This is a genomic window from Maribacter aestuarii (genome assembly GCF_027474845.2).
Classification (GTDB): Bacteria; Bacteroidota; Bacteroidia; order Flavobacteriales; family Flavobacteriaceae; genus Maribacter; species Maribacter aestuarii.
In genome coordinates this window covers 3690832-3748502 of sequence record NZ_CP107031.2, presented here as the reverse complement: position 1 = coordinate 3748502, position 57671 = coordinate 3690832, and the positions used below count along the sequence as shown (strand labels likewise).

Below are 57671 nucleotides of genomic sequence, written 5' to 3'. Positions count from 1 at the left end.
GGTTTTTTGTTACATTTACATCGGCTTATAAATAAAGCTTTTTATACCCATGGACTACAGTAATTTTCAAATAGCGGATGATATAAAGTTGAAGCTTTATACGGCTATGTTAAAGCCGCGGATGATAGAGGAAAAAATGTTGATTCTGCTGCGGCAGGGTAAGATTTCCAAATGGTTCAGTGGTATTGGTCAAGAAGCTATTTCGGTAGGTATTGCCACCGCTTTGGAATCCGATGAGTATATTTTACCGATGCACCGAAATCTAGGGGTTTTTACCACCCGCAGTATCCCATTGTACCGTCTTTTTGCGCAGTGGCAGGGAAAAGAAAGTGGTTTTACCAAGGGTAGGGATCGGAGTTTTCATTTTGGCACCCAGGAGTACAAAATTATAGGCATGATATCGCATTTGGGTCCGCAACTTGGCGTAGCCGATGGCATAGCATTGGCCCATAAACTTAGGAAAGAGCAAAAGGTTACCGCCGTCTTTACTGGGGAAGGAGCAACGAGCGAAGGAGATTTTCACGAAGCGCTTAACGTAGCTGCAGTTTGGGATTTACCAGTCTTGTTTTGTATAGAAAACAACGGCTATGGGCTGTCCACCCCAACAGATGAGCAATTTAAATGTAAGGATTTAGCTGATAAGGGCATAGGGTATGGTATGGAATCCCATATCATTGAAGGGAACAACATCCTTGAAGTGTATACCAAGGTGGACGAGTTGTGCGTGGACATGCGTAAAAATCCCAGACCCGTGTTACTCGAATTCAAGACCTTTCGCATGCGCGGTCATGAAGAAGCGAGTGGTACAAAATATGTTCCGCAAAATCTTATGGATACCTGGGCTGAAAAGGACCCTCTGGATAATTATTCTGCATACTTAAGGGAAACTGGATTGTTGTCCGAAACCGCGGAACAGGACTATCGGGAAGCAATTACAGAAGAAATAGAATTAAATCTTCAAAAAGCATTCGATGAAGCGCCCATTACTGTTGACGTAACCAAAGAATTAAACGAAGTATATTATGATTTTGAATATCAGGAGGTTAAACCTGTTATTCATAAAAAAAATATTCGACTTATTGATGCGATTTCAGATGGCTTTCGAGGTGCGATGGAAAAGCACGATAACCTTGTAATTATGGGTCAGGATGTAGCCGAATACGGTGGGGTATTTAAGATTACAGAAGGTTTTGTGGAAGCTTTTGGTAAGGAACGTGTAAGGAATACACCCATCTGTGAATCGGCCATCGTGTCCGCCGCTATGGGACTTTCCATTAATGGCATGAAGGCCGTAATGGAAATGCAGTTCGCAGATTTTGCGAGTAGTGGTTTTAATCCTATTGTTAATTACTTGGCAAAAACCCATTACCGTTGGGGTGAAAAGGTAGATGTGGTTATTCGCATGCCTTGTGGGGGAGGTGTAGCCGCAGGGCCGTTCCATTCCCAGACCAATGAAGCTTGGTTCACGAAGACTCCTGGGCTTAAGGTAGTTTACCCTGCTTTTCCAGAAGATGCCAAAGGATTGCTGGCAACGGCCATAGACGACCCTAATCCTGTGCTTTTCTTTGAACATAAGGGCTTGTACAGAAGTGTTTACCAAGATGTTCCCACCAATGCTTATAATTTACCTTTCGGGAAGGCAAATCTTTTAAAAGAAGGCTCGGAAATTACCATTGTGAGTTATGGTGCAGGTGTGCATTGGGCTTTGGGTACGTTAAACGAACTTACCGAGATTAAAGCGGACCTTTTGGATTTAAGGACACTACAACCCTTGGATATGGAAAGTATATATGCCTCCGTTAAAAAAACCGGTAAGTTAATTATACTTCAAGAAGATAGTCTTTTTGGCGGGGTCGCCAGTGATATTTCCGCTTTGGTCATGGAAAACTGTTTTGAATATCTCGATGGTCCCATAAAAAGGGTAGCCAGCCTGGAAACGCCTATTCCTTTCAACGCTGACTTGGAAAAAAATTACCTTCCGAAGGATAGGTTTCAAAAAGAACTAAAGGAATTGATTGCCTATTAGTGTATCCATCAACTATAATACTGAAAGAGCTAAACCAAAAAGATAATAATCTTCAACTTTGCAACACTATTAAAAGAATATTGAAACTTCCCGTCCAATTATGGAAAGTGAACGTATATAGTGTTAACCATTAAATCAAATTAATAATGAGAAAAATAATTTTGCTTGCAAGTGCTTTGATGCTTATCGTATCATCATGCGCAATATCAAAAGATGCTAGAGGTAAAAGAAACATGTTAAGCGGTTCTTGGACTTTGAACGATATTTCTTTTGCAAATAATGCCGGAAACTTTAAAGCTGTGCTATTCAACGACGCTGAAGATATTTGTCTTGAGGGTAGTGATTGGTTTTTTAGGGACAATAACAGTACCGGACGCTATACTATAAGTCCCTCTACACTATGTAACGCCGGAGACCGCTTTATAAGATGGTCTGTAGTAGAGCAAGGAGGTACAAGTCAATTACAATTTAAGTTTATTGACGAAAAGAGAAATGATATATCCGGTGGTGTCGGATACCGTTTGAATATCGAAACACTCACCGAACAAGCCATGAGGTTAAAGTCCTTTGTAAATGTGGACGGTGAAAACGTTACGGTCATATATGATTTTACAAAAAAATAATAGAAACCTACTTTAAATAAAAACAATAACATGAAAACAAGAATAATAAAGAATACGAGTTATTTATTGACCTTGGCTTTAGTAATGAGCTGTAGTACGGTTAAAAATGCCAATAAAACGCAAAAAGGAGCTGTTATAGGTGCCACAGGAGGTGCTGTAATCGGTGGTGTCATCGGGAACAACGTCGGAAGTGGAAACAATACGGCACTCGGCGCAATCTTGGGCGCTGCCATAGGTGGAGCTGCGGGTGGATACATTGGAAATAGAATGGACCGTCAAGCGGAGCGTATAGAGGAAGAGATTCCAGGTGCCGAAGTAAAAAGAGTAGGTGAAGGGATAAACGTAACATTTACGCAAGATGCGGGCGTTTACTTTGATACCAACAAATCCAATGTTAAAGGTGCCTCGGCAACTACTTTAGATAAATTAGCGGGTATTTTTAAAGAATACCCTAATTCCAATATTTTAGTAGAAGGTCATACCGATAGTGCCGGTCCAGATGACTATAACATGAATCTCTCGAAACAACGAGCGGAATCGGTTACCAATTATCTGATATCCAAAAATTTGTCTCCTACTAGGTTTACCACGAAATGGTACGGGGAAGCACAGCCTGTAGGTGATAATAGCACCACAGAGGGTAAAGCTAAAAACCGTAGGGTAGAGCTTGCCATTGTAGCCAGCGAAGAGTTGAAAGAGGAAGCTGTGCAAAAGACAAAAGGATAATTTGAACGATTAATTCCTTAAGCTTAAAAATTATCCCTGCTATTGCAGGGATTTTTTTTGGAATGGTGTAACTTCCCGTAAGTGAAAATGTATGATGTAATCATAGTGGGAGGAGGTTTGGCAGGGCTAACGGCAGCCATAGATTTATCGCGTTATGGATACGAAATCCTGGTCTTTGAAACTAATCCTTATCCTCATCACAAAGTATGCGGCGAATACGTCTCTCAGGAAGTAACACCCTATTTAAAAGGTCTTGGTATAGACCTCGAAGCCGAAGGGGCAGTAAAAATCTCTAATTTTGAAATGAGCACGGTCGACGGTAAAAAAGTAACTACCAGGCTTTCTATGGGGGGGTTGGGGATAAGCAGGTACGCCTTTGATTATTTACTGTACGAAAGAGCAAAAGAGCAAGGCGTGACCTTTAATTTTACAAAGGTCCAAGACATCAAATTTCAAAATGACGATTTTCAGGTTAATTGTCAGGAAAGGATATCCTATAAAGCCAAAATAGTAATAGGAGCCTACGGAAAGCGTTCGGGCCTGGATAAAAGCCTACAAAGGGATTTTATGACAAGGAAACACTCTTGGCTTGCCGTGAAGGAGCATTATAGGAATGATAAGTTCCCAGAAAATTTAGTTGCCTTGCATAATTTTGAAGGTGGTTATGGTGGATTATCAAAAACAGAGACAGGCGATGTAAATTTTTGTTATTTGGTCCATTATAATAGTTTTAAAAAATATACGGATATTCAGGACTTCAACTTGAAAGTAGTATCAAAAAACAGATATCTGAAAGAATTTTTAGGCGAATCGGAGCCTATTTTCGAAAAGCCACTATCTATAGCTCAAATCTCTTTTGAGAAAAAGCAGCCTATCGTCAATCATATTCTCATGTGTGGGGATACGGCTGGGTTAATACATCCCTTATGCGGAAACGGTATGGCAATGGCCATTCATAGCGCAAAACTTGCTGCTTTCAGTATTCGAAAGTATTTGGATAATACCGATTTTGATCGGTTGACCATGGAAAAGGAATACACTGCTGCTTGGAATAGGACTTTTAGGAATAGACTATGGATTGGACGCAAATTACAACATGTTTTGCTGAATCGAAATTGGATGAATGCTGCCTTGAGGACTTCATTATTTTCGGAGCGACTGTTAAAATCGGTTATCGCCAGAACGCACGGAAAACCCATACACTATGATTGATTTTACAAAGCGTCATGATGGTCTGGAAATCATGGATAACTTTCAAGATAGCCGTGCTGACCTTCCATATATTTTTAAGGACATAAATCGAGTAAATCATATACTTGGCGGGAATGATATCACGGTGAACGCTGTATTCAAGCTGATTGGAGAGGTTTCCAGAGAATCGTATACGATTTTGGACATGGGGTGTGGTGACGGATATATGCTTAAAACACTTGCGGTAGAGGCACGGAAACGTAATATTCCAATATCGTTCATCGGTGTAGATTTAAATGGCGATGCATTGACACTGGCACGCCAAGAAACAGCGGATTTTCCTGAGATTAGCTATACAAAAAAGGATATTTTGGGAGCTGATTTTTCCGATTTCAATTGCGATATCGTAATTACAACTTTAACCATGCATCACTTTGAAAATGAGGAAATTTTATCATTCTTAAAGCGCTTTATACAACTGGCGACTATTGGAGTGGTCATAAACGACCTTGAACGAAGTGTCTTGGCTTATTATTTGTTTCAGGTTTTTGGGCTTATTTTTATCAAAACAAAAGTAGCTAAGATAGACGGGTCTATATCCATAAGAAAAGGCTTTAAAAGGGAAGAGTTGGAACTGTTGGCAAAGAAAATTCCCGATGTGTCACATGAAATCAAATGGAAATGGGCCTTTAGATATGTATGGATCATGAGAAAAAGGCGACTTACGAATATATGAGCAAAACGAAAATTGTAGCGGTAACGAAAGAGCTGCCGGAGCATTGTAGATATACCAAGGACATCATACCTTTTGTGGACGTTTGGCTTCAAGGACAAGAAGAACGGTTTAAAAGAAAGGTGGTAAAAATCTTCGAAGGTGCTGCGGTTGACAAGCGTTACGGCATAATGCCCATTGAGGAAGTGTTTCTGTCTACCTCTTTTGAGGATAAGAATGCTATTTACGTTAGGGAGTCTAAAAAATTAGGTACTGCTGTTTTGCAGCGTGCACTAAAAAAGGCGAAGTGGGCACCGGAATCCTTGGATTATATAATAACAGTTAGTTGTACGGGTATCATGATTCCGTCCTTAGACGCTTATCTTATTAATGGATTGGATTTACGAAAGGATATTGTAAGGCTGCCGGTAACTGAAATGGGCTGTGCTGCGGGAGTCTCGGGACTTATTTACGCCCATAACTTTTTAAAGTCAAATCCCAATAAAAGAATTGCGCTCGTCGCCGTAGAGAGTCCTACGGCTACTTTTCAACAGAACGATTATTCCATGGCGAATATGGTCAGTGCCGCGATATTTGGGGATGGGGCGGCCTGTGTACTGTTGTCGTCAGAGGAGGAGGCCACTGGCCCCCACATTATTGGAGAGGAGATGTACCATTTTAAGGATGCTACCCACTTAATGGGTTTTGATTTGACCAACCATGGCTTGAAAATGATATTAGATCCCGTGGTGCCTGAGACCATTGCGGAACACTTTCCGGAGATCGTACATCCTTTTTTAGAAAAATTTGAAAGTGATATTTCCCAAGTAGACCATTTAATATTTCATCCCGGCGGTAAAAAAATCGTGCAAACCGTAGAAGAGCTCTTTGGTAAGCTGGGGAAGAATATAGACGACACAAGAGCTGTGTTACAGTTATATGGAAATATGAGTAGCGCTACAGTTTTATATGTGTTGGAACGCTTTTTGGAAAAAGATATACCGCAGGGAGAACAGGGGCTTGTTTTAAGCTTTGGACCTGGCTTTTCGGCACAACGCGTATTATTGGAATGGTAGTTGAATTCTTAAACCAGTAAAATTAAAATGAGCAAAAATTGGGCCTTGATTTTAGGAGGAAGCAACGGGCTGGGCTTAGCGACTGCCAAAAAGCTGGGGCGGCATGGTTATCATATCTTCATCGTACACAGGGATAGGCGTTCTGATGCGGAGGCGATTGAATCTGCCTTTGAAGAAATTAGAAACTTTGGTGTTCAGGTTAAAACGTTCAATGCGGATGCGCTCAATTCCGATAAAAGGAGTGAGTTGATTCAAGAAATGAGCGAAGTACTCCCAAAAGACCACAAAATATCGGTGCTTGTACATAGTATTGCCAAAGGGAGTCTAAAGCCTATGTACAGTGAAACCAATAGCACTTTATCCGATCAAGATTTCAAGATTACTTTTGAGGCGATGGCTTTAAGCCTATATGATTGGACAAAAGCATTGGTACAAGCAGGATTATTTTCAAAAGATTCACGAATTATATCTTTTACCAGTGAAGGGAATACCAAGGCCATGCCCAATTATGGAGCCGTTTCCGTTGCAAAAGTAGCTTTGGAAGCACTAACCCGGAATATAGCGCTTGAATTTGCCCCGATGGGAATTAAGGCCAATTGTATCCAAGCCGGTATCACCTTGACCAAATCTTTTCAAATGATTCCCGGACAAGAGAAAATTAAGGAACACGCCTTAAAACGTAATCCAAGCGGACGCCTCACTACACCAGAAGATGTGGCAAATGCAGTCTATTTACTAACAAGGGAAGAGGCCAAATGGATTACAGGGACCGTTATCAAAGTAGACGGGGGCGAAAGTTTAAGATAGGTTAGCGAAATGCGTATGGATTCGAAGTCTCTTTTGACATATTTACCCTATCAAAATCCTTTTCTTTTTGTAGATGAGCTAGTACATGTGGATGAATCGGGGGCAAAGGGCAATTTTACCTTTCGTGAGGATTTAGACTTTTACAAGGGACATTTTAAAGGAAATCCGGTTACGCCAGGGGTTATTTTAACCGAGTGTTGTGCTCAAATTGGTCTGGTCTGTTTGGGACTGTTTATTTTAAAAGAGGAAAAAATAAACCTGGAAAAAGTGAAAATAGGCCTAAGCAGTTCTCAAATGGAATTTCTAAAACCAGTCTTTCCGAGAGAAAAAGTGACGGTTACCTCCACAAAATTATATTACAGGTTTAATAAGCTTAAATGTGAGGTTAAAATGCACAATGCTTCAGGCGATCTGCTGTGCAAGGGCATAATTGCCGGAATGGTAGGAATTAAATAAGATGGGAAAACGTGTAGTTATTACAGGATTAGGAGTCTGTGCACCGAACGGCGTAGGCATAAAAGACTTTACCCAAGCTTTGACCGACGGTAAATCCGGGATACGGCATCACTCACAACTGGAACAATTAAATTTTGGCTGTCAAGTCGCTGCAGAGCCATTGATTAGGGATAATGTATTAAACAATTACTTCACTCCACTACAACAGCGTGGATTGAATGCTTCGGGACTGGTTTACGGCGTTATAGCAGGAGTCGACGCATGGAAAGATGCAGGTCTTTCAGCTAATACTTCATCCGAGCCTTTTTGGGACTACGGTGTAATCTTCGGTACAGGTATTCTTGGTGTGGACAAGTTTAGGGAATCCATCTATCTGGTGGATGAAAAAAATGTCAGGCGTTTGGGAAGTACCACGGTAATACAGACGATGGCTAGTGGTATTAGCGCTTATTTAGGTGGTATTCTGGGCTGCGGTAATCAGGTTACAACCAATTCATCTGCATGTACGACCGGCACAGAAGGTATTTTGATGGCTTTTGAGCGCATTTCCAACGGAAAGGCAGAAATTGTGCTTACGGGGAGTTGTAGCGATAGTGGGCCTTATGTATGGGGCGGATTTGATGCTATGCGGATACTTCCTAGAAATTTCAACGACCAACCTACTAAGGCAAGCCGACCTATGAGTGCAACTGCTAGCGGTTTTGTACCTGGGAGTGGAGCAGGGGCATTGGTGCTTGAATCCTTGGAAAGTGCAAAAAAAAGGGGAGCTAAAATTTACGGAGAGGTATTGGGGGGCGAGATAAATAGTGGTGGACAAATGGGCGAAGGTTCCATGACGGCACCCAACAGCATTGCAGTGCAACGTTGTATCCGCAATGCGGTGATAAATTCCGGAATAGCGGCCGAGGATATTGATGTTATCAATGGTCATTTAACCGCTACGGTAAAAGATTCCCTAGAAATTAAGAATTGGAGCGTTGCTTTGGGTCGTAGTGGTACAGATTTTCCCTATATTAATTCTTTTAAGGGAATGATCGGGCATTGTTTAGCTGCAGCCGGAAGTATCGAATGTGTTGCCGCTGTTTTGCAGTTTGAGGAGGGAATGGTTTTCGGTAATGTTAACTGTGACGATGTGCATCCGGAAATAAGCGCCATGGTTGCTAACCATAAGATTCCGCAGAAAACGATTCCTTATAGACCCAAAGTCATTGCTAAGGCCAGTTTTGGTTTTGGAGATGTAAACGCATGTGTTATTTTTGCTGCTTTTAACGACTGATTCTTCATCAGTAAATCCTAGCATAATCCACAATTAATAATGAACGAAGAACACTACAATAAGCTTAAGGGAATTATTAAAATATACCTTCCGGAGGATGTTTCCGTAGATGAGGTTTCACCTGAGAGCGATTTCCTTAATGAGCTGAATATCAATTCGGCTAACCTAGTGGATATTGTCCTGGACGTGGAGGATGCCTTTGACATTCGTTTGGAAAACGAGGACATGGACCAAATGGTTACGGTTAAGGATGCCTTAAAAATTATTGACACAAAACTTACCGGTAAGTTATAAATCTAGTACTGCCATGGAGCGGAAAAAACTTCGAAAGAAATGGTTGTTTATGGGTGGAATAGGGGCCTCCCTCTTCGGTTTTGGTCTGTGCTGTCTTGTCGAAAGCGGTTTTCTAAAATATGGAGACGCCCCTTGGTATCAATGGGTGCTTGCCGGAACAGTTTCCCTTTGCATAGTAATGTTTGGTCTTATACTACTACTAAAAGCAAGTAGTTTAGAAAACCAACTCAAGAAAAATGATTGAATTTCTGAAATGGGCCAGAGTAAAATTCAACGTTGATAGCAAGTTGATTTTAATCTATTGTGTTGTCTATTTTTTATGGGGCATGATTATGAACTGGTTCGGCACCCAAATGGAAATTGCAAAGTTCACTTATTGGTGGCAGGTGGTAACCTGTTACCTGCTGTATATGGTACCTATTTCCCTATTACTTAGAAAACTTCCTTTTCATACGCAATATGCTTATGGCCTAATAGCTATGGGCCTATTGGAATTTGGAGGATACGCTTTAGAAACGTCGTACGCGTATCCCAACAATCTATTAGATCAATTTTTTGGGTTACGTACGTTCGCGCTGGGAATGGCCTTATTTTTTGCGTTGTATTTCCCTTTGGGAAATTGGCTAGTCGAAAAAATCTATCATACCGTTTTCAGAAAAAAAATAATAGATAAGTAAATCAAAGTTTAACGAATTAACTATCTAAAACCTTTCCTTTCTCAGGAATATAGAGGGATGCCAATATACCTGAAATAAGGGACACTGAAATAACCGTAAGGGACACCCACTCCGGAAATTCAATATAATGGGAAACCAGCATTTTTGAGCCCACAAAGGCTAAAATGACCACCAGACTGTAATTGATATAACGGAATTTGGCAAGCATCCTTGAAATAAGGAAATACATGGATCGCAATCCGAGTATTGCCAATATGTTTGAGCTAAAAACAATGAACGGATCAGCGGTAATCGCCAAAATAGCCGGAATACTGTCCAAGGCAAAAAGAATATCGGTCAGTTCTATTACAATCAACGCAACAAAGAGTGGTGTAGCGGCTTTTACCCCCATTTTACGGACGAAAAAATTATGTCCATCAATGGTTGTGGTAATGGGATATATCTTTTTTAATTGCTTGAAGACGACGGATTCTTTTGGATCAAAATCGGTATCACCACTTTTCAGCATCTTGTAGGCTGTATAGAGCAGAAAAACACCGAACACATAAATAATCCATTCAAACTGGGTAATTAGGGCGACCCCGAATAAAATCATCAATGCCCTAAAAATAATGGCACCCAGAATTCCCCAAAAAAGTACCCGATGTTGGAATATGGGTGGAATCTTAAATGCTGTAAATATGACCGCGATAACAAACACATTGTCAACGCTCAGGGAGAGTTCTATTAAATAGCCGGTGATGTATTTTAACACGGCGTCGTTAGGCGTTAGATTGGTAGGGTTTTCCGTTAGACCGGAAGAAAATAGCCAGTAAATGACTCCACTAAAGGATAAGGCTATGGTCACCCAAATAGCAGTCCACATTCCGGCCTCCTTGGATTTTATAACATGGTCTTCCTTGTTAAAAACCCCTAAATCCAAAGCTAAGAAGATTAAAACACACGCTATAAAAACAATCCAGACCAACATATAGAATAATTGAAGTTGCAAATTTAATCATCCTTTTTGTTCTTATATAATTCTTGACAACAGAATATGAATTGAATCAATCTTTATAATTATTGGGTTATTAATTTTACTGAAGTTCTGTAGCTTGTAAGTAAAAAAGATGAAGACAATAGCAATTGCACTGTTTCTGGGTTTCAATTTTATAATGACGGCGCAAGACCCCTACCTTCAAAAAGGTGATGAAAGGGCTGAAGCATTGGCACAAATGATTTTAGAGAAGTATGATAAAGAATTGAGTATGGGTGCGGAACAGCGCATCTTGTTTGAAAATAAATTGATTGAATTTCTTATACGAGAGGATAAGATTAAAAACCTGGATATGTCCGTTAGGGATAAACTGAAAACCTTGACGAGATTATTAACACAGGAAACCGCCGAGATGCGGAATATTCTTACCAGGCCACAGTGGAGATACTATAAAAAGCTAAAGAAAAGATACCAGCCTGTTGTGGTAGAAGTGGGAAAGGTGAACCACTAACACTATTTCCATTGAAGATTAAATTGTACTAAAACTTTATTAGCCTCTCGCCCTTTCTTCAGTATCGTAATATCAAAATCAGAACAGAATAGGGTAGTGGTTCCAAGTAATTGCTTACCCTCCCGTTTAAACTGGATTTGCACCGGTTTGGAAATTCCTTTTATAGTAAGTAAGCCATCGACCAAAACATCAGCACCTTCATTGGCTATCTTATTGCTTGTGAAGGTAATTTTTGGATATTGGTCCGCATCAAAATATTTGCTTCCTCTCAGGGACCAATCCCTTATAAAGTTTCCCGTTTTAATGGTTTCGGTTTCTACTGAACCCGAAATAGTAGAGTTTTCTATGGCGTTCCAGTCGATACTAGATTTTGAGGTGAACCCTCCAATACTTCCATCCACATCTTTTTCAAGAAAGTTGAACGTAATTTCTGCGGAAGAAATTTCACTTGGGGTTTGAGCCCTAATGGCCGTTTTAAGGCTTAATATCAAGATTAAAGCAATTATTACTCTCATTTTAATTCAAAGAAAGGTTTATACAAAATTCAAAATCGATGAACTGCATTTAAAAATCGATGCAGCACTTTTAGAACCCCTAAATATAGAAGGTATGATTAAAATATACTACATTTAAAAGGGACACTTTACGATTATAAAAATGAGAAGGAGATTTAAATCCTGTTTATTTCTTTTTTTAGCGGTACTTTCTTCATACTAGCTCAAACAACAGATAACAAAGAACATAAGGTCCAAAAACGGACGCTTATGGCACAATTTGAGCCTTCTTTAGTCAAACCGGTGGAGGAGCGTGTTGCTCTTAAAAAAGAAGCGAATCGCGCACCAACGTACTACCAAGCGTATGCTGGACACTTTGGATATTTCAGATAGAAAAAGAAGAAAATTAACGCGCGAACTTCGAAAAAGCCCCTTTTCTGATCGGATAACCAGAACAATTTTGGCAGAGACCGACTTTGAGGACGATGTAAAAGATTAGACTTCAAATAGTGTTACCGGGATTTCATCTTAGCCTTTCTTTTCTGTAACTGTCGGTGTAGCTCATCCACAGAATTTGCAATAGACGCTTCAAAACTATCCAAGCTTGACTCCGCAAACATTCTTGGTCCAGGCATACTTAAACGAATATTGCAAACCATTCCCGTATCTGGCGATGAAGTGTTTTCCTTTTTAAAAAAAACGTCCGCTCTCACGATAAAATCAAATTTATCCAAAAGCTTTTCGAGCTTTTTGGCAGCCATAATTTCCAAACGATTACTGGCTTTTACGTCATCGTATTCAAAATTTATGTTCATTCTTTGAAAGTTTAGTAGAAGATAGGGATTTCTAGAATGATTCACAGGATAAATTCATATGAATTGATGGAAGCAAATTATTCTAATTATGTTAAAGATTGAAAATCTGATAATTATAGGTAGAATCGAATCGAATAATTAAGTAACTTAAGGAACAGAATAGTAGTTAATTGATTTAAGCCCCAAAAATTAAAATGCTTAGCTATGGAAACTTCAAACAAAAGCGATGGACTCAAAGAGGTTAATGCTTATTTGGTGCGTATTGAGCGTAGTTACAGAAATCTTCTTCAGTTTAAGGAACAGTTAAGTTCTTATCTATTTGAACCGTGTACTGTTGACCAATACAAAGAGCGGGAAGAACTAAAGAAAAAAATAGCCAAGTTGTCCAAAGGTCATTTGGCGTTGTTGGAAATATATAGGAACAACAAAAACAGCTTGAATCAACACTTATCCAATATAAATGAACAGCTAAAAGAGGCAAAACGGCTTGAGGAGGGAATAATGAATTACATGGCCATTTTGCAGCGCAAACTTGAAAATTCGTAAAATTCCAAACAAAAAAAAGGTCTAATTCATTAGACCTTTTCCGAATATTTTAAAAACTAAATTAGTCTTATTCGTTGGAACCGATATTCGCAACCGAAACTATTGTTTCTAGATCTTCTGGACTCTCATGTATTGTAATATGGCCATCAAGTTTGAGTAATCCGTCGTAATTGATACTAGCACCTCCATCTAATTTAGAAACAACTGTTTCGCTCACAGAACAGGTACATTCATTCAATGTAATTGCTACGGGACCACCTTCACTGGCATCATTGTAACGAATGAAAGCAGGATGCTCGGTAGTATTTGTACCTTCAAGCTCGATTAAAACTGTGGTTTTGCCTTCACTATCCTCTGTAAAGGTAGCGGTACCGGTGATGTTTGAACCAGCCATGGCATTTAATTGATAAACTTTACTCTGTAAGATAACCGTGTCTACGCTATCTTTTTTGCAGCTCCCAAGAATTAATGCAAAGGCAAGAACTAGGAGAAGTGAGGAACTTTTCTTCATTATCATAATTTTTTGATTATGAATCAAAGCTACATCGAAGCATGAAGTTATTTAGATTTTTTCGATGAAATACCAATAATAGGCTGTCAGGTGTGGTGATTAAATTCTTACAAAAAGTAAATTTAAAAATCTTTTCTTCTTCAAATATAGACTTGCGCGCCCCAACAAACTGTATGCTAATGCGTTACGTAAATGTGATAAATTATCAGTGAAGTTCTTCCAAATATACTATTTGGCAAATTAGATAAAGCGGTACATTATCCGAAAAATCTGTTCGGATATGGTAGCCTTGTAACAACTTTTCACTAATTAAAGTACTCTTGTATAGTATTAAAACCAACTAAAATATTCATCATTAATGATTTCTCCGAGAATCCGTTGTTTGATTTTTCGAAGACCTAACACGTTAAATTTGAGTTAATTACTATCAGAGAGCCTTAGAATTTGATAATTTAAAGGAAATCAATATGTTTAAGAAATGAAAAGAATTTTACCCGCTTTAGCCTTGTTTGCCTTGTTCTTGCTGACATTATCGGCTACCTTAAAATCTGGAATCAAATCAAATTTAACAGAGGGTTTCATAACGGGAAACCCTGAAATAGCCTCGATTAATCAAATGAGTTTTGGTCCGGAAGGGATTTTATTCTTGGGCGACTCCAAAAACGCCGCTATTTATGCGCTGAATACTGAAGATGTACAATCAACTCAAGAAGTAACCGAAATAAATATTAGTGAATTTGATAAGAAAATTGCCTCGGCACTTGGCACTACAATTGAAAATATTGAGATAAATGACATGGCGGTAAACCCTGTTTCAAAAAACGTCTATTTTGCTGTGCAGGTAGCCGATGGGACACCGGTTCTGCTGAAATTGAAAGGGGACGGTTTTGAAAATATATCTTTGAAGGACGTCAGCTATTCCAAAATCGCATTGACCGATCCAGTGCCAGCGGACGCTAAAGATAGGCGGGACAGATCATTACGTCACTGGGCCATATCCGATTTGAAATTCCATAAGGGAAAAGTCTTGGTCTCCGGCTTGTCGAACAAAGAATTTGGATCTACGTTTAGAAGTATTCCTTTTCCTTTTAAGGACACCCAAGATTACGCGTCCCTGGAAATTTGGCATGCTGCACATGGCAAGTATGAAACCCATGCGCCCATCAAGACCTTCGATGTCATACAACTAGAGGAAGAAGATTATCTAATGGCCAGTTACACATGTACGCCATTGGTACTGTTTCCCCTAAATGAGCTCAAAGACGGCACGCACAAAAAAGGCCGTACCGTAGCTGAGCTAGGTGCTGGGAATTCTCCATTGGATATGATTTCTTACGAAAAGGAAGGAAACACCTATTTTTTAATGTCCAACAGCAACAGACCGGTCATGCGAATCAAATACAACGATATCGCGAATTTTAAGGACTCAATGACGGAACCCGTAACGGTATTTGCAGAGACCGAAGGCGTTGCCTATGACAATCTACCATTTCCATATGTACTCCAAATGGATAATCTTGATGCCACCCATGTGATATATCTGCAACGGCAGTCTGATGGAGATTTGAGATTACAGGTGCGCTCAACGGAATGGATGTAAAACACAACTATAGTATTCGTAAAGAGATCAAGGTTTACTTGGTCTTTTTTTGTTCAATAGTGGCAGCATCTTGTGGGCAAGCGGATAAAGTAACTATAGAACAGGTGGATTATGAAAATGAAAGGGCCATTGGCGTAACATTTACCACGAAAATAGATGTCGAAAAAATACGGTTTTTCGTGGGAGAGGAATCACAGACTTCAGTAATAGGAGTGATTGTTGGATCGGAAGACAAGTATACGTTTACACCTGCCATTGCCTTTACACCGGGACAGACCTATACCATTCGTAAAAAAGATACGCAAGTGTTGGCCTCATTCAAGATACCGGCGCGGACGAATCGGAAAGTGGCAGAACTATTGGCCATCTATCCGAAAGGGGATACCGTACCGGAGAATCTCCTAAAAATGTATTTTGAGTTTGCCCAACCCATGCAGGAAATCGGCAATGCGTTGGATTTTATTTCGGTGACCAATGAAACCGATGGTACGGAAATAAAGCCCTTTTTGCGACTGGAGTCCGAACTGTGGAACAAAGAACGCACGGTGCTGACCCTCTGGTTGGACCCGGGACGCATTAAGACCGATTTAATACCGAATAGAGAAAGAGGATTGCCCTTAATAGCAGGCCATAGCTACGTCATAACCATCGACAGCGTCTGGAAATCAAGAGATGGAGCATCTTTAGATAAGAAGTACACCAAAACATTCTATGTCGGCCCAAGAGATGATAAGCAACCTAAGATTAAAGAATGGCAGCTACACATTGACGATACCGATTCCATACAAAAGCTGTCCGTCGATTTTGGAGAACCTTTAGATGCGTTTTTGGCGAAAGAAACGATAGGTATATATGACCCGACAGGCACTGTAATCAAAGGGGAATTCAACTTGGAAAAGAATGGTTCAAATCTAGTTTTTACTCCTATAGAAAAATGGTTATCAGGTACTTATGAATTAGTCATTCAATCTAGACTTGAGGACTTAGCGGGCAACAATTTGAACCGCCTCTTCGATACAGACCTGAATAAGGAGGTAAAACCGGAAGAAATGAGCGATACCAGAAGTATTCCATTTAGTGTGCACTAGGTTCGAGGGTAGGGCTTTGCACATGGAAGTTGTCCGGATTGATGCAAATCAGATGATTTCGGACAATAATTTGTAGTGATATTCTAAATTTCATGGACAACAAAAACTTGAAATTATGAAGATCACATGGTATATTGGAGTAGTTATAGGACTTTGCTTGATTTCTTGTTCAAAATATGAATCACCATTTGATGCAACAACAAGCAAGACGGTCACAGGTACAATTAAGGACATGGAACGTGATAGGGCAATTGCAAACCTCAAGGTATATGTGGTAAGAACCTATGGTTGTGGAACTTGGTTCACTGGTGGCACGTGTAGTGAAGTCATTGATTCTACGCTTACGGATAGCCAAGGGAAGTATTCAATTACCTATCAAGAGAGAATCGAAGGGTCTGGATATAGTATCGTACATGATCCTATATCAAGTTGCGAGGATTTGTTTAATAGTGAATTGATCGAACAAGAGCTTCGAGATCAAGGCCGAACGATTACCAGAAATTTTAATGTGTGGTGCCCCTTGGTACTAAAGTTGGAGTTGCAAATCAAAAACAATGAAAACCCACCCTTATTGGTTTATGCATACCCAGAAGATCCTGAAACATTTTATTTTCCCGACGTTGAAATATTAAAAAAAGAAACAGATACCACCGTTTACCTTTATACAAAACCAAACACGCTGACCAGTTTAACTGCTCAATACCAACTCGAAGACCCCAACGCTAACTTTCATTTTACCCATGAGTCGTTCACTGTGGGAATTCAAGATACGCTTGAACTTTCCCGGGTAATAGATTGTAATGATTTTTAGCATGATGCTTCTGCCATGGACAGGAAATCTCATGAATCGGAAATCGTTAAAATCCGTAACTTCAAACTCAAACCAGTGGAATAGCGCACTGGGTGTACGTTTTGTGCCGTTTACGCGCCATAATGCGTAGCGCTGGGGACCGCAGCGTAACCTGAGAATACCGTAGAACCTACAAAATGAACAGTCCGGTCTTCATTAGTTACAGTTCGGGCTAATTTGTAGGGGTTGATGTGGAATTGTTTTGCTTCTTTGTAATCAAGTTTAACCAATCAATCAAAAATTATGAAGACTCTTACGCTTAAATCCATCATTTTAATCATTACACTACAGTTCTTTTCAAGTATTGCAAATGGTCAAGAATTCTTATCTCCGGTTCAATGGCAAGAAGATCTCCGTTTTTTACAGAAAACGGTACATTCAGATTTTCCCTTCCTATTTAAAAAGGTCGAAAAAGAGGCCTGGGATGCAACGGTCGAAAAACTTTACACGCAAATTCCGTATTTGGAAGAACACGAAATCAAGGTAGGCCTGACCCGTATGGTTTCGTTTTTTGAATATGGTCATACGCAGATTCCTTTCAGCACGGTCTCCGACAAGGGTGTACTACCCATAAATCTTTATCATTTTAAGGATGGTATCTACGTAGAGGGTACCACAAAGGAAAATAGCGGAATTTTAGGCGCAAAACTGCTCAAAGTAGGGGAGTTTGCCGTAGACCAAGCTTTAGAAATGGTCCGACCGGTCGTTCCAGTGGAAAACGAGTCTTATTTTAAGGCCTATGGATTGCGATTCCTGACCGTGCCCACCGTATTGCACGCGCAAGGGGTGATTCCGGAGTATTCTGAACAGATAACCTTAACGTTCGAAAAAGAAGGCAAACCGATGGAATATACCCTGTCTACGATACCCAGAGAGGACCTATCCGTGGGCTACGGATTGACAATTCCGAATGCGGATTGGGTAAGTGCTAGGGAAGAGGTGAGTACCCCCTTGTATTTAAAACAATTGAATGAGTCATATTTTCATTTTGAATATTTACCCGAATCCAAAACATTGTATGCCAGGCAAAGCTCTGTTTTTGACCATGAAAAAGAAACCATAAAGGATTTTTACAAGCGGCTCTTTGAGTTTATCGATAACAACGAAATTAACAAGTTGATCTATGACGTGCGGCTAAACGGAGGCGGTAACAATTACAACAACAAGCAATTTATACAGGGCATAATGGCCCGTCCAGAAATCAATACCCAAGGTAAGTTCTTTTTTATCATTGGTCGCAGGACGTTTTCGGCCTGTCAGAATTTGACCAATGAAATAGAAAATTACACAAATGCCATTATGTTGGGAGAGCCCACTGCGGAGAATAAAAATTTTTACGGTGATGCCAAGAAAGTAACCTTGCCCAATTCAAAGATCAATGCGTATTTGTCTTTCGCTTGGTGGCAGGACAAACCCCAGTGGGAAAACGCGGACGCAACGGTACCTCATTTTCCAAAAGAATTGACTTTTGATGAATACCGTACCAACCAAGACCCCGTAATGGATTTTGCCTTGGAGAACGATTTTGAGGACTACCTCGTTAACCCGATGGATCATTTTAGACAACTATTTATGGCAGGGGAGATGGAACAATTAAAAACTGATGCCGCTCGCATTCTTAACGATTCGCTATATGCACACATCCCTTTTAAGCAAGAATTTAAACAAACGGGGCAGAACATGTTGGCACAAGGTGCAAACGAAGGAGCCTTATTTCTGTATAGCATGTTCACGGAGTATTATCCCGAGGATCCCGAAATGTGGGAAGGTTTGGGAAAAGCCTATAAGGCTTTGGGGCAGGATAAGGAGGCCGAAACGGCATTTGCCAAAGCCGCAGCCTTATCAAATAAGCAATAAAAACGTATTTTATATATTTGATTATAAGGGATATATGTTTTAATACGTAAAGTAATACATTAGTTCTATACTATAACTCCAAATTGTAATAGCTCCGATAGTATAGGGAATTTCAAATAAGGCGGACACAGCAATCGAGTTGAGAAAATGAGTGCTATAGATATCATCGATGACGCGACAAGGGCAAAGGTCGAAATTAATATGCCAGATCGCTAACCATGTATGATTTAAAAAGCCGGAACAAATTATTGAAAAACATGGCGAGGAACGGGTGTTGAACGAAATTGCATTGAAAATCATAACCACACCTGATGATCTGGCCATTTTAATCGCATTAATGTCCAGCGGCGGAATGGATCATGCTATTTGGGCTGCCACTGATGTCAACGCCGGAAGTCATATACAGATGTCAATTTATATTTAATTCTAGTAGGGTAGTAGTATCCTTTCGTGCATCGGGTTTTAAGCAACTTATGGATAGAATCTTATTTATCGTGAACAACTACGCACTTAGAGCAGGAGCTTGTTTGTACCTTAACAATCTAATTATTAGCATATTAAAAATTAATTGATTAAATTAGGTTAGTTTTCCCACTGTTTATAACCCTTTTCTACTACAATAGACGTCCTAGTTTATTAGGGTTATATTATTAATAACCACTCAAAAAATTAATATCATGGAAAACACTAGAGCAAGAGTTCAAATTATCCTCCAAGTTAATGCGGCAGATCTTTTCGCAATAAGTTACCCAACCGAAGCAGAAATAAAGAAATTTTGTGAGATTGAAGATGACTTTGGAGGTTCGGTTTCTGAAGGTGGCAAACCAATTACAGACTTTAAAACAAAAGTAAAAAAAATCAAAGGGTTACCTGGATCAGGGGAAAGTAATGATACAGGCTATGATATTTCTATTGACAGTATTGTAATGGTAAATAGGCCAGCAAATATTAATTTTTTTAAAAGGTCAACCCTATTGGGTAATGGCGGTCGATATGGAGAAGTGAGCGGAAGGGTAAAAAACAAAGGTCTTGAAGACGGTGATGAATACACCTACAATATCAATTTTACGATTACCCAAGATGAAACTGAAAACTCAAAATCCTATTCTTTAGACCCAAAACTTCAATACCGTATGAGGTAAAGGTATTTTAATATACAAAAATGTTGAAGTATAAAATTATTATCCTAATTGTAGCATTTCAATTTAGTTGGATAGCAACAACTTTAGCCCAAAATCAAGCTAAGGCGGATAGTCTTTTACGTTTATATCATTCCTCTGGAAAACCGTCGGATGATTTTGAGATGGTAAAAAATATCTTAAAATATGAAGCAAGGCCTGATACCATACTTTACTATGCCGACCTATTGTTGAGCAAAGCCAATACCGATTCGGATAAGAAGTACCAACTTACCGCCTATATACAGCGTGGAAATGCGTACCAAAGAAAAGGAGATTACATCGAATCTTTGGACGCTTTTTTTAAGGCTATGGAAGTTGCAAAGGCTATAGATGATCAAAAGAGTTCAACTTCAATTTTAATTTCTATTGCTGACACCTACGCTGAAATTGGGAATACCGAATATGCTGAAAAATATTATAATGAAGGTATTGAATCGCTGCGTCAGAGCAACGATTCTATGGCTTTGGGTCGAGTTTTAATTAATAGGGGAGAAGTGCTATTCGAATCGGATAATTATAAAAAAGCCCTACAGAATTATCAGGAAGCTGGGGACATTTTTGCGAGAATTGATTTTCCTATCGGTATGGCCTATAAATTAGGAAATGAAGGAATGGTATATGCGGCCCAAGGTGATGATGAAGCAGCGCTATCGAATATAAACGAAGCCATTGGTATTCTGGAAGATAATAAGGACTATTATGCCATTGCAATATATCTGAAAACAATGGCGGATATTTATGCTAAAAAACAAAATTTTACAGAAGCTCTAAAATACGCTCAGCGAAGTTTGCAGTTGGCGTCAGCATATGGCCTTAAAGAGCAATTGGCCGATGCTAATCTAAAAATATCAGAACTTTATGATGCGCAAGGTAAGCGTGCTGAGGCATTTGACTTTTATAAGACATCCATCATTTATAGGGATAGTATCAAGAATCTTGAAACAGTTGAGCAATTGGCAAATCTTAGCACAGCTTACGAGGTTTCCCAAAAACAGGGTGAGATAGATATCTTGAACGAAAAACAAAAAAATCAAAAAATAGTGGTTTTGGCTTCGGTGGCGATGATACTTCTGATAGGTATGTTGACCTTTGTTCTTTATAGAAGGAACAGATTTATTCGAAAAACAAATCTAATTATTGAGAGGGAAAAAAACAGGTCCGATCATCTCCTAAAAAATATTTTACCGGTAGAAACCGCTAAGGAGTTAAAGGATTATGGTAAGGTCAAAGCCAAGAAATTTAATGCTGTTAGTGTTCTTTTTGCTGATTTTAAAGGGTTTACGATGCATGCTGAACACTTATCCCCAGAAGAATTGGTTAAAAGTATCGATTTCTATTTTTCAGAATTCGATGATATCATAGAAAAGTATGGCATCGAAAAAATAAAGACCCTGGGGGATTGCTATATGTGTGCTTGTGGACTTCCCTTTCCCGCGGAAAAGCACGCCCAAAAATTGATACTTGCCGCTAAAGACTTTTTAGACTTTGTAGCGTCCGCAAAAAAAAATAATCCGGATAATACCACACGTTTTGAGTTGAGGGTTGGTATCAGCTCGGGAACTGTTGTTGCCGGAGTGGTGGGTAAAAAGAAGTTTGCGTATGACATCTGGGGAGATACCGTTAATATAGCGGCTAGAATGGAAACGGCATCAGAGGTCGATAAAATCAATATATCCGAAGACACGTTTCATCTTGTGAAATCTGATTTTAATTGCACGTACCGTGGAGAAATACATGTAAAAAATAAAGGCTTAATGAAGATGTATTTTGTAAATGGCCTGAAATCAGAAAAAGAAGCCGAGTTCCAAAACCATATGCGAAAGAAAATCACATTAAGTTCAGAAGCTGTTTGAAACCCCTTTGAGGGAAAAGTAGAAAAGCTGGAGCCAAGCGAACAATAAAAAAATTATTATAATTAACTGATAAATAGTTACATAAATAATATTATCGAATTTTATACTTCAGTAAAGATGGGTGTTTTTTTAATTGGTTAGGGCACCTTCTGCGTAGAGAACTTCATAGACATTGGTCCATAACGTAATCTTTGATTCCGTAGGGGTGTCTACGGATGACGATTTGTGAAAAATAGCGTCAAAGAGCATGCGCTTGTGTTCCGCTTGATTTGATTTCAAATTGAGGTTGTTAAAAATCATGCTCCAGTTATTGAATAACCGGTGTTTGCTTATCGAACTATTTAACATGACGATGTCCTTATGGCGCTTGTCTTCCAGGATGTTTGCGTATAACATCAGTACTGAAATTTCTTTACCCTCTATAAGTTGTACAAATTTTCTATTGTGATACAGTAGGCACCCTGTAATGTTGGCTTTCAGATTTTTCTTCTGCGCTTTTAACAGCATTTTTTCAATACTATTTTCGTCGAAGGAAGGTTCGGCTATCGATCTGTAAATGATACTGTACATAATTTGCTTTTTTAAAAACAAAATTCATGCGGTACGCGGAACTGGGGGCCGATGCGTTTAATGATATTAAGTTACAAAAATTAATTATTTGTGGACTTTTATAGTGGAGATTATTGTTGGGTGCTTTAAGCTGGTCAAATAATTTATTGAATGGACAAGATGGGGGGCAGGCAATCATATACCTATTCTAAAATCCTATTTGACATAATATAAATTATGATTCAAAAATGAAACATAATATGCCGTTATATAAAATAGCGATAAGTTATTACAGATATGAATGAAAAAAGCGTGCTAAATGAAGCAACTAATTGTTGTTTAGAGTCCAATTAAAGCTTGTTACCAATTCATTAAGTTTTACTATCGTTGTCGGATCAATATCTCCAAACCCCGGAGTATTTTGATAATCTACATAGCCGTTCATGGTAGAATTTAAAATCGCATGGTCATAGATTTGCGAAAGTATTTGATCTAATTCCATAGCACTAAATTGATTTCCACCAATCTCCAAATTAAAAATCTTTGGGTTCGATGTAATGTTCAGGGTCGTGAAATTGTTATTTTCAATAATCAATCGCTCCAACTCAGGATTTGAAGACAGGTCAATTTCTGTCAAAAGATTACCATCAATGTACAAGTCTCTCAACTTCAAATTGGTGGATAAATCGATAGCATTAATTTGATTCGTATACAAATCAAGACGTACAAGATTGGTGTTTTGGGAAACGTCAATAGCGCTAAGTTGGTTGGCTCCCAAATTAATATTCGTTAACGCTAAATTTGCGGAAATATCAATGCTGGAAATAGCATTATTACTTAAATCGAACTGAGTTAAATTTAGGTTATTTGAAAAATCTATATCGCTTAGATTGTTTTCCCTAGCGGATATAACCGATAAGCTCCCATTTTGTGAAAGGTCAAGAAAAGAGATTTGGTTTCTGACTAAGAAGAGATTTTCTATAGCTGGATTTTGAGATACGTTTACTTCAGTTAATTCATTATCGCTTAGGGTAATTATCCGTAAATTGGGGTTATTCGACAAATCGATACTAGTTAGCCGATGATTACCAATATTTAGAATTTCCAGTTCCGCATTTTTTGATATGTCTAAAGAAGAAAGTAATCCTGTAAATAGCCCCATCGATTTAAGCAAGGTCAACTTTTCGATATTGACAGAGGTGATATGGCTTTCCCAATTGTTTTCTTGGTTACTATTGAATTCAAAAACTTCAATGGCTTCTATAGCACCAGTAATGGTAATAGTATAGGTTCCATTTTCTGAATAGGTATGTGAAATTTCGTTATCGATACCCGAGTTAGGTATGGTCGTCACGTATTCTTCAATGACTTCATCACCCCAATCTACCAAATAGGTAGACCCCGTTATAGATTTTAAATTTAAGTTTTTAAGGGTAATCGAGTCTGTTTCATCGACAGTAAGACTAAATGAATCTGTACTTTCTGGAAATGTCAAGGTTAATCCTGTATACCCGAAATCAATGGAAGTATAACCTGCCGCATTGATATTCTCAGCAGCCGTTTCTTTTGTTTCATTTTCAGAAACTTGAAAATTAAAGGGTAACGGACTGTTTGAAAATTGTGCCAATACTGAATTTTCTTTTGGTGCCACCGAAATTACAACATCGTTTGCATCGGTCACGATGAATTCTACTAGGGAATAGTTACCGACTTCTAAAGAAATTTCATTAGTGATATATGAATCTGATTTTTTTGTTAAAGCTATCTTTTCCCTGGTAAGTATGGCAGCACCATTACTATCGTTTATACTAACTAGGGCAAAAGCTGGTTCAAGGTTTTTTTCATTACTTAAAGCCTTTTTTGCGGATAGTTCCTTTAAATCAACCCGGAAAACTTGTTTTCCTTCACCTACCTCTATTTCATCATCAATTGGTGTTATGGGGTCCTCAATGTCAGAAGAACAAGAAATAGCTAATAGACTCGCAAAAAGGAAAAAGATTACTTTCTTCATAAGATATTTTGACTTTCGATGATTTATAGGTTTATAACGTAAAACCCATATACGAAGTATCACACTTGAAAATAATCTTTAAAATTCCATTTCACACACTTATTCACGACTGGTTAGTTTATAACAATGAATTCATGAAACTCGTAAACTCATTGTCACTCACCTCCTACCCTTCGAAAAGCTAAGGGACAACCGGCAAAGAAAGTAAAGTGCCAAATAGGCCAGCGCTTCGACCAGCTCAAAAAATTTAAGGTCTACTAGACCTTTTAATTTTATACCCTTGAAGGAAAGTCATCTATCCCTGAATATTATAATAAATTTCGCAGTATTAGTTTAGTCCGTGGCTGAAGTATCCAAACAACGGAAAAATCACACGAAATCGACTAACTATTTTTGTCCGGTCTTCTGCAACTTCGCAAAGTAGCTACATCTAAATGTTGGGCCAAACAATACTATGCCATGCGAATTCGTTATTCTCAAAGGACAATAGCTCCTCTAAATCAAATAAATCTACTTTGAGGCTCAAAAAACATTGGAAACGGACAGTATTGGTAACCATCATGGTACCTACGCTATGCATAGGAATCGTTTTGCTGTACGTACAAAGCCACCAATCTGAAATTATTAAAGAAGGGGTTGCCCTCCTAAACCAAGAGCACAAAGGCCTTATTACCGTAGGCAATAGCAACTTGTCTCTATTTGGCAATTTACCGGACCTCTCCATAAAAATTTATGATGTTCAAGTCTTTGAGACCAAAGCGGTCAATGCCCTCCCAATAATGGATGTGAAGGACATTTATGTGGGCTTCAATCTTTGGGATATGGTTAGTGGAAACTACGACATCCACTCCCTAGTGATAGAAGAGGGCGTGTTTAATATTGTTATTCACGAGGATAATACATCCAATATCCAAAATTCCCTAGCCCCTATTTCTGAGGAGGATACGCCAACCACCAATATTCACTTGAATAAGATCCGATTAAAAAACCTGGATATCCATACGCTTGATGAAGCCACCAACACCGATGTTGAAAAGTTCATTTATGAAGGCAAAGGGGGCTTTAGTATCAGCGACAGTATCATTACCGGCCACATCGATACCGAATTGGAACTGAATGTCATCAAAGATGGTGACACTACCTTTATCCGCAACAAACATTTTGAAATACATACAGACGTGGCATTCCATACATCCACAGGGCTACTGGACATAGCACCTTCCGGGATTGTTATGGAGAACGGTGATTTTGAGCTTGAGGGATCTATAGATACCAAGAACGATATGGGCCTTGACCTTGCCATAAAGGGTACCAAGCCCAATTTTGATATGCTTTTTGCATTTGCGCCAACAGATGTGATTCCCTATTTGGAGAAATATAAAAATGCCGGGGAGATTTATTTCAATGCCACCATCAAAGGTCCGGCAAATAAAGGTAACAGGCCTGCCATCAATGCCGAATTTGGTGCCGGAAAGGCCTTTTTGGAGAATACGGCCAGTGCCAAAAAAATAGACAATATGGGCTTTAGGGGCCATTTTAGCAACGGGGAAAACAGGGATGCCAGCACCATGGAATTTTCGTTGACCGATATGACCGCCTCCTTGGAAAAAGGCGAGTTTAAGGGCGCGCTCTTCGTAAAGAATTTTGAAGCTCCTGATGTTGAAATGCAAATGGACGCCAACTTCAATCTAGAATTTATCGCAGACTTCTTTGAACTGGAGCAGGTACAGAACGCCTCGGGGACTATTAAACTAAAGATGAATTTTCACGATATCGTTAATATCGACCAGCCAGAAATGGCATTGCAGCAACTAAACCAGGCCTACTATGCGGAGTTAAAAGTAGAGAAGCTTCACTTGGAGGCAAAGAATCTTCCTATTCCACTGGACACCCTTAATGTAAACCTGCTGATGAACGGCAAGGAGGCTACCCTCAAACAATTTGAGCTGTTAACGGGTAATTCAGATGTATCTATAAGTGGATTTCTGTCCGACCTACCGTCTATTGTACATCATACAAAGACTCCCGTTGAAGCACATTTGGATATCACGTCCAATTACCTAGATATTGCAGCATTGACAGGATTTTCAGCGCAGGACACTACCCAAACCGGATATGACGAACAGGTTAAAAATCTTAGTCTTGGACTTTCTTTTGTTGGCTCTGCCAAAGACTTTACCGAATCTGAATATTTACCTAAAGGGGAATTTTTTATCGATAGTCTCTATGCGGAATTAAAGCATTATCCTCATAATTTACATGATTTTCATGCCGATGTTTTGATTGATGATAAGGATTTGAAAATAGTAGACTTCGAGGGCTATATTGACGATAGTGATTTTCATTTAGACGGACTGGTACATGATTATGCTTTTTGGATGCAGCCCGAACGTAATGGAGATGTAGCGCTAGATTTTAATCTTAACTCAAAAAAGTTACGACTGGAAGATGTTTTCTCTTATAAGGGAGAAAATTACGTCCCGGAAGAGTACCGACATGAAATTTTTGACGATCTGGCCCTTCATTTCACCTCAAGGATGCATTATACCGATTCTTCGCTGAATTCCATTGATATTGCCCTAGACAAGCTGAACACAAAGATGGAACTACATCCACAACGTTTTCACGACTTTAAAGGCAACATCCATTACGAGGACGAGCATATTGTAATAAATGACTTTCACGGTGAAATTGGGTCGACCAATTTTAATTTTGATTTAAATTATTATTTGGGGGAAGACCAGACCATTAAGAAGCGTGATAATTACCTTGAAGTACGTGCTAACTATATTGATTACGATGCCCTTTTTGATTTTGACCTAAGTCCCCCACAGTCAGGTGAAGCGGTTAGGCCGATTGCCGAAGACGTTTCGGAACACGCGGATGCCTTCAATATATATGAATTGCCATTTACAAACATGCGTTTTAAAGCGGACATAGCCCACTTCATTTACCATAGGATAGACCTTAAAAATATCAAGGCAAATTTAAGAACGACACCTGATCATTATATGTATGTAGATACGCTTACCATGGATGCTGCTGGAGGAAACATTCGTTTAAAAGGATATTTTAACGGTAGTGACCCAAAACACATTTATATGCAGCCGGATTTGGTACTGACCGATGTTGATTTGGAAAAATTACTTTTCAAATTTGAAAATTTTGGGCAAGACCACCTCGTTTCAGAAAACTTACAGGGAAAACTTACGGCTAGGATTAGCGGTAAAATAAGAGTATACCCTGATATGGTACCAGATTTGGACCAATCTTCTATTGAAATGGAAGTAAAGGTGTTAAATGGAAACCTAAAGAATTATGACCCCATGTTGGCACTATCGGATTATATGGGAGATAAAAACCTACGGAACATTCGGTTTGATACCCTACAAAACAGTTTGGCCATTGACAAAGGGAAAATCCATATTCCAGTTATGGCCATTGAATCGACCATTGGTCATATGGAACTGTCAGGAACACACGACAGCGATCAAAATATTGATTATTTCTTACGTATACCTTGGAAAACCGTAAGAAAGGCGACCATGCAAAAATTGTTTGGAAGTAAGAAGGACAGCGTTCCTGACGAAGATAAAGTAGATGAAATCGTAGAGGTCGACCCCAACGGAAAGACCAAGTTCCTCAATCTAAAGATACAAGGAACCATTGATGACTACAAAGTTTCATTGGGTAAGAAAAGGAAAAATAGTCCTTGATTTTGAATATCTTATAAACGAAATGCAAAAGTAATTTCAATCATTCCGCACTCATTCTGCTTCCCTCCTAGCCTTCGCAGCTCAAAAAATAAAAGGTCTACTAGACCTTCTATTATTATGCCGTCAAAGCAAAGTGTGATAACACAAGACCTTTAGTACATTTTGTATGAGTAGTTGAACAAGTCGTTGAAGCTAATATCAAGAAAGAAATTTGCTGGCAAAAATCCACAGAAGTTTAACCCAAATAGCGTTTTCTGGTTTTAATAATACAATCTAAAATCCAGCACTGTGCAGGCATTATAATGCCTACGATGCAACTCCTCCACAACCTCGAACATATCATCATCTTCTTTGAACAAGTTAAAGAATGCCTTATCAAGAATTGAGCTGCTTATTCCATTAAAGCTAGTGCCATAGCCAGAAACCGCTTTTGCGTTGGTGATATCCAAAAAATATTGTGCTTCTTCTTCGTCCAGATCTAGCACCTTTGCATTTGAAAAATGCACAATCTTTCCTTTTAACTTTCCCTCAAAAAGTTCTGCAATTTCCTGTAGACTATAGTAGTAGTCATTTAGACAAATACTATTTGCTTCACCTGTAATAACCAAGTAGATGATTTCATAGTCTTTAAAATGATGGTCATCCATGACCAATGCATTTAAACTAGCTTCTAGGCCTTCAATGGTGTCGCATGTTTTATAAATACTGGCTACTCCATATTGCATGGCCAATTGTTTCAGATTTTCCTGTACTTCGGAAACTATCTCCGTTTCTATATCATCCACTGCTTCTAAGCAATAAATGAATTTCTCTGCATCTACAGGGTATTCTTGGGGTACTTGTCGTCTTTTCGCTAGCAAATTTCAGATTTTCTGCCAATGTACTAAAACGCTCTTAAAACAAGGTTTTCCTAAGTGTTATTTTAACAGGTTTGTGTGTTAAAAATAACTTCCATAATTCGTATTTGGTTAACAAATAGATGCCATTTCGAAAACTCGTTTGTTTAAAAGAGCCCAGCCTCTTGCGTTTTTATAGTGTGTTTTTGTATCACTCTTCTGCAATGGCCACCTAGATTCCAAGGAGTACCGTGCCAATGGCGTATGATTTGGTCTGCTAATTGATTGGTAAAAGCTGTTTTAGATAGGCTTTTTCTTGCTATAGAAACCCTCGGATTTATATACCACAAAGCCTAATATCAGGTTAAGAAGCCCTAAACCGGTTTCTAAGGGTTGCGCAAATACAAGATACACCAGCACCCATACACTCAGGACCAGAAAGATAATTTGTGGTAGCGGAAAAAGAGGACTTCTGAAGCCCTTTTTTGTGGTATTTTTTCGCCTCAGAACAAATAGTCCTGCTACAGCTAAAGCTGCAAACAATTGCAGTACAAAACCGCTGTAAATCATCACCTGTTCAAAAGTGCCGGTTACTAATAATATAAACGTTATTCCCGTTTGTAGCCAAATGGCACGTAAAGGAACCTTGTTTTTTGTTTTTTTAGAAAACCATTTCCATAAGCGATGATCTTCGGCCATTACTTGTGTTACCCTGGGACCAACCCATACCATGGCGCTTATACTTGAAATCAGCATCAAAGCAATGCCGAAACTCATAAGCTCTCCCCCTGCTTCCCCGAAAAGCGAAATGGCCGTGATCTGACCGATTTCCAATTTGCCTTTAATAGCTTCCAGTGAATTTTGTCTTATGAAGACAAAGTTTAACAACAAGTAAAGGAAGCTCACCGTCACAGTGCCCAAAAGCAATGCTTTTGGTAAATTCTTACGAGGCTCTCGGATTTCGTCAACAATGTAAGCCGCTGCATTCCAGCCTGAATAAGAAAATGTAACATACACGAAGGATACCGCAAAGGCCGGTAGAAGGACTTCTTTTTTCCAGCTTTGATCCCATAGATAAGCAGATACTTCAGGAGTCTTCGTCACCCCAAAATAGATGAAAAACAAAATGAGCGCTACCTTTAGTAAGGTCGTTGTATTTTGTAACGTGCCGCTCCTTTTAATGCTTAGTGAATGCAGCAAACTGATGATAAAAATAGTAGCCATAGCCAAAACCATACTAGGGAGTTCGATATAGGGTGCAACATATTCACCTAGAGCCATACCGGATAGTGCTATGGGTGCAGAAAACCCGATAGTCAGCGATACCCATCCCGATAAATACCCTAAAGCAGGGTGAAATGCTTTAGAAAGGAAATGGTATTCCCCACCCGATCGTTGCCAGTACGTTCCAAGTTCCGCATAGCTCAAAGCACCACATAGTGCCATCAACGCACCTAATGACCACAAAATAATAATCGACAACGTATTTGTGGTATCTACTAATTGAAAGCCCAAACTGGTGAAAATACCAGCGCCTATCATATTCGCTATAACCACAGCCGTAGCAGTAAAAAACCCTATGGAATTAGGCTTTTTCATTTTTGTTATCGATTATTTGATACCTATTTTATTTTTCTTGTTTGGCAGAAAAACCAATCCACCGCATCTTGATTCTTGGAAGCACCCATTGTAAAAACATACTGCAATTAGGTGGCATGATACCCTTCTTTATGGCCAATAGCTATTGATATAGTATTCGATTCCAATAGTTAGAAAGGTCTTTGAGCTTTTCTTTGGCAAAACGTTCTATGGTTTTGTTATCGGTATTCTTGTTTTTTAGTTGAAAGTGTAAAAGCTGTGGCTCGTCTATGGGTTTACCAATTTGCGATACGATAAAAACACGGGCATAATCGGCAAAATTATTTTCTACAATTGCACGACTAAGGTCCATAGCAAAGTAGTTGTATATTTTACCTGTATGATTTAGTGGGTTTTTTCCCGACGTGGCTTCCAAACTCATCGGATGGTAAGGCGTAATTAATCCGTTGATTCTATTGCCTCTTCCTACCTGTCCGTCATCACCATGTTCGGCACTTGTGCCAGTAACGGTAAGATAGATGCTTTCGTTATCATAATTATCGGCCGTATTGATATTTACTTCGGTATCGGACAACTCCAAACTATGAATGATATATTCTTGTACTGCTTCTTTTTTGCTGATATAATCACTCAAATCGGTGATATAGGTGTCAATCATGGCCATGGCAATGGTAAAATACCGTTTTGAATATTCTTTGACCCCCATTACCTTAGTGTCCTCGCCAATAAAGGGGAATTTACTTTTAGTAGTTGGGTCGTTCAACAGCTTATCAATCCTAATGATGCTCTCTTCCAAAGGTGTTTTAGGATAGAAACCTGCACCAAAAGAGGTGTCATTGGCCAACGGAATTTCACCTTCACCGAAACGCTTAAACAGCTCGACCAAATCTGTACTTCCCGGACGTATGTTGGTAGTAATCTTCATATCCTTTGCAACATCTAGATGTCGGATATGTTTTTTTGTCCACTTTTTTGCGGTTTCAATGGCAATTTCTTCAACAGGGATTTTTTTATCCTTTACGTGGGCCGTAGCCCTACCTGCAATAATCAGCGATATCGGATGTATTACTTTTCCTCCTTTATAGGCAGGCTTCGATTGCCCACCAACTAAAAGGGCCTTATCAACATTATGGTGCATAATGGCACCAAATTCTTTTATATAATACTGACAAAGTTCTTTTGAAATTTGCTCGGTAATCTCATCGCACATCGTGTCGGGATGACCAATCCCCTTCCGCTCGGCCATCTCAACAGAATCATCGTTAATACTTCCTATGATAATGTTACTTGACATATTGTTTTTTCACATTAGTTGTTACCATCAGGTTCCTTTTGCCTGGTAAAGGGTACAAAGCGCACAGGTATTAATTTTTTCTTGATGATCTTATTTTTCTTTTTTGTAACCAATACCAAATGGCTCACGTAACTATGCGGCCCTACAGGTATAATCATCCTTCCACCGATCTTCAATTGGTCTATTAAGGGTTGGGGAATGCTGTCGGCACCTGCTGTGACGATAATAGCATCAAAAGGCGCTTTTGACGGCCAGCCGTGATACCCATCGCCCCATTTTACATTCACATTGGCATAGCCCAACTGTTTTAATCGATCTTTGGATTGAACGGCCAAGGGCTTTACAATTTCAATAGTATACACGGAGTCTACAATTTTTGCCAGAATGGCTGCTTGATATCCAGAACCTGTTCCTATTTCCAATACCATATCGCTTTCTTTTAACTGTAGTGTCTCGGTCATAAAAGCAACAATATAGGGTTGGGAAATGGTTTGTCCAGCACCTATAGGTAGAGGACGATCCGCATAGGCATATGTCTTCATGTTATCGGGAACAAAAAGATGTCGGGGCACGTTTTGCATCGCAAAAAGCGTAGCGGCGTCATTTATGCCTCTAGCTATAAGTTGCGTTTTTACCATTTGCTCCCTTTTGGCCGTAAAATTCTCTTGGCCAAAACCAATCATACAGATAAAACATGCTAGGGCAGTAATACTATTTTTCACTTTTCACTATGTATTAGCTGACGTACCAGCGAATTAAATTTTTAAATTAAATCATAAAGGAGACTCTTGTAATGACTTATATCACAATTGGAAAGTTTGATAGCATTTCTGAAAATGAAATCGCGTAACCAGCAATTAAATTAAATTTCTATTCCACATACCTTTAGCTTCCCTCCTATCGCCGGTCAATTAATAAGTGTTTATTTGCAAAGTTCTTATTGTTCATTAAAGGAGTTCTATCACCTGTAATAAGATATGATTGAGTCTTATAGACTTTTTTAACTGTACTTTTTTAGATACCTTTTCGTTTGATTTAATATCAAAACCATTTTGGAATGGAAAAGCCTGTTTTGAGTCTCATTCATGATGTTTAAAATGAAAAGAGGTATGAATGAACATAAAAAATTAATGGGTGCTTCGGTCCTGACCACGTTAGCGGCATCGCTATGTTGTATTACCCCTATATTTTCATTGTTGGCAGGAACTACGGGTGTGGCATCCACCTTTACTTGGATAACACCTTATAGACCTTATTTAATCGGTTTTACGGTTTTGCTGCTGGCTTTCGCATGGTACCAAAAATTCAAACCCAAAACCCAAGCCGAAATGGAGTGTGCCTGTAATGATGAAAAACCAAAATTTATCAACTCTAAGCGATTTTTGTTATTGACAACCTTATTCACCGGAGTTATGTTGGCATTTCCATCCTACTACCCTATTTTTTCTGCTAAGCCAGCGGCAAGTCAACAAATCGTTAACGGGGCAACATTGAACGTTCAGGAAATCCAGGTAACCGTTGAAGGGATGACCTGTACAGGTTGTGAAGCCCATATTGAAAGTGAAGTCAACAAACTGGAGGGAATATTGAATGTTAAGGCGGATTATGCTGCAGCTAATACTATCGTTAAATACGATACCACCAAGGTAGACCCAGAGAAAATAGAAACCGCCATCTTAAGCACGGGCTACAAAATAATAAGGTAATGGAGCTACAATTAGAGTCTACAATTACCTGCCCTAAGTACCATCACCCTGCCAAAGAAAAAATGTCCACTACGGCGTGTCAATTTTTCTATGAATGCAAAAATTGTAACGTACTACTAAAACCCAAGGATGGTGATTGTTGTGTTTATTGTTCCTACGGAACGGTAAAATGTCCGCCAATACAAAGTGGGTCTAGTTGCTGTAACTGACCAACAAAGTATCTCTACTTTTTTCTTGACACTGCAAAGTATACGTTTAACGATGTGATGCGGCAGAGAAATAAAGATAAGCTGTGTAATGTATCCTTTTAGAAACGATGATACTATACTTGTCCCCGGCCGATATAGGATTTATTATAATCCTCCGCCATTCTAGATAAAGCCTCTAAGGCATCCTTTTGGAAGCTGGATTCGAAGACAGGTCCTTTGGTAAAAAGGGTTCGGAAACCATATACGTCTTTGGCATAATTGACCAAAACAGTTCTATTATCACCTACAAGTTTCTTTAGGTTGATGGTAGACATATTTTTCGCTTCTTCCCCTTCTTTTTGGGCAAGCATTTCAAAATTGTTTTCCTGCCATGTGGCATATTCGGCATCAGTCACCTCCATACGGTCCGGTAAATATGGGCTAACAAAACCCTGTGTATGGTGATATTTTTTTAAAACAGTAATCTTTCCTTCGGTGACAACCTCTAACAACAGTTGTTTAGGAATCTTGTCTTGTTTTCTTTTCGCAAATAGGTTAACATATTTCGCTCTTTTGAATTTTTTTCCATTGTCAAGAGAAAAACCTTGTAGGTCTTTAGCCTTGTAAACTACAGCATTTTTGTCTACATCTTCTCCCTTGGCAAAAGCCGTAAAAGATTGTTCATCAATGAGATAAACCCTTTTCTGGAAGTCCTGCGGATTCATCATATCCATAAATATGTAACCCTCAACTACTTCCCCATTTTCAAGGGTTATGCTACCTTTTTCATAGGTACCTACTGAACTTGGTGTCCTTAATTGCGCAATAATACTGTTACAGGTGAAACTGAAAAATACAATAAGCAACGTGGCTAAAATCGAATGTTTACGTAGTTTTATCATCTTTTTATTTCTTTTAATTGGTTTTTAAAATTACTTACACTTAAAATCATTTTTTGTCAAGTCCATGGAATAGTGCTAGTTACGTCTAAAAATCGAAGTAATTGTTTATAAGTCATGTTTGAGGCAAATCCTAAATTTTTCTTAACTGTCAGAAGTACCGGAGTGCTTTTAACATAACGCAGTACATTAGGAAACACATCTTGGGTCTTCCTTAAGGGTTATCCGTTAGCGCGCCTTATAAGAGGTCAAGGAAGCGTCTCCTGTTTGATAATACACCTGGCCGGTAATATCATCAACCGCGTACAAGGGCTCGCGATCTTTACCCAAATTAATCTCGCCTTCGATTTCCCCTGTTGTTTTGCTCACTTTTAAAAGGACAATATCTTTTTCTTGCTTTGACATGATGAACATGAAATCCCTACCTTGTTTCGTAGCCTTGAGTCGGGCATTTGCCTGTCTAAAGGCAGCTCCGGCATAAGTTGAGGCGGCATTGCCCAATTCTCCGTAGGCAGCTCCAATTTGAGATACAAGTTCACCGGCTGCTTCGTCTTTTTGTCGAACATCGTTTTCGGCTGCGGCCATAGCTCCTGAAACATAGTACGAGGCGGCTCCAATATAGGCTGCCCTTATGGACGAGGCGTACAGCAAGGCACGTTTCCAACCTGCTTCCTTAGGTGCGGCATAGTATTCTTGATAGGCCAAAGACCCGTCAAAGTTATATTTAGCAACGTTCTGGTCGGAATGTAGAAAAATACCATCTGCTAAAATTTCCAGATTCGTTGGAGACTCCTTGCCCTCAAAGCGAAGTTCCGTTTGTGAAAAATCACTGACTTGCCCGTTGGACATATCCACCACTTTTAAAAGTCCGGAACTATAATCAAAAGCATAAATTTTATTTTGATGTTCGGCCGTAAGCCTTGGACTGGTTTGTATACTTTTTTTCCATTTTAAGGTGCCCGTAAGATGGTCCAGAATGTTCATCGACTCGGTAGTAATATATAGAATTTCATTCGCTAGCGGTACAATGCCCACTACCGTACCCTCTACCTTCACGGGTTTCTCAAAGGTAATGGCCCCAACAGTCGGATCCAGATAATTAAGAAAATCTTTATTGGCAGTTCGTGATACCAGTAAAATACCATCGCCTGTATCTAAATAGTCGTACACTCCACCTTTGATAGCAATACCACGTCCCTTTTTGCCCCAGAGACCTTCGCGCGTCTCATAGTCGAACAGGTTTATTTTGGTTCGGTTGCCATCATCGGGCAACACAAGAATTCCTTTATCCAGAAAATTAACTTGGCTCAGTGCCCCGTTTACCTCTAATTCTTCCTCCCATACCAAACTACCGTCATTAATATCATATGCGTTGTAATGATTGGTATAGTTAACGGTGGTATTACCTGAGGAGGTGGTTATTCCGCCTTGTCGCTCTTGCTGTGACCCTAAATAGAAAACGTCACTGCCTTCGGGCTGGTAATAGTTTAGCTGTATATCCATGTCTTTGGAGACATTCTCCGCGGCCTGCTTCAATAAGGCTCCAAATTTTCCCATTTTGTCTATCTGTGCCGCCTCTTTGGAGTTTGTTTTTTTCCAGATGACAGCACCAGAATCCGTGTTGAGCTTGTAGTTGTTGAACAAGGTTACGATAAGCAGTTCTTTATTTTCAAGTTCATTGGCAGCAACGATACGGCCAAATTTTTCATTCATTGACCATGAAACAGTGGCATCGGACATCCGTACGGAAACCATTAACGGTTCTCCATTGAAGTCAGTTCCGGTAACAAGAATCGCATCCGAATTATATAATAAATGATAGCTGGCAACTTTTTGAAGGCCCGCATTTTTTGAATGGAAGACTTCGTCACCGCTAAACTGGTCGATTAGATGTAAGCTATTGCCCGTGGTTACCGAAAAGAACGGACTATTGGGTAGTTCTTCGTATGCAGCCCTATCAAGATTTCCATAGGCTCTTTTCCCCCAGCTGATATCCCCGGTTTCGGTATCAATACCAATCAATTCTTCTCTTGAACTAACGATAAGATTACCCAGCGAAGTAACTTCTTGCCATAATATTTTGGTGGGTACTTCTTTGTTCCATGTCATTTCAACTTGTGAAAAGGATAGTAAAGGAAACACCAACAATAATAGAAAAAATGGTTTAATCTGGTTCATAATCTGGATTTTGGTCTAGATAGAACGTAATAGATACCGCTTTAGTACTAATTGCTTGTTTTAGATTTGATTACGTCTAAGCCAAGTGACGCTCTTATGGTAAAAAATGCAGAAAACGTATTATGACTGAACCCTTACGAGATAGAAACTGATTTAGCAACATATAGCATCCATTCGTATTTAAACCTCGTTCCTATGGTTACTGCATAGAGATCTTCGCTGTTTTCATATAATTTTTTCCTGTTTTTCCGATGATATGACGACCGTTCATCGATTAGTATGATGTGAAAACACTTAAGCGTCCTTATGAACGTTCAACACGAAACAAATTGTTCTTTTTAAGAATCGATTGTTTTATCCCTAATAAAATAGCCCATGAAAATTATGGACAAGAATGCAAAAAGGAATCGTAAGGTTTGGAATCCATTTATACTTTTAATTTTCACCATTTGTTTCACAGCCTGCAGTAGCGACGCTGTTCTGGACGTTATGGATACCGATGTAGAGGATGTAACAGAAGGTGAATTTGAAAATAAGCCGGAGCAACCTGCAAATGCCGATATTAATGGTGACGGTGAACTGAATGTCTTGATTTTGGGGACCAGTAAATCAATAAATGCAGGTACGGAACCCTTTGCGCCGGACAATATTGCCATTGAATTGAGTAAAATCCTCAGCAATGATATAAATAACTCCGTTGCGGTTTATGTAGAATCGGAAGATATTTATAAGAATAAGACAGTTACAGTGGCTCTTGGATCTGGAGGTAATGAATACGACTATACCCACTATAGTCATTCCCTAGTGCAGTACTACTATTGGCCGGAGGGTATGGAAAACCGAATGGACAAACTCTCTGGTAAAGGTGAAAAAAAATGGGACTACGTGGTTATTGCTGCGGACCCTTATTTGGTATCTACCCTACCCGGATATTATTCCTTGGGAGTTAATAAGATTGCCGCTAAAGTTATGGAAGGTGGTGCAAAACCCCTACTTATGATGATGTGGCCCAAGACAGAATCGTCATTGCCCAACATAGGGCACTTTGAAGAATTCACGTACCGTACTGCAGAAGGTGCAAAAGTAGATTTACAAACCATCCCTGCAGGACTTGCATGGCAAGCGCTTGGTAATGATAAAAAGGATGAAAGTACATCGCACCCTTCACCTAATGGTGCCTACACTGCGGCAGCGGCCATATACTCCCAAGTTTATGGAAAAAGTGCTGCTGAATCTGCCTATGAGTATGATGCTTCCATCGCTGAAACCGTATTTTCCACCTTTAAGAATGCTGCGGATGAACCTCACTTTTCGGGTGTTCGTAGTTTTGTTTCACCATTTTCAGCTTGTGACATCACTGAAATGACAATGCATTATAACCATACTGGCACCAGTAGTGAAAATGGTATTCTAGGTGGATTGAATTGGGTGTTTGGCAAATCGGATAAAACCTTGGAACGTGATGGCCCTGCTCCTATCCATTTTAATTTTGGTAGGGCAAATACCAATTTCGAGGCCAACAAGCGTTATAAGATAGACCCTTCGTTATTTGATTTTTCTTTTGGATTTCCTATGCAGGATGGTTCAGCAACCGGAAACACCTCCATGTTGTACGGTATCGACAAGCGAGGGTCGCAATCTGAAAACGGAACTGATCTTGGTGTTGCGCTTTACATGGTACGTCAATCCGAATTGCCCTACGCTAGGGCGGCTCCTATACGTACCCTTTTTGCACAGCTTAAAGAAATGAATATCGTAACCTCCGCTTACCGTGATAGCTGGCATATGAATCGGGATTTGGATAAAGCTACAGCAGGATTTATGTACACCTTACTTACAGGTAGTTGCGATTTAGGCGAAGAGCCTACCGATAAAACTTCTGCGGCCTGGAAGTCTTGGGCAGCACATAAGATAGGTTATGAAACAGCCTGGAATCTTATGTATCTAGATTGGAAAGCGCCAAGCTGTCCGTAGTCTTCAGATTTATTTTGTTTGAATCATGAAAAATCATACTTGATGTAAAATTGCCTTCCTCCTTTCGTTGGTCAAATCGGTATCCAATTCGGAGAAAGGAATTATAGGTATGCCACACACCTCCAACTTTGCAGCAGATGAAGAGGCCATTAGGACTGGAGTCAAGTATTTTTCTTCCATGATTATTGAAAGACTTTAAATTAATAGCCTATTTTGCCAAAGTCCCATAAAATATATGTCTTATGGGACTATTGCTTTTGAAGCGGGATATATTTAATCCCAGTCTTTTCCTATCCTACCCATATTTTATAGCATTAGAAATTAACTTTGATAACCACTTCATACACATTTATTCATAGCTTGTTATTTGGTTTTATAGGAATCATTCACTTTTTTCTTTGGAGTTAGTCACCTACTGACCTTTGATAGGGTTAAGGACCTCCAACGGCTCACATAATAAATATGCGTTCATTTTTTCTCAACCATTTTACAGATATTCATGACCTTATAATAAGGCCCGATTTCCCTTCTTTTTCAGAAGATATTGCTAGATGAAAATTTTAAAGGAGCTATGGTCTAAATTAAGACGAGCATAAGTAGTGTAAACAGAACAAAAATACTTCGTAAAATTCAAGTAGTTTCTTTCAACGTAATTACAATTTCTTCTTTGATATATAGCAATAAACTATAAATAAATAAGGCTATACCTAACATTTCAAGAAATTCTTCGATACTGTAACATATGGCATTCACAATTTCCGAAAAATTGTCAGAATTATAATTATTAGCAGCTATCATTTCAACGCCTATGGCCCCAAGTACAAATATGGCTCCTGATAAAATAAACAGCCAAGCAATCTTTTTGGGAAGTTGTGGTAGAAATTTGAAATAATAGACCAGTGAGAAAAGTACAAATAGTATTCCATAAGGAATTACCCATCCCCAAGATAAATACCCCTCTAAATTGAGGTTGTTATCAACTATAACCCCAACTCGCTCATGGAGTTGAACTGCTTCGTCAATGGATAAATAAAAAAATATAACAGCTAGAATTTGCCATAGCGAATAACTCAATCCGTTTTTATTCCGAAATAATGAAATAAAACCAAGCAAGAAAGAAGCAATTAAAATAGTCATTGACGAATAATAAGCAGGAATGTTCCCTTCTGTTCTAATATTAAATAGATTGAAAAGCCAACCAATGTTGTTATCATTAAAATAGAAGAGTAAACCTACAATATTCGTAATTTGAAGCAATAAAATAAAAACAAGCAACAAACCCAATATTTTTTTTGGTTCAATAATTATATTCATAGTAATATGAAGTTATAAGCACAATTATTAATATTGAAGGGCTAATTTAACAATAAATAATCAAGACTTTTCGTTTTTAAAAGACAGTTTACAGAGGCTATGTAATAGTTTCGATGAGGAGAAGGAAAGTTTCGATTATGTGTTTTTTTACGGTAGGCTTGATCAAATCAAAAAAAGAATAACCATAAAAAGGTAAATCACCTATATGATATCAAAAAGGAAAAGGCAGGTACTGTTATTTTTTTTTAAGGATAAGAATAAGAAAAGTTGGTCTAAAATTTTGAGGGAACTCACATCATTATATATGACCAGTAAGAGCTTCCCATTAAATTACATTTCGCATTTGCTTTATAGGAAAAACGTCGATAATTATAATGATTACCTAAGCCTTAAAGAAAATTCTAAGTTACTTCAATGGTCAAAATCATTGGCAAAAAAACAAATTGTCTTAGTGCAAAATAAATTGCTGTTCGCAGAGTTTTTGGCAATGAACAATATTCCTACTCCCCCAATTTTTTTTCATAATTCAAAAAACCAATTTGCTTACGAGGGAAAAATTTTTGAAATAGAAACTAAAAATGACTTTTGTTCTTTTTTAACGAAAGTTTTTAGAGAAAAGAAAATTGAACATATTTTTTGTAAGCCCGTGGATGGAGTTAAGGGAGAGAATATCTTTATCCTAAGAAAGGCTACCCATCAAAAAATAGAGGATGATTTAATAGACATGATATTTTCCAGGTCATTCATATTTCAGGAAGTTATTCCGCAAAATGAAGTTTTGAAGATGATAAATCCTTCTAGTGTAAATACTTTAAGAATAGCCACTTACAAAAACGAAGGGAATGAAGTGGAAATTCTTTCTGGATTGGTCCGAGTTGGCAGGACCGGGTCTATCGTAGACAATGCCCATAAGGGCGGAATTGTTGTACCATTTGATAAAGAAACAGGTAAACTGCGTGATGAAGGTTTACAACTAATTGATAATGGTGGGGGTATTTTTCAAAAACATCCAGATACAGGCATAATTTTCGAAAACCTACAATTACCACATTATCAAGAAGTTAAGGAATTAGTAGCCCAAGTATCTTCTTTGTTTGATTTCCCTCTTTTAGGTTGGGATGTTGCTATAACCCCAAGAGGTCCTACGATTGTAGAGGTTAATCATGACTTTCATTTGTTATTATCAGATCGTACGGAAAAAGGCCTCAGAAAAACCCTATCTATTAAAAAATTGCTGGAGCAAGTACAATAAATCCATATTTCAGTACGCAGCCAATAAGGTCGACAATTTTGACTAGGATATTTAATATGTACTTTATCTGTTTTGTTACGAAATTTGAATTAACGTTACAAAAATTACTGTCGGTCGATTATTCTGATTAAACAAGTACTGCCCTCATCCCTTGGCTTACATTGAAATATCGTTCCAAATGAAAATTTATTAGACTTGATGATAAAAAAAGGATTACTTTTCGAAGGACTATTCCACATATTCAATATCCGAAGTCTGCATAAATTTTTAAAAGCCAATATTCCTTATTTTTTGGTATAATATATTTACAGCCCTAAAGGCTTGCACAAAAACGAAAAGAACTTGTAACGGAACACTTTGGTCGTTACAAGCTCTTTTAAATATTTGGTATTACAATATGATTAAGAAACTACTATTTCTTCATATTCACAAAACCAACGGGTTGAAGCAAAGTTTCCATACTAGCAATATGAAGTCCTTCATTGGAACCAGAACCTTTAGCAGCGACACCTGGTGTACCTTTGGGTAAATCATAAGATTCACCAACAGAGGCTGAACCGTAACCTAGATCCTTCATAGACCCTGCCGTAATTCTACTCAACGGATTTTCACCCAAGTTCAAGAAACCGGTCATCAACTCATTGTTCAACGCGGCTTCATCCCAGTGACCAAATCTAGTTCCTGGACCAAAATCACCCTCAATAGGTAATTCGTCAGTTCCACCTTCTGCATTCCAGAATACATTGGCTTTACTACCTAAGAAATAAGGGTTATCATCGGAACCTCCTCTCAGGGTTCTGTCAAAACCAAAAGGCGCAACGTTCCAAAGCGTACCTACACCTAATACATGACCCATTTCATGAACAATTACTTCCTCGAACAAATCCAGTTCTTCCAAAAAGTCTAAGTCATCTACATCAAAGAACATAACACCCGATAATGTTAAGAAATCATCTGTACGCACAAATCGTGGTCCAGCTTGACCTAGAACACGACCAGGTCCATCAATAGGGGCCAATGCTACTTCAATAATAATATCATCAACCGTTCCCTCATCCACTAAGGCTGGAAAGCCCTCAAAGGCTGAAGGAAGAGTACCTGTAAATGATGGCTCGTCTTTGATAATGATCCGTTCCCAACGTGCTGCCGCAGCTTCAAAGACCTCTACTTGTCTTGGTGTTGGTGGTAGTAGGTAGCTTAAAGTAATGTTGAATCGTCCTCGGTCAACACCGGGTGCTTCGGTTGTTTTGAGTGCATCTGTGCCTAAATCATCAATAATGATGGGGTCAGTAGACGGGGCTTTTAAGGCAATGGTCAAATCTTGGGAAACGGGTAGTGCTTGTGTCTCCTCGGTCGGTAAGGCCTCCTGCGAACAAGAAGCTAAAAGCAAAGCACTACAGACTAAGACGCTACTCCCTATTCGCAGGGAACTTTTTAATGTGTTTTTCATAGTAAACTAAAAGATTATTTGTTAAAAAATAAGAACTGCTGTTCAAAAGAAAGCAGTTCATTTCGAATTGCTGTTAAATTAATCACTTCTAAACTATTATTCAAAACATTTTGTAACAATTTGAAATGAATAATAACTGAGTATTTGATTTTGAAGTAGTTAGGCTTTCAAAAAATTATTAAAAAGAAAAAACTTACAAATAGGTATAAATCCTCATAGAAAATGATGGTCTTTTAAGAATCGGTCTGGAAATTAAACTGATTTTAAAATTTTATAAAACATAAATTCATCATTTTTAATCAGATTTCAAGAAAAAAAGCAAAGAAACCTAGTATTTATTAGGTTTTCTCCATTTTTTTTTTAAATTATAAGTAAGAAATTTTAACTTAAAGAAATATATGAGGCAACTTAAAATCACGAAACAAATTACAAACAGAGATACCAAATCATTAGAAAAATACTTTCAAGAAATATCGAAAATAGATTTAATTACGGCCGACGAGGAAGTAGAACTGGCCAGAAGAATTCGTGAAGGAGATCAAGTTGCCCTAAATAAATTAGTAAACGCAAACTTACGTTTTGTTGTTTCCACCGCAAAACAATACCAGGGAAGCGGTTTAAGACTTTCCGACCTTATCAACGAGGGAAATATAGGATTAGTTAAAGCAGCAAAGCGCTTTGATGAGACTAGAGGTTTCAAGTTTATATCCTACGCGGTATGGTGGATCAGACAGTCCATTTTACAGGCAATGTCCCAACAATCACGTATGGTACGATTGCCATTGAACAAAATTGGGGAAATCAGTAAAATTAAAAAGGCTTATTCGTCTTTAGAACAAGCATACGAACGCCCACCTAGTGCCATTGAGATTGCCAATGAACTGGATATGAGTAGATCTCAAGTTAAATTGGCCATGAAAAACTCGGGCAAGCACTTGTCCATGGATGCTCCTTTTGAGGAGGGCGAATCTGGTAACTTGTATAATGTAATGCAATCCAAAGATGCACCCAGACCAGATGACAAAATGATGAAGGATTCGCTAAGTACCGATATAAATCAAGCTTTGAAAACACTTCCGGAAAGAGAAAGTGAAATTATTCGCCTTTATTACGGCCTTGGTGAAAGAAATCCCAAAAGCCTTGGTGAAATAGGAGAACTTTTTGATATTACCAGGGAGCGCGTACGTCAGATTAGGGAGAAAGCTATTCGAATTCTGAGGAAACGTTCTCATAACAAGGTGCTACAAGCCTATTTGTAGGGAGTAGCAGTTAAAATAAAACAAAAAGCCGACCCGATGGTCGGCTTTTTTATTGGTCACACTCTTTAGTTCGCAAATCTACATTTCTTCAATATTCTTTGGTTTATGCTAGTAGGTGTAACTTTCAGTTATTAGCTTAGTAGTTTCTTTCTTTCATAAAAAATCAATTCAATAGCAATGATAAAGGCATTGGCATACCTGACCTTATTTTCAGGGTTTTCTTTTTTATTCTTTGGATTGGCTTGTTTTTTGACGAAAAATATGAAACTGGAGTTTGAAAGATATGGACTGGCATCCTATCGAAAAACTGTTGGCGCGCTTCAATTAATAGGCGGTTTAGGATTACTCATTGGGATGTACTACTCCCCTTTTTTACAGATTTTTGCTGCGGCCGGACTGTCTATTTTAATGTTGTTAGGATTTCTAGTACGACTTAAGATTAAGGACACCTTTTTACAGGCGGCCCCATCCTTATTTTATGCCTTGCTAAACGCATACATATTCTATCATCTTCTTTCCTATTGGTAGCGATTTCCTAAAAAATGGGAAAAGCGATGTAAAGACACATAATTAAAAATAAAAAAGCTGGAAAAGATTTTTTTAAAGGGTCTTTAATTTTGATGTGCATGGCTATGGACCCTAGCAATAAGAATGCAAGGCCTAATGCTGAGGGTTCTCTAAGTTCAGGATACCAAATTGCAGCCAAAAGCCCTAGGGCAAGAATAACTTTTAAAGTGCCAACAACATAGCACATCCAAACTGGAAGTCCATACACTTTGAACTCCTCGATAATAGTGGTAGCATTACCGCCTCGCCATTGTGTCGGTTTCTTATTTTGAATCAACCAAACGTTGAGAATACTTATGGCAACAATACATTGTAGTGCAACTGTGAAATAGTCCATAGAAATTAGTCTTAAAATTAATTAATATTATACTGTTTACTCTAGATAGATTTTTTCAATTTCTAAGGTAAAATTTTCTTTTCGATTATTTCCAATCAAAAAGGCAACTTCTTCCATTATTTTCCCTTGATAATTGGGTTTTTTCAATGTATTTCTTCGAAACATTGGAATAAAATCATTAAATGATAGCCTTATTAGTTCCCAATCCCCTGACGTCATAAAACTTTTGACGTATGAATATCGCTGAGAGGCGTCACTTTTAATGCGAAACTGATACTCCTTACCATCACCTTTTAATTTAATAACTACCTTAGAGAACCGGGAGACGTCTTTCTTATCCATTTCATAACGTACAGATGAAAAGCCACCATTATTTTCAGTTGTAACATACCCGCTAAAAACACCATTCCCTGCTTGGTTCACAATGATTTTTCCTTCGGATAAGCCACCCATTACACCATCATCCACGATATAACACGGCTTACCATTGTTATGATTCTTAAAATTGTAAATAAGTGCAGATGTGTCCTGATTCATAAATGAAAAAAAAGTTAGTATGACTAAAATTCTCATGAGTGCTGAACTAACATAGAACGATACGAAACGATTTTGTTAAGATTTGCTTCGGGAATAAGTATTTTTAACTAAAAATTGGCTTTGCTCGTTGATATGGAAGTATATGATACAAAGCTCCATAAATATACTAACAAAACATGGCAAATATCCTTTTCTACAAAGAAATTGACTTAAGGGTACACTAATCAGCTATAATCTTCTTTATCTATTTTGCTGTCGCGTGGATAAATCGATTTAACTTCAGGATAAATCTTCAGCTACTAATTGTCCTTTGGAAATACCCAATTCCTGAAGATCGGCTTGTAACGATTTCATCATAGGCGGTGGCCCACAAAGATAAAATTTACTATCTGTATTATCTATGTGTTCTTTTAAAAATTCTTTGTCAATATGACCATGAGGAAATTTGCTACTGTGCTCATCGGATAGAATATTAATGAAATCCTTTCCCAACCACCTTTCAAACTGGGACTGTAAGATGATATCACGTTCCCTCTTGTTCCCGAAAAGCAATTTAATTCCGGACAATTCATTTTTCTGTGCTAATTCTTTAATTATGGCTACAAAAGGAGTTACTCCTGCACCACCTGCTATAAAAACACCAGGACCTTGGTACGATATAGCGCCCCAAGGGTCTTCCAATAGTAAATTATCGCCCTGTTCCAAAGTTTGGAGCATATCCGTTACACCATCATGTTTGGGGTAGACTTTTATAGTAAACTGCAAATAACCGTCTCCAGGTAGACTTGTAAAAGTAAATGGTCGTTTTTTATCGCGCCATCCTTCTTTGTCTAAAGCTACCTCAGTAGCTTGTCCCGGAGTAAAATTATAATCTGCTGGTTTTTGTGCTTGTATTTGCAGAACATTATGGGTGATAAAACCTATCTCTTGAATCTTTACTTTATGTGACATATACTAATATGTTTTAAATTATGATTATAAATTTAAAGTGCTATTTCTCAAAAGTGTCCAGTGCCTTCCCAATTAAAACTTCCCCGGATAAAATCTCAAAAGTTTCATTATGAACCGTATCATCGTGTAATGTTCTTGCTAAAACTTGAGCTACATCGTCTCTGCTTATGGAGCCTTGTTCTTGTAATGATTTTCCAATTACAATTTTACCTTCTCCTTTTTCATTGGTTAAAGACCCAGGCCTAACGATGGCATAAGGTAAATTACTGGATTTAAGATATTCGTCTGCTTTGTGCTTTGCTTTCAAATATTCCTGAAGCTCCTCTGATTTTTCTGGTTTATCAGCACCCATGGAACTCAGCATCACGAATTTTTTAATCGCTTTATTCTTAGCTGCATCTATCATTTTCTTGGCGCCTTCTTGGTCTACTTCCTTCACCTTTTTACCGCCAGATCCAGCAGCGAAAATGATTTTGTCTATATTTTCGACTGTATGAGCAATATCCTCCTCAAGATCACCAATTACCGTTTTTACGTTTCGAGCAGCAAACTGTACGGTTTGACTTTCTTTCCTAACCATTGCTATGGGTTCAAAATATTGTGAGGATTTCAGCAGATTGACGACTTTATTCCCTGTCGTGCCTGTGGCACCGACTACTAATACTTTCTCCATTTCCTATTTGTTTAGCGTTACTTTAAGTTGAATATCCGCCTTTAAGAGTTTTGATACGGGACAGACCTCCTTAGCCTTGTGGGCAATCTGTTGAAATTGCTCGGCATCTATATTTGGAATATCCCCTTTTAGGTCTAAATCTATTTTTTTGATTTCTCCATCTTCAAAAGAAACGGATGCGGCAATATCCAAACTATCCGGCTTAAATCCTTCCTCTCCCAATAAAAAGCTTAACTGCATTGCAAAACATCCCGCATGGGCAGCGCCTATTAGTTCTTCTGGATTCGTGCCTTTTTCCCCATCTTCAAATCTCGTATGAAATGAATATGGCGTTGTATTCAATATACCACTGCCCGTAGTTAATGTTCCTTTTCCTTCTTTGCCAGAACCTTTCCACTGGGCCTGTGCTTTTCTTGTGAATCTCATCTTATGTATTTTTTAAATTTTTAGATTATGCTTCTTGTTCTATGCTCGCCTTGGGGTAATCCGTGTATCCTTCAGGACCTGGAGTGTAGAAAGTATCCTCATCCCAATCTGCCAACTCTAAATTATTTTCGAACCGTTCTACCAGATCTGGGTTGGACACATATAATTTTCCAAAGGATACCAAGTCGGCATTTCCAGACTCGATTACTTTGTTCCCGGACTCTTGATTAAAGCCAGAATTAATCATTAGTGTACCATTATATAATGGTCTAAAATGTTTAGCAATCTCTGTAACTGCATAGGATATTTCAGAAACGTCCGTAAATGGTTCTGATAAATGTATATATGCCAAATTATAGTCGTTCAATTTCTTAATGACGTACTCGAACGTTGGAATCGTGTCTTCATCCATGGTCATTCCAAAAACTCCGTTAAGTGATGGATTAAAACGGGCTCCAATTTTTTCCTCTGGAATCACTTCTTTGATAGCATCTAAAATTTCAAAAAAGAACCGTGCTTTATTCTCATGGCTTCCACCATATTCATCGGTCCTTTTGTTGGAAGTGCCGTTAAAAAATTGATGGATTAGATAGCCGTTGGAAGAATGAATTTCTATCCCGTCAAATCCGGCCTCTACGGCGTTCTTCGCAGCGTTCTGAAAATCCTTTACGGTAGTCTTAATATCTTCAATTGTCATTTCTTTTGGAGTAACCGTATCTTTTAATCCTTCCGGTGTATAGGCCTGCTCGTTCGGATTTATTGCCGATGGTGCCAATGGCAGTTCACCGTCGTGAAAATCAGGATGCGATATCCGTCCTACATGCCATAATTGGATGAAGATTTTACCGTCCTTCTTATGCACTCTTTCCGTAACCTTTTTCCAGCCTTCCACTTGGGCTTTGGAATGAATTCCGGCAGTGTTGATATATCCAACGGCTCTTTTCGAAACTTGCGAACCTTCGGTGATGATAAGCCCTGCAGAGGAGCGTTGTTCATAGTATAAACCATGAAGCTCATTTGTGGGCTTATTTTCCTCATTATCTGCCCTGCTTCTTGTCATGGGAGCCATTACTACCCTATTCCTTAATTTTATATTCTTATTGTATGGTGTTAATAAATTTTGCATAGTTCTGTTTTTAAGTTCACAACAATATACAATAGGTTATGGTCAATATGATTGACCTATGTCAATTAGGATTATTTTAACGTCTTCATTTTCCGCCTTACTCTACTCAGATTTTCGGCGGATACCCCCAAATAATTTGCAATCTGATAATTGGGTACCCTATCTTCGATGCTCGGGTAACTTTCACAAAATTCTAAGTAACGCTCTTTTGTGTTTTTCCCTAATGAAGATATGATGCGTTTACGAAGGGAAATAAAGGCACGGGTAATCAGAATTCTAAAGTAACGTTCAAATATGGGGGCTTCTTGAAATAGGAGCTGTAATTCATTATAATTGATGGCGAGTAAGGTAGAATTCTCAACGGCTTCAATATGTAAGCTTGCCGGACCCTGATTGTAAAAAGCATCAAAATCTCCCAACCACCAATTCTCAATAGCGAACTGTACGATATTTTTATTACCCTTCTTATCTAAATAATAAGCCTTCAAACACCCGTTAAGCACAAAATATTCATGTTTTACCGGCGTTGCCGGTTGTAGCAGAAACTTTCCTTTGGCAACCGATACTTCCCTTAATTTGGAAGTAAATAATTGTAAATCCTTTGGACTCGCTGTAACATGATTTTGAATATGCTCAATGATAGGCCTATGCGTCATTTAAATTTAGAGATAAGTTGTTTAAAAAATATCGCATCGTTAAGAAATAAACCAGCGTTTAAACTTTCGGCTAATCACTGCTCCTTTATAAAAACCATACAATGTTGCCAAGGAAGGTTACTATAATTTCGTTCCAAAGTTAGTCCAGCAGCTTTCATTTCTTTTACGGCCTGCGCCTCGGTCATTTTGTGCAATTCCTTTATGGGTACGGACCTATCCTCCCCGCGGTATTCAATCAAAAAGAGTTTTCCATTAGGTCGCAGGGCATTTTTAATGGAAGAAATCATTTCTACGGGATAATTAAATTCGTGGTACACGTCTACCAGCAGCACCTTATCTACGGTGTTTTTAGGAAGATTGATACTTTTTTCACTACCCTTGATAAGAGTGATGTTCTCCATATTCCTGGCTTCTTTCTTCTGTTGAAGCGCTTGTAGCATTTCATCTTGAATATCAACGGCGTAAATCATACCCTCAGGAGCTAAAGGGGCCATTTTAAAAACATGATAACCCGAGCCGGCACCAATGTCCGCGATAACGTCCGTGGGGTTAATTCCCATGTTTTTTAAGAGGATGGAAGTATTTTCCTCCGCTTCCCGCTCAGGTCTCTCCAACCAGTCCATCCCCTGGAATCCCATTACGTGGGCAATTTCCCTACCCATGTACCATTTTCCTATGCCATTGAAATCTCCACTTTTGTAAACGTAGGCGTCTGATTCATTTTTCTTTTGCCCTTCACAAGAGCAAACGAATAGTAAACTAAGCAACAAAATAACTTTTGGGAGTAGCGTATTTCTTTTCATATACCTTTTTTAGTACCCGGCAGCTTGGCCGTCTTTACGGGATTCCGAGGCCCCGGAATATACCTTTTGGTCCAAATCCACACCTATGGCCTGATACCCTCCATAAATACCCACAGCAAAGGATATGCGATGCCCTCTTTTTCTCAATTCACGAATCGTCCTATAATCGAATCCACTTTCCAGGTTTAACGTTCCACCATTGGTCATTTCCGAACCCGTAGGTTGTGAACTGCCCCTGTGGCGCATCCGAGGAGCGTCGCCAGCTTCTTGCAAATTCATGCCGAAATCCACTAGATTGACAACGATTTGCGCATGGCCCTGTGGTTGCACTGCTCCGCCCATAAGTCCAAAGCTCACGTGTGGTTTACCATCTTTTGTGATAAATGCCGGAATGATGGTATGAAAAGGGCGTTTGCCTGGTTCAAGGGCATTGGCGTGATTTTTATCCTGAACGTTAAACATTTGTCCGCGGTTCTGAAGTACAAAACCCAAACCGTCAGGTACCATTCCCGAAGCGAACTCGGAGTATATACTCTGAATTAGCGAAACCATGTTTCCATCTTTGTCGGCAACGGTCAAATAAGTGGTATTACCTGTTTCAATTTCTAAATCCCCGGCAGGATAGTTATCCGCCGCAACGTCCATAGCAATCAACTCACGCCGCTGGGCCGCGTATTCCTTGGACAAAAGCTCCTTAAGCGGAATATCATTAAAATCTGGATCAGCGTAGAACTTCGCACGATCCTCATATGCTAGTTTCTTGGCCTCGGTGAGGACATGTAAATAGTCGGTACTTCCAAAACCCATTTTGGCAATGTCATAGCCCTCTAGAATATTCAACATCTGTAGTGCTGCCGTGCCCTGACCATTGGGAGGAAGCTCCCAAACCTCATAACCGCGGTAATTTGTGGAAACAGGTTCAATCCAGTTGGACGTGTGTGTGGCCAAATCATCGTAAGATAAAAACCCACCATGCTTTTTCATAAAATCTGCAATAGTTCTGGCAATGGAACCCTTGTAAAATGCATCCCTACCCTTTTTGGAAATCAACTCATACGTATCGGCTAAATCGGGATTTTTGAAGACTTCCCCCTTTTTAGGAGTCATGCCGTTTCTCAAATACGTAGTGGCAAAACCGGGTTGGTCTTTCAAGGACTCATAGTTAGATTCCATTTCATAGGCAATAACTTCGGACACCGGAAAGCCATTTCTCCCATAATCAATGGCGGGCTGTAGCAATTGGGCCATGGGTATTTTTCCAAACTTTTCATGTAGCGTAAACCAACCATCCACGCATCCTGGTACCGAAACTGGAAGTGGACCATAAAATGGCACATATTTCATATTGTTATCTATGAAATGGTCTATGGTAAGCGATTTTGGTGAACGCCCACTTCCATTAAAACCATATAATTTTTGCTCTTTCGCATCCCAGACAATGGCAAATATATCACCACCAATACCACAACTGGCGGGCTCAACAAGTCCCAACATGGCATTAGCGGCTATTGCGGCGTCCATGGCGCTTCCTCCTCGCTTCAGAATGTCCAAGGCTACCTGAGTAGCTAAGGGCTGACTGGTGGCGGCCATTCCATTTTGGGCTATGACTTCCGAGCGGGTCGTAAACGTTTCGCCGGTTAAGCGATCTTGGGCCGATGAGATTATCCCTAAAAAAGGTATCAAAATGATGGTAAAAAGCTTCTTCATGTCGCTGAATTTAGGTGGACTTAAAACTAGGAACAAAAAAAGCAGTAAACAAGTAGATCAGGATAAGGAAATTCTAAAAGTAGTTCTTTAAGTCAGGACTTTTTTATGCATTATTACAAAATTTCCAGTTTAATTAATTTTAAGGTCTTTCTTATTTACCAAAATATGATTAGACGCCTATATTAAGAATAAGGGTTATTTTTTTCCTCCTCAATTAACTTATCGTTTTTCCAAACACCTTTCGTAATCGCATCCCCATCCTTTCCGTAAAAAGCTCCTTTTCCGTTCCTTTTATCATCTTTCCACTGCCCAACGTATTTTTCGCCATTCGGCCAATAATAGGTACCCAGACCATTTCGTTTGTCATTAAGGTAGCTGCCCACGTAGTATTCACCATCTGGCCAGTAAAATGTGCCTTCTCCGTGCCGTTGATTCCCTTTCCACTCCCCTTCATACCTACTTCCTGTATTTAAAATAGCAACCCCTAAACCATTTGCTTGGTTATTCTTCACCTGTCCCACGTAATGCATCTGATCACCTTTACTGCTTTTAAAATTTAAGTATTCTCCAAAAGATTTGGTCCGGAGTTGCTCACGCATCCCTCTCAGCTGAACTTTTGCCTTCTCTAGCGCAAAATTTAGGGAATCATAAGCATTAACTTCTTTTTTGAGTAATGAACGATTGGATTGGATGGAATCTAAAGAATCCAATTGTATCATTTCACCCCTATTTAAAACTTCCCCTGCTTTGAATTGTAAAAGCTGTTCGGCTACTGCGATGCGAAGTTGTATAGCGGAATTGTCCACCATGTCCTTGTCTTCAATTTCACTGCTATATGCTCTTAGGGCTGTTTCGTATTCACCTTTAGCAAGAATGGAATCTATTTTCAGTAATTGCCTGTAAGTCCTCATCTCCCTCATTTCTTGGGCTTGTTTTTGAGTTATATCTTCCAAGCGTCTTTGTAACCTGATTGATTTAACCACAAAAAATAGGGCACTAATTGCGATTGCAGCTATCGTTGTATAAATAAAGATGGTTCTCTTTCTTGTATGCATTTTTTCCGATATGGGTTAAAAATAGCCTAGTCGTCCAAATGAATGGCGGGTAATTTATTCCTAACCTTTCTAAAGTCCGGTGAGAAATAAACATGAAAGCGTAAGGTGAAATTTTGATTGTATATACCAGCGTTATCCAAAGTCTGTCCAAAGGAATACATACCACCTACAGCTATGGATAAGCGTGGCGTTAATATGTAGCCCAAGGTAGCGGTTAACCGTAAGTCCTCCATAGCACTGCCCACTACTTCTTTACCACTTTGCATGATCAATTCGGCCTCAGGGGAAACATAGAGTGTCTTAGGTTCCAGTTTGTGACTGTTCAAGGGTACTTTTGCCCTGAACATATATCGCCACCTATTTCTATAAATGTAATCACTGTTCTCGGCAAAGCCCTGTGTCCATCTGTGTTCTATCCTGATACGGTGATAAATCATGGCCGAATACACAGGCTGGGCAAATTGATACTGATGCCAAATACGCCATTCAGGAACCAGATTTCTATCCACGGAGGATTCATCCGTATTAAAATTGAGTCGTAATACACCCCCTAAGCTAAAATTTACTTTTTTAGAATAAATGTACCCTATGGCATGGCGGTTATATAACTGAGCTACTTGACCAACATAAGGCGTGCTAGCTGACTCTTGAAATCGAAAGTGGGTCTGTGCATCCCAGAACAATCGCTTTGAAATGCGAATATTACCATAAGTATTGATCCAAACCTTGGTTTTTGTATCCTTAAATTTAGACTCCTCCGGTAACACCTCACCATTTTGGCCCCTTGCAAGGAGCACGGAAAAAACTGCAAGCATAATAAATGACCACATCCAATTCTTAGGCAGTTGTTCTACGCTACTCTTCTTCAATATTCGTCATTTGCAGGTTGAACAATTCCTTTATAACCAGAGGGTCCTCCACCCTCTTGAGCTTACGCTCTAATTTTTTTGTCTCCTCCGTCCTCAATGCCAACATCCGAACATGGGTGCTTTTAAATAAATGAACCAGTTCCTGCGCATTATCACAACTTAAATCATTAGACACGCTACGTACTAAATAAGGAAGCCAAACCTTTTGATAGGCGTTTGTAATTCTTTTTTTACATCCTCTTTCATGAGATTGGCCATAAATGGGTTCCAAATCTCATCCTGATATGTGGTAATAATTTCATCTTTCTGACCAGGCAAGGCTAGAACAGCCTTTTCTAATTCTTCAAGGTGCATGAAACAATCGACTAAAATTCTCCCCAAAGCTAACTTCGCTTCAGGGTCCTTTAGGTTAGAATAACTACTCAAATTTGTGTCCGCAACGGATTTTATATTTTTTAAGGCATCTAAAAGATCCTTGGGTAATTGTGTATTAACGGAATCTAGGAGCGCATTAAGACTTTTAATCTGAGCAATCATTTGCTCCTCTAAAGCAATAAATTCTTGTTGACGCCTTTCTAAAAGTAGTTTGGCGTTCAAAATCTTTGTGATCGAATCCAAGCTTTGTACGGTATACTCAGCTATCATATTCGTACTTGATAAACTCACTTCTTCCAATTCAGCCGACGCTGCATCTATCGCTTTGAGATGAATGTCCGATGGAAAACCATTTGGCCAAATTTTTGACATTAGTCTTTTTCTGGACACATAAGGTAGAATAGCTTTTTTTTCATAGCTCACCAATTCTCCGATGGGTTCAACAAGTTTTACGCGGATAGAGTCTATTGCATTGTAAAGTATATTAGCCTCATTATCCGATAATTTGAGAATGTTCAGTTGGGTATCCTCCAAAAAAGAACGGCTAATTTTCTCGGCTTGGGCATGATTGACCTTTAAGGACGACAGCAGTTCACGCTCTAAAGAATCTAGTGGAAAGTAAGGAACTTGTACTTTAAATTCTGGAAGGAATTTAGATTTTCCAAGGGTTGATAAAATCGAATCGATTTCTTGATAATAAGATGCGTTCTCTCCTAAAAGTTTTGAAATGGCACTACTGGATATGTCTTCTTCTGTTTTTTGTTGAAGTGCTAACAGTGCTATAAAACGTTTATCCAAATTGATGATCTTGGCGCTCGACAAAGTGTATGGATAAATTGAAATCCTTTGGGATTCGCCTTCCTTTCCTCTTCTTATTTCAGTTAAACGGCCATTGGTGAAATACCAACTTTCTACCGCGCCAATATCATTTTTTGAGTACAAGGTCCATTCGTCATGAGCCAATCCGTCCCTTAAAAATCGACCAACTAAGGTAGACTCCCCATCCTCGATTTGAAAACTTTTCTGTGGAATGCCTTTGTCAAACTCGATATTACTCTTAAAGAGGGTCTTTTCTATTTCAGAGTCTTCTATTTTGTTTTTGACGATGGTCCAATTACCATCAGGTTTTCCGTTAACCATGGAACCGTTTGATTCTTGTTGGATTCCGCTTACGTTAATTTTATATTGATAACCTTCCACTCGTGTTAGACTATCGGATTTGAATTGCCCAAATTGAAATCGCCAATCCCCGGTAGGGTAGTCATTTCTAAAATTCCCGGAAAATGAGAAAGTACTATCTTTTTTTTCTAAGAGTGCTCCAAGATTGGAACGCTCCATTCGAAAAGGACCGTTTAGGACAGTATCGCCATCCACCACCTTATAGTAGTACATTGCATTACCTTCATAGGAACCGACTTTAAGACCTCCATTGTAAACTAAGTCTTCCTGACCTAACACACTAACCGTACTCCATAGTGCGAAAAAAAGAGTCAAAAGTACGGACCCATCATATTTTAGGATATGAATCATTCGGCAAAAAAACTAAATAATATCTAGATGAAAGAAAGATTCATTAAAAAATAACTTTTGCTCATTAGATGAGTGAATTGAGCAAGTTAATTCCTTTGTACATAACTTTATGATGTTAGATTTTATTATAAGAGTTTACTTTATTCTTCTCTAAGTTCTTTAATTTTACCCTCGTAACGAATGCTAAATCGTTGGGAGCTATTGACATTGATATAACTGTTCAAATTGGGCAAAACCACCATGTTCACCCTATAGTCTTCCGTGCCTTGCTCGGCAGAGAATGATAGTTCATATCTATTCTTTTCATCGTTATATTCAATCTTTAAATCGTCTGGAGCCGTCTCAAAGTTAATTCCCGAATCCCGGGTGTTATAGCCTCCGCCCATTTGACGCTCTCCGTAATATGGGAGATTTGCGCTAATGGTATCCCCTTTCATCTTTAGAAAGCTTGAAAACCCCATTAAATTAATACGACCGGCAGTGGAACCTATCGGCGCTAAGGCATTAAAAACATTTTGAAGACTAACTGTAGTAAATGGCAAGGCCCAATTTACTTCAATTTCAAAATTTTTGCTTTCAATAATATGGGATAATTTTTCCTTTTGCTCACCTTGCGAACTTAATTTTGAAGAAGAAGCACAACTGAACAATAACCCTACAATCAGTATGCCTAGTATGTAATTTTGGAACTTCATGTATTCTCTTTTTACCATTTATACAGCAAAAATAATACCATGTTGTTACATGGATTTGTAGCATGATATTGACCACAAATTCTTTTAAAAGTCCCTTTTCGCCTTTAACTTGGTGAAACTTGCTGAAAAGCTTGATAAATTTAATCCGAAATTGATACGGCCAAATAGGTTTTAAGGAAGTACGAAGTACATTTTCATATTACCCCTGTTCTTTACCGGAATTTCACCGCGGTATTCACAAGCATATTTGTCTTTAACGAGTTGGTAGGTATTTTCACTAATATTAATTTTTCCGGGTTCGGACATGGACTCCATACGCGAAGCAACATTTACCGCGTCTCCCCAAATATCATAGGCAAATTTCTTGGTACCCACTACCCCGGCCACTACAGGACCGGTATTGATACCAATACGGATATCAAAAGAGAGTTCACTCGTAGCTATATCTTTTTTAGTAGTTTCCACAAAGTCCGCTATTTCAAAAGCGGCTTTTACCATCCGGTCCGGATGGTCTTGGGTATCGCCATGCAAGCCACCCACGCACATATAGGCATCTCCAATGGTCTTTATCTTTTCCAAACCATATTTCTCCATAATTGCATCGAATTTGGAAAAGTAGTGGTCTACGGTTTCTACCAAAGCCTCCGGCGACAGTTTTTCCGAATAACTGGTAAAGCCCTTGAAATCTGTAAATAATACGGTTACCGCATCGTATTGTTTGGCTTTAACCTTCCCATTAACCTTTAATTCTTTGGCGGTATCTTCGGGCAAGATATTGAGCAATAGTTTCTCCGATTTTTTCTTCTCTTTAGAAATGGCCCAATAAAACCATAAAGAGGCCAATAAGAGCAGACCAATGAATCCCAAAATTATTAGTTGGTTTCTTTTTTGCGTTTCCAATAAATCAACTTCTATTTGCTTCTGGGAAACCTCAAAATTGGTACGTTGATCGGCCAATTGCTGCACCGTTTCCAAGTTCAAAAGGCTATCTCG

Annotated in this window: 58 protein-coding genes (1 of these 58 running past the window's edge); 28 read left to right on the top strand and 30 right to left on the bottom strand. The window is 38.8% G+C overall.

Translation table 11 applies throughout. The features are described 5' to 3' along the window. The first annotated feature begins 49 nt into the window (after positions 1-49). The 12 genes from N8A89_RS17105 to N8A89_RS17050 all read left to right on the top strand — a co-directional run bounded on the left by N8A89_RS17105 (position 50) and on the right by N8A89_RS17050 (position 9864). Complete coding sequence (locus tag N8A89_RS17105; protein WP_281540295.1) at positions 50-2026, top strand: alpha-ketoacid dehydrogenase subunit alpha/beta; 1977 nt, start codon at positions 50-52, stop codon at positions 2024-2026. A gap of 146 nt (positions 2027-2172) precedes the next feature. Continuing rightward, entirely contained in the window at positions 2173-2649 is a 477-nt protein-coding gene (locus N8A89_RS17100) for a lipocalin family protein (protein WP_281540294.1), read from the top strand. Positions 2650-2679: 30 nt separating this feature from the next. Next, positions 2680-3375 carry a YiaD family glycine zipper/OmpA-like lipoprotein gene (locus tag N8A89_RS17095; RefSeq protein ID WP_281540293.1) on the top strand — a complete coding sequence of 232 codons (696 nt, stop codon included), beginning with the start codon at positions 2680-2682 and terminating at the stop codon, positions 3373-3375. Positions 3376-3462: 87 nt separating this feature from the next. Further along, on the top strand, positions 3463-4587 hold the full coding sequence (locus N8A89_RS17090; protein ID WP_347343970.1) for an NAD(P)/FAD-dependent oxidoreductase: 1125 nt from the start codon (positions 3463-3465) through the stop codon (positions 4585-4587). Further along, on the top strand, positions 4580-5302 hold the full coding sequence (locus N8A89_RS17085) for a methyltransferase domain-containing protein (RefSeq protein ID WP_281540291.1): 723 nt from the start codon (positions 4580-4582) through the stop codon (positions 5300-5302). Before N8A89_RS17090 ends, N8A89_RS17085 begins: the two co-directional genes overlap by 8 nt. Continuing rightward, positions 5299-6354, top strand: a complete 1056-nt coding sequence (locus N8A89_RS17080; protein ID WP_281540290.1) for a type III polyketide synthase — start codon at positions 5299-5301, stop codon at positions 6352-6354. The genes N8A89_RS17085 and N8A89_RS17080 overlap by 4 nt, the downstream gene beginning before the upstream one ends. 27 nt (positions 6355-6381) lie before the next feature. Next, positions 6382-7161 carry an SDR family oxidoreductase gene (locus N8A89_RS17075; RefSeq protein ID WP_281540289.1) on the top strand — a complete coding sequence of 260 codons (780 nt, stop codon included), beginning with the start codon at positions 6382-6384 and terminating at the stop codon, positions 7159-7161. A 15-nt stretch (positions 7162-7176) separates the two neighbouring features. Continuing rightward, a complete protein-coding gene (locus tag N8A89_RS17070) occupies positions 7177-7617 on the top strand; it encodes a 3-hydroxyacyl-ACP dehydratase FabZ family protein (protein WP_281540288.1) in 441 nt (146 codons plus the stop codon). A gap of 1 nt (position 7618) precedes the next feature. Then, complete coding sequence (locus N8A89_RS17065) at positions 7619-8893, top strand: beta-ketoacyl-[acyl-carrier-protein] synthase family protein (protein WP_289644646.1); 1275 nt, start codon at positions 7619-7621, stop codon at positions 8891-8893. A gap of 39 nt (positions 8894-8932) precedes the next feature. Then, the gene (locus tag N8A89_RS17060; RefSeq protein WP_281540287.1) at positions 8933-9187 is read left to right on the top strand and encodes an acyl carrier protein; all 255 of its coding nucleotides are present in this window, start codon (positions 8933-8935) and stop codon (positions 9185-9187) included. A 13-nt stretch (positions 9188-9200) separates the two neighbouring features. After that, complete coding sequence (locus tag N8A89_RS17055) at positions 9201-9431, top strand: hypothetical protein (protein WP_281540286.1); 231 nt, start codon at positions 9201-9203, stop codon at positions 9429-9431. Then, the gene (locus N8A89_RS17050) at positions 9424-9864 is read left to right on the top strand and encodes a hypothetical protein (RefSeq protein WP_289644645.1); all 441 of its coding nucleotides are present in this window, start codon (positions 9424-9426) and stop codon (positions 9862-9864) included. The genes N8A89_RS17055 and N8A89_RS17050 overlap by 8 nt, the downstream gene beginning before the upstream one ends. A 16-nt stretch (positions 9865-9880) precedes the next feature. Here N8A89_RS17050 and N8A89_RS17045 read toward each other — a convergent pair whose 3' ends face one another. After that, entirely contained in the window at positions 9881-10834 is a 954-nt protein-coding gene (locus tag N8A89_RS17045) for a TerC family protein (RefSeq protein WP_281543309.1), read from the bottom strand. Between the two features lie 139 nt (positions 10835-10973). Here N8A89_RS17045 and N8A89_RS17040 point away from each other — a divergent pair, with 139 nt between their 5' ends. Continuing rightward, positions 10974-11351 (top strand): hypothetical protein, encoded by a 378-nt coding sequence (locus N8A89_RS17040; RefSeq protein WP_281540284.1) that lies wholly within the window; start codon positions 10974-10976, stop codon positions 11349-11351. Positions 11352-11353: 2 nt separating this feature from the next. Here the strand turns inward: N8A89_RS17040 and N8A89_RS17035 are convergent, their stop codons facing one another. Next, on the bottom strand, positions 11354-11866 hold the full coding sequence (locus tag N8A89_RS17035) for a YceI family protein (RefSeq protein ID WP_281540283.1): 513 nt from the start codon (positions 11864-11866) through the stop codon (positions 11354-11356). A 292-nt stretch (positions 11867-12158) separates the two neighbouring features. On the opposite strand from N8A89_RS17035, the gene N8A89_RS17030 reads away from it, so the two are divergent. Beyond that, on the top strand, positions 12159-12344 hold the full coding sequence (locus N8A89_RS17030) for a hypothetical protein (protein ID WP_289644644.1): 186 nt from the start codon (positions 12159-12161) through the stop codon (positions 12342-12344). Between the two features lie 13 nt (positions 12345-12357). On the opposite strand, the gene hpf is transcribed toward N8A89_RS17030, so the two are convergent. Then, positions 12358-12660 carry a ribosome hibernation-promoting factor, HPF/YfiA family gene (gene hpf / locus N8A89_RS17025; protein WP_281540281.1) on the bottom strand — a complete coding sequence of 101 codons (303 nt, stop codon included), beginning with the start codon at positions 12658-12660 and terminating at the stop codon, positions 12358-12360. 204 nt (positions 12661-12864) lie between these two features. On the opposite strand from hpf, the gene N8A89_RS17020 reads away from it, so the two are divergent. Continuing rightward, complete coding sequence (locus N8A89_RS17020; RefSeq protein WP_281540280.1) at positions 12865-13206, top strand: hypothetical protein; 342 nt, start codon at positions 12865-12867, stop codon at positions 13204-13206. Positions 13207-13273: 67 nt separating this feature from the next. On the opposite strand, the gene N8A89_RS17015 is transcribed toward N8A89_RS17020, so the two are convergent. Beyond that, on the bottom strand, positions 13274-13717 hold the full coding sequence (locus tag N8A89_RS17015; protein WP_289644643.1) for a hypothetical protein: 444 nt from the start codon (positions 13715-13717) through the stop codon (positions 13274-13276). 478 nt (positions 13718-14195) lie between these two features. On the opposite strand from N8A89_RS17015, the gene N8A89_RS17010 reads away from it, so the two are divergent. The 6 genes from N8A89_RS17010 to N8A89_RS16985 all read left to right on the top strand — a co-directional run bounded on the left by N8A89_RS17010 (position 14196) and on the right by N8A89_RS16985 (position 22146). Beyond that, positions 14196-15317: a hypothetical protein gene (locus N8A89_RS17010; protein ID WP_289644642.1), complete on the top strand. Its 1122-nt coding sequence runs from the start codon at positions 14196-14198 to the stop codon at positions 15315-15317. After that, the gene (locus N8A89_RS17005) at positions 15308-16405 is read left to right on the top strand and encodes a hypothetical protein (protein WP_281540276.1); all 1098 of its coding nucleotides are present in this window, start codon (positions 15308-15310) and stop codon (positions 16403-16405) included. The genes N8A89_RS17010 and N8A89_RS17005 overlap by 10 nt, the downstream gene beginning before the upstream one ends. A gap of 115 nt (positions 16406-16520) precedes the next feature. Beyond that, complete coding sequence (locus N8A89_RS17000; RefSeq protein ID WP_281540275.1) at positions 16521-17216, top strand: peptidase associated/transthyretin-like domain-containing protein; 696 nt, start codon at positions 16521-16523, stop codon at positions 17214-17216. Positions 17217-17498: 282 nt separating this feature from the next. Beyond that, positions 17499-19112 (top strand): tetratricopeptide repeat protein, encoded by a 1614-nt coding sequence (locus N8A89_RS16995; RefSeq protein ID WP_281540274.1) that lies wholly within the window; start codon positions 17499-17501, stop codon positions 19110-19112. Positions 19113-19789: 677 nt separating this feature from the next. Then, positions 19790-20254, top strand: a complete 465-nt coding sequence (locus N8A89_RS16990) for a hypothetical protein (protein WP_289644640.1) — start codon at positions 19790-19792, stop codon at positions 20252-20254. Positions 20255-20274: 20 nt separating this feature from the next. After that, entirely contained in the window at positions 20275-22146 is a 1872-nt protein-coding gene (locus tag N8A89_RS16985; RefSeq protein WP_289644639.1) for an adenylate/guanylate cyclase domain-containing protein, read from the top strand. A gap of 129 nt (positions 22147-22275) precedes the next feature. Here the strand turns inward: N8A89_RS16985 and N8A89_RS16980 are convergent, their stop codons facing one another. Beyond that, on the bottom strand, positions 22276-22716 hold the full coding sequence (locus tag N8A89_RS16980; RefSeq protein WP_281540268.1) for a BLUF domain-containing protein: 441 nt from the start codon (positions 22714-22716) through the stop codon (positions 22276-22278). 307 nt (positions 22717-23023) lie between these two features. After that, complete coding sequence (locus N8A89_RS16975) at positions 23024-24706, bottom strand: leucine-rich repeat domain-containing protein (protein WP_281540267.1); 1683 nt, start codon at positions 24704-24706, stop codon at positions 23024-23026. 515 nt (positions 24707-25221) lie between these two features. On the opposite strand from N8A89_RS16975, the gene N8A89_RS16970 reads away from it, so the two are divergent. After that, positions 25222-28422 (top strand): AsmA family protein, encoded by a 3201-nt coding sequence (locus tag N8A89_RS16970; protein WP_281540266.1) that lies wholly within the window; start codon positions 25222-25224, stop codon positions 28420-28422. 260 nt (positions 28423-28682) lie between these two features. Here the strand turns inward: N8A89_RS16970 and N8A89_RS16965 are convergent, their stop codons facing one another. The 4 genes from N8A89_RS16965 to N8A89_RS16950 form a co-directional block, all read right to left on the bottom strand. After that, positions 28683-29282: a DUF6642 family protein gene (locus N8A89_RS16965; RefSeq protein WP_281540265.1), complete on the bottom strand. Its 600-nt coding sequence runs from the start codon at positions 29280-29282 to the stop codon at positions 28683-28685. A gap of 276 nt (positions 29283-29558) precedes the next feature. Further along, the gene (locus N8A89_RS16960) at positions 29559-30857 is read right to left on the bottom strand and encodes an APC family permease (RefSeq protein ID WP_281540264.1); all 1299 of its coding nucleotides are present in this window, start codon (positions 30855-30857) and stop codon (positions 29559-29561) included. A 142-nt stretch (positions 30858-30999) separates the two neighbouring features. Beyond that, complete coding sequence (locus N8A89_RS16955; RefSeq protein ID WP_281540263.1) at positions 31000-32151, bottom strand: methionine adenosyltransferase; 1152 nt, start codon at positions 32149-32151, stop codon at positions 31000-31002. Between the two features lie 14 nt (positions 32152-32165). After that, a complete protein-coding gene (locus N8A89_RS16950; protein WP_281540262.1) occupies positions 32166-32873 on the bottom strand; it encodes a protein-L-isoaspartate(D-aspartate) O-methyltransferase in 708 nt (235 codons plus the stop codon). Positions 32874-33260: 387 nt separating this feature from the next. On the opposite strand from N8A89_RS16950, the gene merTP reads away from it, so the two are divergent. After that, on the top strand, positions 33261-33857 hold the full coding sequence (gene merTP, locus N8A89_RS16945; RefSeq protein WP_281540261.1) for a mercuric transport protein MerTP: 597 nt from the start codon (positions 33261-33263) through the stop codon (positions 33855-33857). Next, positions 33857-34066, top strand: coding sequence for a GDCCVxC domain-containing (seleno)protein (locus N8A89_RS16940; protein WP_281540260.1), 210 nt, complete (start codon positions 33857-33859; stop codon positions 34064-34066). The genes merTP and N8A89_RS16940 overlap by 1 nt, the downstream gene beginning before the upstream one ends. Positions 34067-34179: 113 nt before the next feature. Here N8A89_RS16940 and N8A89_RS16935 read toward each other — a convergent pair whose 3' ends face one another. Next, positions 34180-34947, bottom strand: a complete 768-nt coding sequence (locus N8A89_RS16935; protein WP_281540259.1) for a hypothetical protein — start codon at positions 34945-34947, stop codon at positions 34180-34182. Between the two features lie 225 nt (positions 34948-35172). Next, a complete protein-coding gene (locus tag N8A89_RS16930) occupies positions 35173-37122 on the bottom strand; it encodes a hypothetical protein (RefSeq protein WP_289644637.1) in 1950 nt (649 codons plus the stop codon). Positions 37123-37497: 375 nt separating this feature from the next. Between N8A89_RS16930 and N8A89_RS16925 the strand changes: the two genes are divergently transcribed. Continuing rightward, positions 37498-39096 (top strand): hypothetical protein, encoded by a 1599-nt coding sequence (locus N8A89_RS16925; RefSeq protein ID WP_289644636.1) that lies wholly within the window; start codon positions 37498-37500, stop codon positions 39094-39096. A gap of 33 nt (positions 39097-39129) precedes the next feature. Here N8A89_RS16925 and N8A89_RS16920 read toward each other — a convergent pair whose 3' ends face one another. After that, on the bottom strand, positions 39130-39276 hold the full coding sequence (locus N8A89_RS16920) for a hypothetical protein (RefSeq protein ID WP_281540254.1): 147 nt from the start codon (positions 39274-39276) through the stop codon (positions 39130-39132). Positions 39277-39726: 450 nt separating this feature from the next. Beyond that, a complete protein-coding gene (locus N8A89_RS16915) occupies positions 39727-40410 on the bottom strand; it encodes a hypothetical protein (RefSeq protein WP_289644635.1) in 684 nt (227 codons plus the stop codon). 205 nt (positions 40411-40615) lie between these two features. On the opposite strand from N8A89_RS16915, the gene N8A89_RS16910 reads away from it, so the two are divergent. Continuing rightward, complete coding sequence (locus tag N8A89_RS16910; RefSeq protein WP_347343940.1) at positions 40616-41662, top strand: sugar-transfer associated ATP-grasp domain-containing protein; 1047 nt, start codon at positions 40616-40618, stop codon at positions 41660-41662. Positions 41663-42074: 412 nt separating this feature from the next. Here the strand turns inward: N8A89_RS16910 and N8A89_RS16905 are convergent, their stop codons facing one another. After that, positions 42075-43112 (bottom strand): M8 family metallopeptidase, encoded by a 1038-nt coding sequence (locus N8A89_RS16905; protein WP_281540251.1) that lies wholly within the window; start codon positions 43110-43112, stop codon positions 42075-42077. A gap of 398 nt (positions 43113-43510) precedes the next feature. On the opposite strand from N8A89_RS16905, the gene N8A89_RS16900 reads away from it, so the two are divergent. Continuing rightward, a complete protein-coding gene (locus N8A89_RS16900) occupies positions 43511-44371 on the top strand; it encodes a sigma-70 family RNA polymerase sigma factor (protein ID WP_281540250.1) in 861 nt (286 codons plus the stop codon). A 177-nt stretch (positions 44372-44548) separates the two neighbouring features. Next, positions 44549-44899 (top strand): DoxX family protein, encoded by a 351-nt coding sequence (locus tag N8A89_RS16895; protein ID WP_281540249.1) that lies wholly within the window; start codon positions 44549-44551, stop codon positions 44897-44899. 7 nt (positions 44900-44906) lie between these two features. Here the strand turns inward: N8A89_RS16895 and N8A89_RS16890 are convergent, their stop codons facing one another. From N8A89_RS16890 to N8A89_RS16820, 15 genes are all read right to left on the bottom strand, one after another. After that, entirely contained in the window at positions 44907-45275 is a 369-nt protein-coding gene (locus N8A89_RS16890) for a DoxX family protein (RefSeq protein WP_281540248.1), read from the bottom strand. A gap of 36 nt (positions 45276-45311) precedes the next feature. Next, entirely contained in the window at positions 45312-45812 is a 501-nt protein-coding gene (locus N8A89_RS16885; RefSeq protein ID WP_281540247.1) for a CIA30 family protein, read from the bottom strand. 279 nt (positions 45813-46091) lie between these two features. Then, entirely contained in the window at positions 46092-46763 is a 672-nt protein-coding gene (locus N8A89_RS16880) for a ferredoxin reductase domain-containing protein (protein ID WP_281540246.1), read from the bottom strand. Between the two features lie 40 nt (positions 46764-46803). Beyond that, positions 46804-47436, bottom strand: coding sequence for an SDR family oxidoreductase (locus tag N8A89_RS16875; protein ID WP_281540245.1), 633 nt, complete (start codon positions 47434-47436; stop codon positions 46804-46806). Between the two features lie 3 nt (positions 47437-47439). Continuing rightward, positions 47440-47862 (bottom strand): OsmC family protein, encoded by a 423-nt coding sequence (locus N8A89_RS16870; protein WP_281540244.1) that lies wholly within the window; start codon positions 47860-47862, stop codon positions 47440-47442. Positions 47863-47887: 25 nt separating this feature from the next. Beyond that, on the bottom strand, positions 47888-48988 hold the full coding sequence (locus N8A89_RS16865) for an alkene reductase (RefSeq protein WP_281540243.1): 1101 nt from the start codon (positions 48986-48988) through the stop codon (positions 47888-47890). Between the two features lie 71 nt (positions 48989-49059). After that, on the bottom strand, positions 49060-49644 hold the full coding sequence (locus tag N8A89_RS16860; protein WP_281540242.1) for a Crp/Fnr family transcriptional regulator: 585 nt from the start codon (positions 49642-49644) through the stop codon (positions 49060-49062). A 74-nt stretch (positions 49645-49718) separates the two neighbouring features. After that, positions 49719-50447, bottom strand: a complete 729-nt coding sequence (locus N8A89_RS16855) for a class I SAM-dependent methyltransferase (RefSeq protein ID WP_281540241.1) — start codon at positions 50445-50447, stop codon at positions 49719-49721. A gap of 9 nt (positions 50448-50456) precedes the next feature. Beyond that, a complete protein-coding gene (gene ggt / locus N8A89_RS16850) occupies positions 50457-52154 on the bottom strand; it encodes a gamma-glutamyltransferase (protein WP_281540240.1) in 1698 nt (565 codons plus the stop codon). A gap of 182 nt (positions 52155-52336) precedes the next feature. After that, positions 52337-53209 (bottom strand): MORN repeat-containing protein, encoded by an 873-nt coding sequence (locus N8A89_RS16845; RefSeq protein WP_281540239.1) that lies wholly within the window; start codon positions 53207-53209, stop codon positions 52337-52339. Between the two features lie 26 nt (positions 53210-53235). Beyond that, positions 53236-54078, bottom strand: coding sequence for a DUF2490 domain-containing protein (locus N8A89_RS16840; protein ID WP_281540238.1), 843 nt, complete (start codon positions 54076-54078; stop codon positions 53236-53238). Next, entirely contained in the window at positions 54065-54253 is a 189-nt protein-coding gene (locus N8A89_RS16835; RefSeq protein ID WP_281540237.1) for a hypothetical protein, read from the bottom strand. The genes N8A89_RS16840 and N8A89_RS16835 overlap by 14 nt, the downstream gene beginning before the upstream one ends. Positions 54254-54261: 8 nt before the next feature. Then, on the bottom strand, positions 54262-55983 hold the full coding sequence (locus N8A89_RS16830; protein WP_289644634.1) for a hypothetical protein: 1722 nt from the start codon (positions 55981-55983) through the stop codon (positions 54262-54264). 140 nt (positions 55984-56123) lie between these two features. Next, positions 56124-56678, bottom strand: coding sequence for a DUF4251 domain-containing protein (locus tag N8A89_RS16825; RefSeq protein ID WP_281543273.1), 555 nt, complete (start codon positions 56676-56678; stop codon positions 56124-56126). Positions 56679-56849: 171 nt separating this feature from the next. After that, positions 56850-57671 carry the final stretch of an adenylate/guanylate cyclase domain-containing protein gene (locus N8A89_RS16820; RefSeq protein ID WP_281543272.1) on the bottom strand. 882 nt of this gene lie beyond the right edge of the window, so only the last 822 of its 1704 coding nucleotides appear in the window; its start codon lies off the right edge, out of view — the gene reads right to left on this strand; its stop codon occupies positions 56850-56852.

Coding starts and splice junctions, on each gene's coding strand:
- N8A89_RS16855 (WP_281540241.1), bottom strand. CDS start 50,447: ATGAAAAGAAATACGCTACTCCCAAAAGTTATTTTGTTGCTTAGTTTA.
- N8A89_RS17060 (WP_281540287.1), top strand. CDS start 8,933: ATGAACGAAGAACACTACAATAAGCTTAAGGGAATTATTAAAATATAC.
- N8A89_RS16845 (WP_281540239.1), bottom strand. CDS start 53,209: ATGCATACAAGAAAGAGAACCATCTTTATTTATACAACGATAGCTGCA.
- N8A89_RS17070 (WP_281540288.1), top strand. CDS start 7,177: ATGGATTCGAAGTCTCTTTTGACATATTTACCCTATCAAAATCCTTTT.
- N8A89_RS17105 (WP_281540295.1), top strand. CDS start 50: ATGGACTACAGTAATTTTCAAATAGCGGATGATATAAAGTTGAAGCTT.
- N8A89_RS17010 (WP_289644642.1), top strand. CDS start 14,196: ATGAAAAGAATTTTACCCGCTTTAGCCTTGTTTGCCTTGTTCTTGCTG.
- N8A89_RS16935 (WP_281540259.1), bottom strand. CDS start 34,947: ATGATAAAACTACGTAAACATTCGATTTTAGCCACGTTGCTTATTGTA.
- N8A89_RS16925 (WP_289644636.1), top strand. CDS start 37,498: ATGAAAATTATGGACAAGAATGCAAAAAGGAATCGTAAGGTTTGGAAT.
- N8A89_RS16990 (WP_289644640.1), top strand. CDS start 19,790: ATGGAAAACACTAGAGCAAGAGTTCAAATTATCCTCCAAGTTAATGCG.
- N8A89_RS17095 (WP_281540293.1), top strand. CDS start 2,680: ATGAAAACAAGAATAATAAAGAATACGAGTTATTTATTGACCTTGGCT.
- hpf (WP_281540281.1), bottom strand. CDS start 12,660: ATGAACATAAATTTTGAATACGATGACGTAAAAGCCAGTAATCGTTTG.
- N8A89_RS16995 (WP_281540274.1), top strand. CDS start 17,499: ATGAAGACTCTTACGCTTAAATCCATCATTTTAATCATTACACTACAG.
- N8A89_RS16955 (WP_281540263.1), bottom strand. CDS start 32,151: ATGTCAAGTAACATTATCATAGGAAGTATTAACGATGATTCTGTTGAG.
- N8A89_RS16880 (WP_281540246.1), bottom strand. CDS start 46,763: ATGTCACATAAAGTAAAGATTCAAGAGATAGGTTTTATCACCCATAAT.
- N8A89_RS16870 (WP_281540244.1), bottom strand. CDS start 47,862: ATGAGATTCACAAGAAAAGCACAGGCCCAGTGGAAAGGTTCTGGCAAA.
- N8A89_RS17045 (WP_281543309.1), bottom strand. CDS start 10,834: ATGTTGGTCTGGATTGTTTTTATAGCGTGTGTTTTAATCTTCTTAGCT.
- N8A89_RS16920 (WP_281540254.1), bottom strand. CDS start 39,276: ATGGAAGAAAAATACTTGACTCCAGTCCTAATGGCCTCTTCATCTGCT.
- N8A89_RS17100 (WP_281540294.1), top strand. CDS start 2,173: ATGAGAAAAATAATTTTGCTTGCAAGTGCTTTGATGCTTATCGTATCA.
- N8A89_RS16895 (WP_281540249.1), top strand. CDS start 44,549: ATGATAAAGGCATTGGCATACCTGACCTTATTTTCAGGGTTTTCTTTT.
- N8A89_RS16985 (WP_289644639.1), top strand. CDS start 20,275: ATGTTGAAGTATAAAATTATTATCCTAATTGTAGCATTTCAATTTAGT.
- N8A89_RS16825 (WP_281543273.1), bottom strand. CDS start 56,678: ATGAAGTTCCAAAATTACATACTAGGCATACTGATTGTAGGGTTATTG.
- N8A89_RS16875 (WP_281540245.1), bottom strand. CDS start 47,436: ATGGAGAAAGTATTAGTAGTCGGTGCCACAGGCACGACAGGGAATAAA.
- N8A89_RS16865 (WP_281540243.1), bottom strand. CDS start 48,988: ATGCAAAATTTATTAACACCATACAATAAGAATATAAAATTAAGGAAT.
- N8A89_RS16830 (WP_289644634.1), bottom strand. CDS start 55,983: ATGATTCATATCCTAAAATATGATGGGTCCGTACTTTTGACTCTTTTT.
- N8A89_RS16890 (WP_281540248.1), bottom strand. CDS start 45,275: ATGGACTATTTCACAGTTGCACTACAATGTATTGTTGCCATAAGTATT.
- N8A89_RS16905 (WP_281540251.1), bottom strand. CDS start 43,112: ATGAAAAACACATTAAAAAGTTCCCTGCGAATAGGGAGTAGCGTCTTA.
- N8A89_RS16930 (WP_289644637.1), bottom strand. CDS start 37,122: ATGAACCAGATTAAACCATTTTTTCTATTATTGTTGGTGTTTCCTTTA.
- N8A89_RS17065 (WP_289644646.1), top strand. CDS start 7,619: ATGGGAAAACGTGTAGTTATTACAGGATTAGGAGTCTGTGCACCGAAC.
- N8A89_RS16910 (WP_347343940.1), top strand. CDS start 40,616: ATGATATCAAAAAGGAAAAGGCAGGTACTGTTATTTTTTTTTAAGGAT.
- N8A89_RS16940 (WP_281540260.1), top strand. CDS start 33,857: ATGGAGCTACAATTAGAGTCTACAATTACCTGCCCTAAGTACCATCAC.
- ggt (WP_281540240.1), bottom strand. CDS start 52,154: ATGAAGAAGCTTTTTACCATCATTTTGATACCTTTTTTAGGGATAATC.
- N8A89_RS17090 (WP_347343970.1), top strand. CDS start 3,463: ATGTATGATGTAATCATAGTGGGAGGAGGTTTGGCAGGGCTAACGGCA.
- N8A89_RS16960 (WP_281540264.1), bottom strand. CDS start 30,857: ATGAAAAAGCCTAATTCCATAGGGTTTTTTACTGCTACGGCTGTGGTT.
- N8A89_RS16980 (WP_281540268.1), bottom strand. CDS start 22,716: ATGTACAGTATCATTTACAGATCGATAGCCGAACCTTCCTTCGACGAA.
- N8A89_RS17000 (WP_281540275.1), top strand. CDS start 16,521: ATGAAGATCACATGGTATATTGGAGTAGTTATAGGACTTTGCTTGATT.
- N8A89_RS16885 (WP_281540247.1), bottom strand. CDS start 45,812: ATGAATCAGGACACATCTGCACTTATTTACAATTTTAAGAATCATAAC.
- N8A89_RS16900 (WP_281540250.1), top strand. CDS start 43,511: ATGAGGCAACTTAAAATCACGAAACAAATTACAAACAGAGATACCAAA.
- N8A89_RS17005 (WP_281540276.1), top strand. CDS start 15,308: ATGGATGTAAAACACAACTATAGTATTCGTAAAGAGATCAAGGTTTAC.
- N8A89_RS17055 (WP_281540286.1), top strand. CDS start 9,201: ATGGAGCGGAAAAAACTTCGAAAGAAATGGTTGTTTATGGGTGGAATA.
- N8A89_RS17015 (WP_289644643.1), bottom strand. CDS start 13,717: ATGAAGAAAAGTTCCTCACTTCTCCTAGTTCTTGCCTTTGCATTAATT.
- N8A89_RS17050 (WP_289644645.1), top strand. CDS start 9,424: ATGATTGAATTTCTGAAATGGGCCAGAGTAAAATTCAACGTTGATAGC.
- N8A89_RS16915 (WP_289644635.1), bottom strand. CDS start 40,410: ATGAATATAATTATTGAACCAAAAAAAATATTGGGTTTGTTGCTTGTT.
- N8A89_RS17040 (WP_281540284.1), top strand. CDS start 10,974: ATGAAGACAATAGCAATTGCACTGTTTCTGGGTTTCAATTTTATAATG.
- N8A89_RS17075 (WP_281540289.1), top strand. CDS start 6,382: ATGAGCAAAAATTGGGCCTTGATTTTAGGAGGAAGCAACGGGCTGGGC.
- N8A89_RS17085 (WP_281540291.1), top strand. CDS start 4,580: ATGATTGATTTTACAAAGCGTCATGATGGTCTGGAAATCATGGATAAC.
- N8A89_RS16860 (WP_281540242.1), bottom strand. CDS start 49,644: ATGACGCATAGGCCTATCATTGAGCATATTCAAAATCATGTTACAGCG.
- N8A89_RS17035 (WP_281540283.1), bottom strand. CDS start 11,866: ATGAGAGTAATAATTGCTTTAATCTTGATATTAAGCCTTAAAACGGCC.
- N8A89_RS17080 (WP_281540290.1), top strand. CDS start 5,299: ATGAGCAAAACGAAAATTGTAGCGGTAACGAAAGAGCTGCCGGAGCAT.
- merTP (WP_281540261.1), top strand. CDS start 33,261: ATGAATGAACATAAAAAATTAATGGGTGCTTCGGTCCTGACCACGTTA.
- N8A89_RS17020 (WP_281540280.1), top strand. CDS start 12,865: ATGGAAACTTCAAACAAAAGCGATGGACTCAAAGAGGTTAATGCTTAT.
- N8A89_RS16975 (WP_281540267.1), bottom strand. CDS start 24,706: ATGAAGAAAGTAATCTTTTTCCTTTTTGCGAGTCTATTAGCTATTTCT.